The following is a 57,671-nucleotide window of genomic DNA, read 5'->3' as shown; positions in this document are numbered from 1 at the left end:
TTATGGGTAAATATATTATAATTATGGTAAATAGTATTTTAGGAGGTATATTTTGGGTAAATTTAAAAAGTTAGGTATTATTTTAACCACTACTGCATTTTCTGTTGGTATTCTAGCACCCGTTTCACAAGCTTCTGCAAATGTGAAAGAGCCTTCAGAGCGTATTGCAATACAGTTGGCTGCCTCAGAGACGAAAGTGACAAAAGGTATGCTAATTAACAAATTACGTGCACTATTCCCTGAAGAGTTCAAATTTGTAGCTGATAATGAGTTTAATTCTGGAGGCGGTCATTTCTTTAGAGATGATACAACGGTCCGTTATGATTTAAACTTCCATAAAACGGTAAATGGTAAAGATGTATATGGTGGTTTTACATTTAAAGGTGAAGATTTAGAGTTAGAACATTTCTATTATCAGCCAGCTAATATCGCTGAAGCAGTATATCCCGCAAAATATTCAGAGACTGAAGCAAAAAAAATTGCAGATGACTTCCTAAGAAAATTTGCGAAAATAGAGAACTATAAACTCCGTGAAGATGGCTTCGGTTATTACAATGTCATTAATCGTCCATTATCACAACCAATTACCTACTCATTTGTTTATTCACCAACCTATAATGGAGTGCTTATTGGCGATCAAAGTATCACTATAGATGTTCTTGCTAATGGTCAAATAACAGGAATGTATAAAAATACAGAATCAATTGGTAAAGCAACCTTTGATAACTCAAACCAGAAAAAAAATGAGGAAGAAATTGTTGCACAAGTACGTGATAACTTAGCAGTTGAACTTCGTTATTACGTTGACTATTTTAGCGATCAACGTAATGTGAAGCTTGTCTATATGCCAGCAACAGGATTTAATGGTGTACATGCTTTAACAGGTCAATGGCAAACAACGAATGGCTTCTCTACACAAGTTCCTAAGACGAAAAGCGCTGAGAAAATATCCTCACAGCAATTACCACCAAGAAAAAGCGGTATGACAGTAGCAGAAGTTGAGGAATTCGCTAAAAATTTATTAAAAGTTGATGAAGACAAGGCAAAGCTCACTATTGATATGGTTGACGAAAGAGAAAATGACAATGGTGAAACGGTTTATACAGTAAATTACATGTATATGTACAATAATGGCGGGTCTGGTACCTCTTTAGAAATTAATAAGGCAACAGGCGATATCGTGCAGTATCACGATATTATGAGAGATTTTATCAACACTGACAAAACAACTACCCTCTCTAAGGATGCGGCATTAGCAAAGGCTGTTGAATACTTAAAGCAATGGGCTCCATCCTATTTACATGAGTATTCGATGCCAATTGATGATCCTGTACATGATGATTATAGTAAAGATTATTACTTCTCCTTCCCACGCATCGTAAACGGAATTGCGGTTGTTGGAGATGAAATAAACGTAGGTATTGGCTCTGATGGATCATTACGTTCATTGAATGTTAATAAACAAAAGATTAATAACTGGCCTTCTCTTAGTCAAGTAATCTCTGCTGATAAAGCAAAAGAAGCATATAGTAAGGCCCTTACATTACAACTACAATATGTAAAGCAGGATACTGAAGGTAAACAACATTATGATCTAGTCTATGCTCCAACTTACAACGGTAGCTTAGTTAATCAAATTGATGCAATTACTGGTGAATGGTTGTATGAGGTAGATGGCTCAAAAGAAAAGCAATCTATTTCACACCCAACAGCAGCCAATGAATTAAATTATCTTCTACATCAAAATGTATTAGAGATAAAAGATATAGCAAACTTTAATGCTGATGCTGCTGTGACAAAGGGAGAAGCATTAAAGATTCTACTAAAATCTTTAACATATGGCCATTTTGGTAGTGGCGATGGTGAAAAGCAAACCTTCAGCAATATCGATAAAAACCATCCATTATATGGAGTGGTTGAACAAGCTGTAAGAATGGGAATTTTACAGCCAGCAAACCAATTCGCTTTGGATGAAACATTGACTCGTCAAGAGCTAGCAGTATGGGCTGTTAAAGCAATGCAATTGGAGAATGTTGCAAAGTATAAGGATATTTACAAATTAAACTTTGCGGATGCAGCTTCTATTGATCCAGCGTATACAGGCTATATAGCAATAGCAAATGGGATGGGGCTGATTGATACACAGCAAAATAACTTTAATGCTACCAAGAGTGTGTCATATGCCGATTTGGCTGTGTCAACAGTTCGTTTAGCAAAAGCTATTCAAGAAAATAAAGTGGATCGTAACTTCTATTATTAAGTCGCATTCCATGAAAAGGGTATCTCCTTATTTGTAGGAGATGCCCTTTTTAGGTTAGTTTGTAGAAGAATGGGGAAATAATATGTAAAGAAAGGAGTGAATAAATTGAAATTGAAATTTATTTTAGTGATTTCTTTAATGACTGTTATTCTTTACGGCTGTAATAAGGATGAGGTAAAAGATGTGCCTGCAAATGCTCCAGCAGATCAGAATGCTACTCAACAGACGGGTGAGACGCCAACTGACCAAGTGACATTTAATTTTTTAGAGTTTTCTTTAGATGTTGATTACTCTGCAACGGAGTCTTATGAGGTAGAATATGAGGATAAAAAAACAGGAATAGAAGCAAAATTAGAAGATGATCGAAAAAATGAAAAACTGCAGGGCGATGAAGCTTATACTAAATTAGAGCCGTTATTTAAGCAGTTGAATTTTGATTCTACAACATCTAATGATGAAGTGATTGATCAAGTAATCAAAGTATTCAATATTGAAGATAACTATCAATCCATTGAAGTGGATGTCGAATTTGTAGACGGCAATGAAAAGGAATTTAAACGAATTAAATAATAAAAACAAGCCAGCTAGCTGATTTAATCAGTTAGCTGGCTTTACATTCATTTACATTCTCGTACCCAATGTCGATGTTTAGCAAGGGCATGAACAAAAGATTTTGGATCGGTTGCAACCCCATGTTTATTGGCTATATGCTGTAAAAATAAAACATTTTCCGTATAACCTATTGTTTTACAGTGCTGATAGGCTTGTTCAATAAACTGTTCTGCTTTTGCTTGTTCATAGGAATTCTGAAAGGCTCCTGTAACATAAACCCCATCATAAAGAACTGAGGAGGTAGTAGCAAATGTTTCGTGAATTTCATAGCCGCTTACTATGCCTTGTTTATTACTTACTAGTTCAACTACGATATCTTCACTTAAAAATGTAGCAATAAGTTCATTTAATTTTTCACTACTATTTTCTGTAACAATTACAGCTACTTTATTAGATTTGACACTTTCCTTTGCATTGATTACTTGGCTAACAGCAGGAGAAGTTTGTTGAATATGTGGTACTTCCACTTCTACAGGTGGAACTATACCAATACGTTCAGCGATAGCTGAAGCAAGTGAGTAACTGACATGAGCATACATGTCTACAACTTGTTTTCGAATCGCTTTATTTTTTACTTTGCCAAGTTCAAAGCTAAAGGCATCGATAATATGCTTTTTCTCAATATCTGTCATACTAAGCCAGAATAATCTTGCTTGAGAAAAATGGTCTTTGAAGCTCTCACTACGTGCACGTACTTTATGCCCTTCAACTTTTTCTTCATAATGCTTATATCCACCATCTGCTTCAGAAACAGGATGTGGTGTATTATTGGCTAAGGAATTTTTATGGTAGCTAACTTGTCCCACATTAATGGTTTGTCGGCCATAGCCATCTCGTTGGTTATTATGAAATGGACAAATTGGTTTATTAATAGGAAGCTCATGGAAATTAGGTCCTCCCAGTCGTATTAACTGTGTATCGGTGTAGGAGAATAAACGACCTTGTAATAAAGGATCGTTTGAAAAATCAATGCCAGGCACAACATGCCCGACATGGAATGCGGCTTGTTCCGTTTCTGCAAAAAAATTATCCACATTTTTATTCAAGGTCATTTTCCCAAGAATGCGTACTGGAATTTCTTCTTCAGGCCATATTTTCGTGGCATCAAGAATATCGAAGCTAAATTTGAATTCATCTTCAACGGGAATAAGTTGCACACCAAGCTCCCACTCTGGGAAATACCCACGTTCAATGGATTCCCATAAATCTCTGCGGTGAAAATCGGGATCTTTTCCAGCAATGATTTGTGCTTCATCCCATACTAATGATTTTACCCCAAGTACGGGTTTCCAATGAAATTTAACAAAGTGGGCTTTTCCTTCGGCATTAATAAAGCGATAAGTATTAACTCCGAAGCCCTCCATCATTCGATAGCTTCGTGGAATCGATCTATCTGACATATGCCACATAACCATATGAGCAGACTCCTGATTATTTGCAATGAAATCCCAAAAAGTATCATGGGCACTTTGTGCTTGTGGTATTTCGTTATTTGGTTCGGGCTTTACAGCGTGTACAAAATCGGGGAATTTAATAGCATCTTGAATAAAAAATACTGGTATGTTATTTCCAACTAAATCATAATTGCCCTCTTGTGTATAAAACTTAGTAGCAAAGCCGCGTGCATCACGAACAGTATCTGCAGAGCCTTTAGACCCGGCAACGGTAGAGAAGCGGACAAAAACAGGGGTTTTAGTGCCTTTTCCATTTAAAAATTGAGCCTTTGTAATATCACTTGCGCATTCATATGTTTCAAAAATTCCATGAGCGGCTGAGCCACGTGCGTGTACTACTCGTTCAGGAATTCGTTCATGGTCAAAGTGAGTCATTTTTTCACGGAAATGAAAATCCTCTAGTAAAGTGGGTCCTCGCTCACCTGCTTTTAGTGAATGTTCATCTTCCGATATTTTTAATCCTTGATTGGTTGTGAGAGGTTGATCTTTATCACTTACTCGGAATGCTTCTAGCTGTTGTTGTTTTTGATTGACATCTTTTTTCATTTAGAATCCTCCTTTATAAGTTACAACTACCTTCTACCCGAACGAAAAGATGGCAAACATAAAGAAACAAATTGTTTGCTGTTTAAAAATGTATATGTTATTATTATCTCGAATTAGAGATAATTAAATTCGAAGTAAAAAGAGGGAGTCGTATGAAGCAAAACAATCGTAACTTAAAAGCATTTACGGTCTTGTTCCGAGCATATCAAACGATTCAAGATGCAACTAGAAGAGATTTACTTCAATTCGATTTAAATCAAACTGAATTTTCGGTTCTTGAATTTTTGTATCACCATGGTGAACAACCAGTTCAAATGATTGGTAAAAAAATATTAATTGCAAGCAGTAGTATTACTTATGTGATCGATAAGCTCGAGCAAAAGGGCTATGTGTACCGTAAGGCATGTCCAAGAGATCGTCGTGTTACGTACGTATTACTAACGCTTGAGGGACAGGTTTTGATGGAGGAAATATTCCCTAAGCATGAACAGAAAATAAATGAGATATTTGAAGTATTGGAAGCCCAGGAGCTGGACAACATGATTTTATCACTTAAAAAAGTTGGCAAGAACGCCACTAACCAATAAAAAAATTTAAATATATATCTCGATATCGAGATATATAGGAGGAGCATACTATGAATCATTTAAAAGGTGTACACCATGTAACTGCTATCACAAGTAGTGCTGAAGAAAATTATAAATTCTTTACCTATGTTTTAGGAATGCGCTTAATAAAGAAAACAGTGAATCAGGATGACATTCAAACATACCATTTATTCTTTGCAGATGATAAGGGTAGTGCGGGTACAGATATGACGTTCTTTGATTTCCCTAATATCCCAAAAGGTGTACATGGTACAAATGAAATTTCAAAGACTTCTTTCCGTGTACCAACGGATGCTGCTTTAGATTATTGGATAAAGCGCTTTGACCGTTTAAATGTGAAGCATACAGGTATGAAAGAACAGTTTGGTAAGAAAACACTATCTTTCGTAGATTTTGATGATCAGCACTATCAGTTAATTTCTGATGAGCACAATACAGGTGTGGCGGCAGGTACGCCTTGGCAGAATGGCCCCATCCCACTTGAGTATGCCATTACAGGTTTAGGACCAGTTTTTGTCCGTGTCGCTAATTTTAAATACTTTAAGGATGTTTTAGAAAAGGTAATGCTCTTTACAGAGATTGCAGAAGAAGAGGACTTCCATTTATTTGAAGTAGGTGAGGGAGGAAATGGCGCCCAGATTATTGTCGAGCACAACACAGTGTTACCCGTTGCTCGTCAAGGTTTTGGTACTGTTCACCATGCTGCCTTTCGTGTAGAGGATCGTTCGGTATTAGATGAATGGACTGCACGTTTCGAAAGTTTTGGTTTCCACACTTCTGGCTATGTAAATCGTCATTTCTTTGAATCATTGTATGCACGAGTAGCTCCGCAGATTTTATTTGAATTGGCTACAGATGGTCCAGGATTTATGGGCGATGAGCCATATGAAACATTAGGAGAAAAACTGTCATTACCACCATTTTTAGAACCAAAACGTGAACAGATTGAAAGTCTTGTTCGTCCGATTGACACTGTAAGAAGTTCCATTATGTTCGATAAAGAATATGAGTAACACAATTTCATCCAGTTGGGAAAGCAAAGCCCCACTGGATGTATACATAACTGTATTGGGGGATAAAAAAATGGAATTTTCCAAGCTGATTGATAAGCGTCGCTCTGCTAATAATTTTATCAAGGACGTTAAAATGACTGAAGAAGATATACGCCCTATTTTGGAGGATGTTAAGCTTGCCCCTTCAGCATTTAACTTACAGCATGCTAATTATATTGTTGTGCTGGATGAGGATATGAAAGAAAAGGTGAGAGAGGCAGCATATGGTCAATATAAAGTACATTCAGCTTCAGGTGTAATTCTTGTACTAGGTGACAAGGAAGCATATAAAAATACTGCTGAGTTAAGTCAGGGCATGGTGGATTTAGGCATAATTACAGCGGGTGAACTAGAGGATATTGTAGCAGAGAATACAAGATTTTATGAGGATCGCGGTGAAGGATTCATGAAAGATGAAGCCATTCGTAATGCTTCTCTGTCTGCAATGTTATTCATGCTAGCTGCGAAAAATCGTGGTTGGGACACTTGCCCAATGATTGGCTTTGATAATCAGAAAATGCGTGAGCTTTTCAATGTGCCAGAAACACATGAAATAGCCTTAATGATTACTATTGGGAAAGAAAAAGAAAGCAGTCGTCGATTACGTGGGTATCGCAAGCCAGTTGAAGAATTTGCCATTTATTATTGAGATGGTATAAAATACAATAGCTATACAAATACTATGAATAATGTACATTTAGGAGGAAACATCATGAAAGTAGTAGCAATCGTAGGTAGTATCCGTAAAGAATCTTATAATATGCAATTAGCTCAATTTATTCAAAAACGTTATACAGAAAAGTTAGATCTTGAAGTATTAAGCTTAAAGGACCTACCAATGTATAATCAAGATATTGAAAATGAGGCTCCACAAGCAGTTCTTGATTTTAAAGCAAAAGTAAAAGCTGCAGACGCTGTACTTTGGGTTACACCTGAATATAATGGTACAGTTCCTGGGGTTATGGTAAATGCTATTGATTGGCTATCTCGTGTAGATAAAGTAATGATTGGCAAACCATCTATCATTATGGGTGCATCAATGGGGAACTTAGGTACTGTAAAAGCACAATTACATTTACGTGATATTTTATTCTCTCCAGGCATTAACTCACCATTACTTAGCGGTAATGACGTTTATATTGGTGCTGTTCACACTAAATTTGATGAAGAAGGCAATTTAACTGATGAAGGTACAGTGAAATTCCTTGACGTAGTTATTGATAATTTCTTAAGTTGGGCAAAAAAATACGTTTAATTAAAATATAACCCATAAGTATACAATATACTTATGGGTTATATTGTTGAAAAAAAAGAGGATGTCACTAGCAAAAAAAGCTCTTTTGTTAAGGCGAATGGTTGATTTCGGTTCCGCTAGCGTCCGATGCCGCTTCCCTCAATTCCGTTCGCTCTAGGGTCTACTCTGTGACGCTAGCTCCTCTCCCATCAACCATACATCAAGAGATTATTTTTCATATTAGCAGTAGCGGATAAAATAGCCCATTAGAGAAAGGATAGGCACTTGGAGAAGTGATTAGTTACCCATAAAATCTTTGCTAAGATGGTAATTCTTGTGAAACGGCAAGCCTTTTTCATACAAATTCTAATGAATGTTCAATACTATGACCCATAGGTATACAATATACTTATGGGCATTTTTTGTTTGGAAAGATGCTACTTCTGCATGAAATCTTCACACTTTCAAGATATACTTTTAAGAAATTCTAAAATGGTGGTTACGGATGAGAAAATTATCATTAAAGCTGGGCATTATCTTCTTCATCACATTGTTTTGTATTGAAACCTTTATGATGTTTTTTTTGCATGTTTCCCTGACGAATTCTAGAGTGGAAGAGGAACTAGAGCGTTTACAAGCGAGAGGAAATTCACATCGTACTATATTAGAACAGAACTTCAATAATGAAACACTAGCACATGTCGTTCTTATGGAATCAGAAGCAAGTACAGATGTCGTGGTGACTGACCATTTCGGGACAATCCTTGCATCCTCACAGCCACATCAAGAAATCAGTGATCTGATTCGTGAAATAGAGGGGGAAATACCTTATGAAGGAAGGGTTTTACAAGACAATTGGCAAGAAGTTAAAGCAATTGCGACTATAAGCCCTATTCAAAATCAGCAAGGAACGATTGGCTATGTATTTATGTTTCAAAATACCGATTCCATCCATGCATTAATGAAACGGCTGAATAAGCATTTTCTCATCGTGGGTATTGTATCTGGTCTAGTCAGTATTGCAGTCATTGTTGTTCTATCTCGTAAGCTGGCTAAGCCACTTATTCAAATGAAAGAGGCTACATTGAAAATGAGTAAGGGTGATTTTACAGTTGCTCTTTCTACGAATGGAAAAGATGAGCTTGGGGATTTATCAAATGCTATCCAGCTTTTATCCAATGATTTAAATCATCTAAGGCAAGAGCGTAAGGAGTTTTTATCGAGTATTGCACATGAGCTTCGTACACCGCTAACTTTTATTAAAGGCTATACAGACATTCTTGCTAAACGGGATTTAACAGGGCAAGATCGTCAAAAGTATTTAGCTATTATAATAGAAGAAACAAATAGACTTTCTAGATTAATCAAAGATTTATTTGATTTAGCGAAAATGGATGAAAACTCATTTGTAATTGAAAAACATTGCTTACATTTAGAGCCGTTTTTTACAAGCATTGAAGAAAAATTAAGTCCCGCTTTTCAAGATAAAGGTATCTATTTAGTTGTACGTTGTGATAATGGCTTAACACTATGTGCAGATGAAGCAAGACTTGAGCAAATTCTGATTAATCTATTAAATAATGCATTAATCTATTGTGCACCAGGAGATATGACTACAGTCACTGTAAAACAAGACAGTGGAATTTTAAGCATCATCGTTGAAGACACAGGGAAAGGAATTCCAAAGAAGGATTTACCGTATATTTTTGATCGGTTTTATCGAGTGGAAAAATCACGTAGTCGTGCTTTAGGTGGATCTGGACTTGGGCTTGCTATTGTCAAGGAGCTAGTACAAGCACATGGGGGAGAAATAAAGGTTAGAAGTGAAATAAATAAAGGGACTACTTTTGAATTATCATTTAAAGGAGTAGAAATGAATGAAAACGATTTTATGCATTGATGATGAACCAAGAATGTTAGATTTATTAACCCTTTATTTGGAACCACTATTTAATTGTAGAGCAATGTCTTCTATACAAGAGGCATTGGATTTTTTAGAAGAAGAGCATGTGGATTTAGTTCTTTTGGATATAATGATGCCAGAGATGGATGGGTGGCAGGTTTGCCAGGAAATTAGGAAGTTTTGGGATGTTCCTATCATTATGCTTACTGCAAAAGGAGAACACGCTGATATTGTAAAAGGTTTAAATCTTGGTGCTGATGACTACGTTTTAAAGCCTTTTGATGAGGAAGAATTGTTAGCACGCATACATGCTGTATTAAGAAGAACGATATCTGAAGAAAAAGTGATTAACTTTGAAGGGCTTTGTTTAGATAGAGAGTCCTTTGAAGTATATTTTCAGCATAAGGCAATTCCATTAACACCAAAGGAATTTGCCATGCTCGCCCTATTTTTAGATTATCAAAATAGAGCATTTTCTAGAGAACACCTTATACATGCCGTTTGGGGATATGATGTAACGATTGAAGATCGTACCATTGATTCACATGTACGTAATTTACGAGAAAAATTAAGAAAAAGTGGTTTTCCGGCGGATGATTACTTGCAAACCGTTTGGGGCATCGGCTATAAATGGCATAAGTCTGCAAAGAGAAAGCAAATGGAACATAAAAGCTAGAAATTAACCTCTACCAGAATTGAAGGTAGAGGTTATTTCTATTATTTTGGACTAAGCTCTTCTTCTGTTACCCATTTATGATTTGTTACAGCTTCACCACTTGTAGTGGAAGTATAATCAACCATATATACAGTTGTTTGCACAGCCTCGTCAATAAGGACAGTCGCATTTTCCATACCTTCCATATGTGTTGCGTCCGTTTTTACTTCTGTTCCAGGAGCCAGTGGTGCTTCTTGTGGGTCAATTAATTCTTCATGAATTACCCACTTATGCTTTTCTATTCGCTTTCCACCAGTTGTAGGCTCATAGGAAATAACATAGGCAGTTGTAGTATAGGCACCTACTATTGTTGCTTCGGCCCCTTTCATACCTTCCATATGTCCATCTGTAATAATGGCTGTGCTTCCTATAGGAAATTTCGGATTTTCAGCTTTTTTTAACGTTACTGGTACTTCGCCAGAACTTGAATGGTTCATTGTAGAATGATCCATTTCTTCAGCAGCTTCATTAGAAGTGGACGCAGGATTTGTTTGATCCTCTGTACAAGCCGATAAACTAATTAGAGCGACTACTGATAATAGTCCGACTGACCATCTTTTATTGAATTTCATATGATATCCTCCTCACTATGTGCTCCTAATGTAGCAAATAAATGTGCAGAAACGATGGATATAACCTATGAAAAACATTTCTTTAGTCTGGCGGGGAGATATGCTATTGATTAGGCATGATCTTCAATGTTTTTTGTAATCTATGGGCGAAGATACCAGCAAAAATAGCTAAAATAATATCTTTTGGTAGTGGAGGAATCATCCAAAGCCAAGCGAGCTTATATGAAAAATTCTCTGGCGCACTTGCCCATAGCTTATAGGCAAAAAACATCCAATTTGTTCCTATCAAATAATTTATAGCCGTTGCTACCAAAGCAGCTACGATAAAACTTTTCTTTGTTCCGCTTCGTTCTACGATTAACCCCGCAACAAATGCCGCAAATATAAAAGTAATAATAAACCCAAAGGTAGGGCTTAAAATTTGGCCAATTCCACCCCCGAAACGAGCAAAGACAGGAGCTCCTGCCAATCCTACGCACATATAAATTGTGCAGGCAAGCGCACCTTTTCTACTACCAAGAATAAGCCCTGCTAAAATTGCAAAGAAGGTTTGAAGCGTAATGGGTACACCACCAACTACCATAAAAGGTGCAAAGGAAGTGATATTAGCACCCACCATCATTAACGTTGTAAATAATCCAATGTAGGTAATGTCAACAGTTCTTAACTTATGGTGACTATGTTGTGTAACAGTTGCCATGATTTCACCTCGTTTTATAAGTTATTACTGCTAGTGTAAAAAACGAATGTATTTGTGTCAACCTTATTATTTATATAAGTTAACTCAATTGCTGAATTAAATTGAAGTAGACTATCTATCTATAAAAATGTATGATAGAACCGTCACAATTTTATAACTTCAAATACTATTGGTGTGACATTTTGAATGTCACTTAAAAGGGAAGTCGGTGGAAGTCCGACGCTGTCCCGCAACTGTAACGAGGAATCCTATAATATGATTTGCCACTGTTTAAGAATGGGAAGGCAATTATAGGATAGTGAATCGAAGCCAGGAGACCTGCCATTTAGTAATACCTGTAATGCCCACGAGGATGCAAGCAATTACGGACAATAGCTGGATATTTTTCTGACTTTGTTTAATCTTGGGTATTTCTATGCGCATTTTCGCATGGGATACCTTTTTTTATTGCTTCATTCATCAATATTCAGTAGGAGTTTAAAACAGATGAATAAAAAATTTATGTTATTTTCCTTCGTACTTTTCATGGTATTAATTGTTTCAATGACCTTTGCTGTAATGGTTGGCTCAGTTTCAGTTACACCGTTATATGTATGGAAAGTTATTCTTTCTAAAATTCCTTTTATACAAAATTCGATCGAGCAAGATTGGAGTCGCTCTCAGGAAATCATCATCTGGCAAATAAGAGCACCTCGTGTTTTGCTAGCTGCGATAGTAGGAGCGGGGTTAGCTATTGCAGGGGCAGCCATTCAGGCACTAGTACGTAATTCTATTGCAGACCCGTATATTCTAGGGATTTCTTCAGGGGCAGCTGTCGGAGCTACTTCTGTGATTATTTTAGGAGCCTTTTCATTTTTAGGTATTTACGCTCTTTCAGTATCCGCATTCCTTGGTTCATTACTTGCCATTGCACTTGTCTTTTTCTTATCACGTGTTGGGGGACGTGTCTCTATTTTCCGCTTGCTATTGGCAGGCATGGCTGTGTCCTTTATCTTAACGGCTATCTCTAACTTTATTTTAATGATGTCAAAGCAAGAAGGGGCCTTAAAGGCTGTTATGTTTTGGATGCTAGGTAGTTTAGCTGGAGCCAAATGGAATAATATTGTGATTCCAGCTTTCGTATTTTTTATTGTATTTGGGCTACTGTGGCTACACTATCGCAATTTAAATTTATTATTACTAGGAGAAGAGGCGGCAGTGACATTAGGCGTTAATCTTCAGCAATTCCGCATTCAGTTAATACTACTAGTATCTCTATTAACAGGTGTGCTTGTCGCAGTTAGTGGTTCTATAGGATTTGTGGGTTTGATTATTCCCCATATTGTGCGTTTAATTGTGGGCTCAAACTATAAATACGTAATACCTATCAGTGCTTTAATAGGTGGAATATTCTTAGTGTGGGCAGATGCCTTTGCTCGAATTATTATTGCTCCTCAGGAAATGCCAATTGGTATTATTACAGCTTTTTGTGGAGGACCATTTTTCATTTGGCTTCTCCGTCGTAACAACTATTCTTTCGGTGAAGGAGATTAACTTCCATGACATTAGAAGCGAAACAAGTATCATTCTCCATTTACGATCAGCGTATACTGCATGATGTAAGCATTCAAATAAAAGAAAAGCAATTTGTTGGATTAATTGGTCCTAATGGGAGCGGAAAATCAACATTGTTAAAAAATATGTATCGTCTCCTAAAACCTGAAAGTGGATCGGTAGTATTAAATGAGCAAGATATATTAAAGCAATCAAGTAAAGCAATTGCGAAAAATTTGGCTGTTGTAAGCCAAGAGACACCCGTATTATTTGATTTCACTGTGCATGATTTAGTCAGTATGGGAAGAACCCCACATAAAAAGCTGTTAGAGCTTGATCAAGAGAAAGATTTTCAAATTGTTAAAGAGGCTCTTAGACAAACGGGCATATCGCATTTAGAGAAACGAGACTTTAGTTCGCTTTCTGGTGGCGAGAAAAAACGTGTCATGGTTGCAAGGGCACTCGCTCAACAAGCACAGATATTAATATTAGATGAGCCGACGAATCATTTAGATATTCAACATCAACTTCAACTTATGGATTTAATTCAGACTTTGCATTTAACCGTAGTAGCAGCTTTACATGATTTGAATATTGCTGCTATGTATTGCGATCAAATTTACGTTTTACAGCAAGGGCGAATAGTTTGTCATGGTACACCAGAGGAAGTACTTACGCCAACAGTGCTGCAAGATGTATTTGGTGTTTTTGCGGATATTCAAATACATCCAATGACAGGGAAGCCGTATCTTACATATGTTCCTGAACAGTTCACTAAGGGGTTTAGCCAAATATAGAAAAGTTTCATCTTCTATTAGATACATAAAACATCCTTTAAGGAGTGACTGTATGCAAATAGCCTTTACGAAAATGCATGGTATTGGCAACAGCTATATCTATCTTGATCTTTTCCAACATGATTACAAGGAAGATATCTTTTGTGAATTGGCTCAAAAAATGGCCAATGTCCATACTGGTATTGGCTCAGATGGATTGATTATTATCCAACCCTCTAAAATTGCTGACTGTGGTATGCGTGTATTTAATAAAGATGGATCTGAGGGGACAAATTGTGGTAACGGTCTTCGCTGTGTTGCTAAGTATATTTTTGAACGTCATATTGTACGACAAGAGCTAATTACGATTGAAACGAAATCCGGGATTATGCTGGCACAGGTAGTGGTGCAAGACAATCGTGTAATAGAAGTGATTGTCGATATGGGCAAACCTCTCTTATTGCGCAAAGACATTCCGATGTTAGGAAACCCAAATGAGCTTGTCATCAATGAGATATTTCCTTTACCCCAACAATCTCTTTTGGTAACAGCTTTGTTTTTGGGCAATCCGAATACTGTAGTTTTTGTGAATGCGATCGAGCAAGTACCATTAGGAACATTAGGCGGTATTATAGCAAACGATATGAGATTTCCTTATCGCTGCAATGTTGAGTTTGTAGAGGTTGTTCATGAGAAGGCATTAAAATGCTGCGTTTGGGAACGAGGTTCGGGTATAACAGAGGCATGTGGGACAGGTGCTTGTGCAGCGGTAGTGGCTGCTATATTAAATGGTTTTTGTCAGAAGGGAGAAGAGATAGTAGTCCAACTTAGTGGCGGTGACTTAGTCATTCGATGGGCTGACAATGACCATATCTGGATGCGTGGTCCTGCAGAATTTATTGCGGAAGGTATTTATGAATTTTTATCTTAATTACTCCCATCCTTCTTCGTCATGCCATTTTAAATAAATGAATACAGGACGCCTCCGATTTAAGGGTGACGTCCTATATTGTAAAGCCATTAAGATACTGCTTTTAAGCCTGCTACACCTATGATAATTGCTATGATACTGATAATACGTGATAGATTTTTGGATTCGCCAAAGAAAATGATATTTACGAGTACAGCTCCAACAGTACCAATTCCTACCCAAACAACATAGGCAATACTTAACTGCAAATAGTTGAAGGATGCATATAAAAGGGCAAAAGACACACCAAAACCACCAATATATAACATTAGATTTCGTAATGTTTTATGCTGACTATAGAAGCGTAAGCCAACCACACCTATAATTTCAGACAATGCAGCTAAGATAATAAGTACCCAACCCATTATACATTCTCTCCTTTCGTTTGCACCTGCTCTTTAGAGGAATTATCCGCTAATTTTAGACCAATCACACCTAATAATAAAATAATCATGAACAGTCCTTTAATGGCATTAAATTCTCCTTCGAAAATGAAAATATCCATTAATGTGGTACCGATTGCACCTGCTCCGGCGAAAATAGCGTAGACTGTACCAGTAGGTAAGCTCTCACAAGCCTTCGATAAGAAATGAAAATCTATAGCAATGATTGTCACAATAATTATCCAATGCCACCATGAGCTTGCTACGTTAAAGCCAAATACCCAAAGCAATTCAAATAAACTTGTTAAAACGACGTACATCCATTCTTTTTTCATCAATAAAATCCTTTCTATTAGGTAATATAATGACTGACATTCAGTCATTTTCAGGGTAAAAGAGAACGTCACTTTTATGGGTGACGTAGGCCAAGTGCGTGAGATAGGAAGTCTATAAGCTCAATCTTGAGCAATTTCATTGTTTCGTCCTTGCTATCATCAAATAAATAAATTTGTTCAGCAGCAGATTCAATTAGACCAATCATCAGTTTAGCAGAACGTGTTGGGTCAATTGAATCACGTATCATTCCCTGTTGCTGGCCAGATAATAAGAAATGACTCATCCAGTCATAATAGGGTGCATATATATTTTCCCATTCTTTTAAATGCTCAGTTTGCGCAATACCTGCATAAATAAGTGCAACGATATCTCCATAATCTTTCGTGATTAAGAAAACCATTTCCACAACCTCTTCAAGTTGCTGTTCAAAGGGCTTATGACTTGAAATACCTTCATCTAAGGTAGCAATAATTCTTTCTACCATATTTTTTGCAATAGCAGGCATAACAGAAAGGCGTGATGGGAAATAAAGATAAAATGTTCCTTGAGCGATCCCAGCAGCTTTAACGATATCTGAAACTTTTGTTTTTTCTATACCTTTTTCTCGAAAAACCTCAATGGCAGCTTGAATAATTTTTTCTTCTTTTGACATGCAATCCCTCACTTTTGCCTTACTTAATTATTATGTTATAGAATAAGAAAAATAATGTCAATAAAAATGACTGATTATCAGTCATTTTTTATTATCCAATGTTCGTTCGTAATTCCACAATTATGCGAAGGAGTATATTTTCTATATTTCGGGGAATTGTATAATTGAAAGGATTGATGACCATGAAAGAAATTAAGTTTGCACAATTAGACCCGCAGCAACTAGAAAAAATTAATGAGCTTGAAGAAAAGATTGGTGTAACATTAGTTGCCTATGATGCTTCCTCCACACCATCACACGGTTCCGGCGCTTTTGAGTCAAATAATAGCACTACTACAAATCATCCATCATAATGAAGTGAGAAATGCCTTGCAGTAATGTAAGGTATTTTCGTTTTATAGAATGTATTTAAAGGAGTGTTTGAATTGAATGAATTCTATGCTGATTTACATATTCATATTGGACGTACTTCTAGTGGAAGGGCAGTGAAAATTACTGGCAGTAAAACGTTAACATTAGCACGAATTTTAGAGACGGCTAGTGCAAGAAAGGGATTAGACATCATTGGGATCATTGACTGTCACTCACCTGAAGTAATCGAAGAAATGGTGAGGATGATTGAACACGGAGAACTGCAAGAACTTAAAGAAGGTGGTCTGCGATTTCAGGAAACAACTTTAATTCCCGGATCAGAGATCGAAATTTATGATCAACATTGTCAGGGTCCTATTCATGTGCTTGCTTACTTTCCTACACTAGAGCTCATGAAGCTGTTCTCAGAATGGATGTCACAACATATGAAGAATATCCATTTAAGTTCACAGCGTATTTATTGTGATGGTCAGACCTTGCAGCAAAAGGTACATGAATTGGGAGGTATTTTTATTCCTGCACATGTATTTACACCATTTAAAAGCTTGTTTGGCAAAGGGGTTCGTCGAAGTTTAACTGAAGTCTTTGATCCGCAGCTTATTGATGGTATTGAATTAGGTTTAAGCTCTGATACAAATATGGTAAGTCATATTAAAGAATTACAAGCATATACATTCGTTAGCAATTCTGATGCACATTCGCTTGGGAAATTAGCACGAGAGTATCAAAAGTTACGATTAGCAGAAGCGAATTTTACAGAATTAAAAATGGCCCTGCATGAGCAAGAGGGACGAGCGGTAATAGCCAATTATGGCCTAAACCCTTTGCTTGGCAAATATCATCAAACAGTTTGTGCAAAATGTAGTCAACAGCTAAGTAAAGAGGCTACCATTTGTACAAAATGTGGGAGTACTCAAATTATAAAGGGAGTAGCTACCCGTATACAGGAGCTATCTGAAGACTTTCCCAATAAACGAAATAGACCACCTTATATTCATCAGATACCACTTGATTTCATTCCAGGTATTGGTCCTAAAATGATGGAACGTTTAATCGAAGCATTTGGTACAGAAATGAATATTTTGCATCGTGTAACAATCGACCAGCTTGAACAAATTGTGCCACATAAACTAGCCCATTTAATCGATTTAGCGAGAAAGGGCCAATTAGCCATTGAAGTTGGTGGTGGTGGGATTTATGGAAAGATACAGGTTAATTAGATAAAAAATGAAATGTTTCAAAAAGATTGTTGTAATTTAACCTATTTTTATCGTTCCTCTAGTAAAATAGTGAAAATAACGACTATTTTATAAGTAGAGGAGAGAGTAAATGCGATTATCAAAGAAATTTCGTTTTTTAGCTTCAAGTGTATTGGCTTTGCAATTAGCTATACCTGTAGCAGCTAGTGCAGAAGAAGGACAGGGTGACCATATAGCACCAAGTTGGGTTGTACAAACCGATTATGTGGCACTTGGTGATTCATTAGCACATGGGATGAATGAAGTAGGTGTAATTGGATTAGGCTATACCGATTTTATTGCACAGGCATTACAGCAAGACGGCTTCCTTACTTCCTTTAATAAGGGCTTTGCTATGTCAGGCTACACAACTAAAAATGTTTTAGCTGATCTACAAAATGATGTTGCAAAAACAGTGACTGGTTTTGGCTATACAGACGAACAGGCAAAGTTACGGGCTTCTATTAAAGAAGCTGAAATCATCACATTAACAGCTGGGGCAAATGATCTATTGCCAATATTAAAAGAATCTCAAGCAACGGGAATTGACACTGTGGCTATCATAAAAGCTACTAAAGAAGCTGTATCGAACATTGCTACTATTCTATCTGAAATCAAAAAGATTAATCCACAAGCTGAAGTATATGTAATGGGCTATTATAATTCCTTCCCATACTATAGTGAGAACTTACAAAAACAATTTAATTTGTTATTAGCTACATTGAATGCAACAATTAAAACAACTACTGAAAAAGCGGGCGCTATTTTTGTTCCTACATATGATGTTGTTGCAAAGGATGTTGCCAACTATCTACCAAACCCTGAAAATATTCATTTAAGTGAAGCTGGTTATTTAGCAGTAGCAAATGAAGCATTTTTACCAATCATTAAAACAAGCTCTTTATGGGATGTCACGCAGGCTATTGGATTAGAGGTAAAAGATCGTACAACTGTTAAGGTTAGCTGGCAAGAAGCGACAGATAATGTAGGCGTAGCAAATTACCTTGTCTATGTGAATGGAAAATTAACTTCAACATTAAATGCTGACACTACTACAATTACGCTCAAAGATTTAATAGAAAATACAACCTACAATGTATCTATCAAAGCAATTGATGCTGCTGGTAATGAAAGTGTTCAAAATCCTACAGTAACTTTCACTACGAAAGGAACAGTTAGCTTTACAGATACACAGAATCATTGGGCAAAAGATTATATTCAAACAGCTGCAAATATAGGTATAATGAACGGCTATACTGATGGGACATTTAGACCTGAGAGTAGTGTAACACGTGCCCAAGCTGCAGCTATTCTTGTAAGAAGCCTTGGCTTAACTACAGAAGAAAAAGCACCATTTACTGATATCGAAAATTATGATGCAGCAACACAGGCAGAAATTGCGGCAGCATATGTACATGGTCTTATTAAAGGAACAGATGGGAAATTTAAGCCTGGACACCCTGTGACACGCGCTCAATTAGCTTTAATGATTCATCGCGCTTATGAACAGCAATCTAATCAGCCGTATATTGCAAAAGGCAATGTGCCATTTGTAGATGTCGCTTCATATAATGCAGAAACCAAACGTGCAATCACAATGCTGTATGAATTAGGAATCGTGACAGGGGATGGAGGGAAATTTTCACCTGAGGCTGTCACAACAAGAGGTCAAGCAGCTAAAATATTTACCAATCTTAGTCAGCTACTCATTCAATAATCATTAAAAGGTAGGGGGATTGTCTCCTCTACCTTTTGATGTTTTCGTAAAAAACGAAGTATAGTCTATCTAAATAAAGGAGAATGGGATGCTGTCATTTATATTATCTGCTAAAAGATTAGGAAAAGGACTGTGGAGGTCCTTTAAACGTCCACAGTTCCTATCATTATTTACTACACTATTTTTAATCATTCTATCAGGAACTCTATTCTACAAGGGGACAGAAGGATGGTACTGGTTGGATGCCATGTATTTTGCTGTAGTGAGCTTAATTCCAACTGGAGTCGAAACAGGACTATATCCAACAACGACTTATTCTAAAGTATTTACAATGATTTATTTAATTGTTGGTACAGGAGTAATGTTTATCATGTTATTAATGCTGGGACGCTCTATCGTAGATTTTTCTCTGAATGAAGAAGAAAAAGAAGAGGTTAAAAAACGTTTGAAAAAGTAAAATAGCAGTACAATGAATTTTTTGGACGATTCATTGTACTGCTATTTTTTTATGATAGTTTGGCAATAATGCCTTCTTCGTCATCTAAAACTAATTCAATCCCTGTCGAGAATGGATCACCGTGTAGAACATCCTTGATCCAAACACGTAAGGCACCAATCATGGCTGCTGTATTAAGCACCTCGATTTGACCGTTGACTTCGACCTCTGCACCAAAACCTACATCATCCTCGTAAGTTAATTCAACAAGAACATCCTCAGGGCGAATGTTTTGATAGTAGGCTTGAGATAAACAAATAGCATTAATAATATCTTGTTCGTTGATTATTTGTGCCATTGTGCTTCCTCTTTGCGCTTTTTATCTTTAAACATATTTATTATCTTCACAACAAGCATCACAATAACAACAATTGCTGCCACATTAATAAGTAAACCTAAAATATTCCCCAGTATACCCATACCACTAAATAGACTACCGAATAATAATCCAGCAAGTCCGCCAAGCATTAATCCTTTCATCAGACCACCTGAGAAAAAACCACCTTTTTTAGTAGTATCTGCTTTATTAGTAGATGTTGAGTTGTTTTTATTTGTTGTTGCATTGTTTTGATCTTTAGTAGTATCCGATTTTTGGATATTCGAGCTATTATTATTGTTAGAGAAGCCCTTTTTACCCGATTTATAGGATTTAGCTTCTGCCGTTGGTGTATCAGAAATAAATAATGTTGCACCAACAGTCGAAAATATCAGTGTCGCTGCAAAAAGAGCGGCAAGAATTTTTTTCATTACATACATTCCTCCAATATAATTTTTAATTTAATCATAAACTAGTTCTTATATAGTAATATTACATGAACTATATTAAAAAATAAAACAAACGCTTTCAAAAATTAAGCTATATCAAAAAATATGGACAAATAGTGGCAGATGTAATGATTGTAGAAATTATGCAATAGGAAGGAGTGAAAAAATGCTACTAACTTTATCAATCTTCCTTACCATTTTTATCATTTTGTACCTAACAGAAAAAAGGCGCTTTCTCAACGTTGTAGCCCTTGGCGTGATAGGGATATATATTGTCAGAGCGTTTATTATTCATTATCCTTTATTGCTACCAAATGATCAGGGGATTATTTCTGAAATGGGGATATTCATTATATTAGGAAGCTTTCCAAGTATTATGTTTATTTTATCAATAGCCATGTTTTTCAATAGTAAAGTATTATTGGAAAAGGAAGGACGCAAATTCCGTAACTTAATGTTAGCCATATTAGGGCTAAGTTTTGTTATTATGATGTTATGGTATGTATTCGTCATTTTTATTGAAATTGAAAATGTATTTTGGCATATTCTTTTCTTCTATGCGTTTTTGATTTTTGGTTATACAATGTTCTTATACACTAGTGTCCTTGCTTATTCAATATTGTATCTTCTTACACCAATACGTTATAAACCAAATTACATTATTGCATTAGGTTCAGGATTAATTGGTGATAGAGTACCTCCACTTTTAGCAAGCCGTTTAGATGAAGCAGTAAAGCAATATATAAAGTATGAGATGAAGCCTTATATCATTGTCTCTGGTGGTCAAGGAAATGATGAAAAGGTATCAGAAGCATATGCAATGAAACAATACCTAATAGAAGTACATCATATTCCGACTGACAAGATAATTATGGAGGATTGTTCAGCCAATACAGAACAAAATATGATCTTTTCAAAGCAAATAATGGACCACCATTCTCATGGAGAGAACTATCGTTCCATTTTTGTTACGAATAATTTCCATGTGTTTCGCGCAAGTATTTATGCTAGGAAAGCAGCATTAGATGCCGAGGGGATTGGTTCAAAAACTGCTTTTTACTATGTTCCTAATGCATTCACACGAGAATTTATAGGTTTATTAGCCATGTATAAATGGACCCATGTCACAGTATTTTTAATTATTACGCTATTCGTAGGCTTACTATTGAGAGCATATGTGTAACCAAACTTCAACTGTCTTCCATATAATAGTGGTAAGGCAGTTTTTTTACATAGTGTGCAAGGGAGGAAAATAATGTACGAGCAAATTCTAGCCAAGCGAAATAAAGAACGAATAATTTCCCTACAAAATCTTACACAAACTCAAGATCAGTGGTTTGCTCAAAATATAAAATTACTTACATTCGCTGAAGTTAACCTAACAGCCTTGCAGAAAATACTGTATCAAGTAGTACGAGGGTTATTAAAAGAACAGCAACAACGTCATTTACAGATTGTCCATACAGTGCAATCTCAATCGATACAGGAGAATGTATTAACGCTGTTGGCAGAATATGATGATGTCTTGCGCGATGCCATTCCACAGCCTATCTATATACTCATTTGGCAAATTTCTTCGCTAGAAAAGTTAAAAAACAGCTTAGAAGTAGTAGATGATGTGCTTGATATTGTAGAGTGGTATTTTCGCCATCAAGATGAACAAGTTGCTGCTCTAGATGAAGAGGATTTAGATCATGAGCTCATTATTGATTTGTATAAAGAAGCGGTTGAAGAGCAGGATGGGGATGCCCAATATCAACTGGGTGAATACTATAATTCTAGAGAGGGTAAACATTTTCAACCTGAAAAATCATTGAAATGGTTTGAGCTAGCCGCTGCCCAGGGAAATGCAGATGCTCAATATATGCTTGGGAATTTTTGCTTTGGGGGCATAGGTATGGAGGAAAATTATTCCCTTGCCTTTTCATACTATGAAAAAGCAGCTTTGCAGGGACATGCGGATGCTGCCAATAATTTAGCAGATATGTACTTTAATGGCGAGGGCGTAGCAACGAATTATACATTAGCAAAAAAATGGTTTGATTATGCTGCACAAAAGAATGTGGCAGAGGCAATGTTTACGTTAGGAATAATTTATGAGCAGGGGTTAGGCGTTGAGGTAGATGAGAAAGAAGCTTTTAACGCCTATAAAAAATCAGCTGAGGCAGGGTATGTGGAAGCACAATATCGACTTGGTGGAATTTATTTAGAGGGGCGCTTAGGCCAAGCGAAAGATGTCAATCGTGGTCTGTTTTGGTATGAAAGAGCTGCGGAGCAATATCATGTAGACGCCTTTTATGATTTAGGTTATATATGGAGTAATGGTCTGGCAGGAATACGCAATCTCGAAAAAGGTATTCATTGGTTTAAGCAGGCTGCACTTCAAGGAGATGTGGAAGCCAAGCTACAATTGGGGCATATTTTTAATAAAGATACAGGGTTAGATAGAAATCTGAAAGAAGCTATTAAATGGTATGGACTCGCGGCAGATGCAGGATCCGAAGAAGCGGCTAAAATATTACAGGAACTTAAAGGATTGTAAATTTAGTGTTAAAAAAACATAGGCTTTTAGAATGATTTATAATGCTAGGGTATATGGGTATTTTAGTCTAAATCATACTGCTTTTTACGAGTATTTAGATAGATCATGATTGAGGATAAAAAATATTAGTATAGTGAAATTTGAAGATGATCGATAAAAAAGTAGAATAAATATAAAGCAAGTAAGCATAATAAACAAAAAAATAGTTAAAAAAGCTACCCAATAATATTGTGGTAGCTTTTTTATAGTTTATTACGCTTTATTTAACAACAAGGACTTTTTATACATTTTGTGTAAAAAAATGGTATTAATAAGATTGACAGTCATTTATAAAATGATTAATGTAAATGAGTGATTTTGAAAAGAAGCATACGTAAATAATTTACTGTTAGTCATGTAGGGACTATATCTGTTTGCTGAGAGCAAATGACCTTAGGATAAATTGAGCAAATGGGTACCCGACATACTTTTGGAGGAAGTTTGTCATACGGAATTGCGCTATCGAATGTAACCATTAAATCTGACTAATCAGATTTTATCGGTATTTTTTCGTGTATCCATCAATATGTTAAAAGGGATTTGATGTTTCTCAGCCTGATGAAAGTAAACGGAATGAAAGAGGGAAGATGTGTGATTTTTCAAAAACAAAGAAAGACGAAGGTATTGGATTTACAGCAATACACAGTGAAAATGGATTTGTCCTCTCGTCAATCGATGGCGAAGCAAATTGAAATGCTGAACTTAACGAAGAACGACTTACAATATTTAAAAGCTTTCCAGCCAATAGTTATGGATAATGTAGATCACATCGTAAACCGTTTTTACAACATGATTGGAACAGAGCATCATTTGGTAGATATTATCAGTCATCATAGTTCTGTAGAAAAGCTTAAAGTAACATTACGGCAACATATTATTGAAATGTTTAACGGAACCATTGATGAGATGTATTACCAAAGGCGTGTAAAAATTGCAAAGGTGCATGTCCACATTGGGCTTAGAACACAGTGGTATATCTGCGCATTCCAAGATTTATCGATATCATTTATTGATTTAGTCGAAAAAAATATAGAATTTCCACAAGATCAATTTAATACGATCAGAGCTATATCGAAAATTTGTAATTTTGAGCAACAACTCGTTTTAGAAGCTTTTGAAAACACTGTGGAACAACTGAAAGAAAAAATGGTTCATGAAAAAGAAGCGATTGAACGACAGATTGTAGATTCTTCGGAAGCACTTGCAGCTATCTCGCAGGAAACCAATAATTCATTTTGCTGCTTAAGTAAGCAATCTGACGAAATTAAACATTTGGCAAAAAAATCACTCGATGTGTCTACACTGGCTGAAAACCAAGCACTTGAGGGTCGCGAGCGTTTAAAAAATCAATCACAAAATATGCTCAATATTAGTCATTCTCTTCATGATATAGAAGAAAATATTGAACAATTATCAGGTATGTCTAAGGAAATGGAAACAATTATGAGTGTTGTGACCAATATTGCGAATCAAACGAATCTATTGGCTTTAAATGCTGCAATTGAAGCAGCACGTGCTGGGGAAGCGGGAAAGGGCTTTAGCGTAGTGGCCGATGAAGTACGTAAATTATCAATTCAGACAAAAGAATCTGTTACAGCGGTGGCTTTGTTATTGAAAAAGACAGGTGAACGAACAGAGAAATTAGAGTATTCTTTGACCAACATTCAAGATGAAGTTGCAGCAGGTGAAGAAAATATGTTACAAACTGAAGGCCAATTTACGAGTATATTGGGAGCCATGACAGAAGCAAAAGATCAAAATGAGTGTATGGCAACAAAAATACAAGCAATTGTAGGCATATTAAGTGAATTAGGCACTTCATTTACTGAGGTAACAAATTCAGCTGAAAAATTAGCGAGCTTTGCGCAAAATTTAAAAGGATAGACTACTAACATTTACATTCTATTTTTCATATTTTTAGACGTAATAAACACTATAGTACCTATTTAAATGTTTGTTGTGAAGTTATCGCTATAGAGGATCAATTTTATAGAGATTCAGAAAGTAAGAGCTATTTCACTGATGAAATAGCTCTATTTTTGCTAAATTTGTAAAGGGTTTACGTAATTTTCAATGAAAAAAGGATTATACTGTAGAAAGAATGAATAATAGGGGCGGTTATGATGAAAACAGTTGTTGTTTTAGGCGGCGGTATTACAGGACTATGTACAATGCATTATTTGCAACGTCAAGTGAAGGAACATAATTTAAATGTTCGTCTAGTGCTTATAGAAAAAAATACATATTTAGGAGGCAAATTATATTCAGCACATGAACAAGGTTTCATCATGGAAACGGGTGCTGATTCTATTGTAGCCCGTCATCAAGGCGTTATGGAACTCGTGCAGGAGCTTGATTTTGAGGCGGAATTAGTTTACAACGAAACAGGTATTTCTTATATTTATACGAATAATGAGTTACATGCTATTCCGGCAGATTCAACTTTCGGAATACCGATGAGTGTAGCATCCTTAGAGGAAAGTACACTTATTTCCGAGCAGGGAAAAAAAGAAGCGTTGAAGGATTTAACATTGCCAAACAATGGCTTCACAAAGGAAAGTTCAATTGGTGAATTTTTAACTTACTATTTAGGAGAGGAACTGGTGAAAAACCAAATTGCACCAGTCCTTGCAGGTGTTTATTCGGGAGATTTACATCAGCTTTCTATTGGCTCTACTTTACCGTATTTAATTGATTATAAGAATGATTTTGGAAGTATTATTAAAGGCTTTGATGCGAATCGTGAGCAATTTGTTAAAGCAGCGAACAAAAAATTTATATCCTTTAAAAATGGTTTATCTTCTTTAATTGATCGACTTGAACAAACCTTATCCGATGTAGAAATTATCAAGGGTGTTACTACACTAAATGTTCAAAAACAAGATAAGAACTACACAATTTCCTTAGCTAATGGTGAAATTATTGAGTCAGATTATGTCGTTTTAGCATTACCGAACGATACTGTACAAAATCTGCTACAGGATGAATCTTTAAACCGCTATTTTGACCAATTTACGACAGCGTCAGCGATTACTATCTATTTAGGTTTTGATGTGCCAGACGCTAAATTGCCAGCAGATGGAACGGGCTATATTGTTTCCCATAATTCAGACGTAACTTGTAATGCGGCAACTTGGACTAGTCGTAAATGGAAGCATACATCGAAAGAAAATAAATTACTTGTGCGACTCTTTTATAAGAGCATCAATCCAGCCTATGAGCAACTACGCGCCATGACGGATGAAGAATTGGCAGCAGTTGCTTTAGAAGATGTGAGAAAGAGCCTAGGAATAGAGGAGCAGCCAACCGTTGTGAATGTAACAAAATGGATTGATCAAATGCCTAAATATGATCTAGCGCATCGTGAAGCATTACAAGGATTACTACAAGAATTACATGAGAAATATCCTAATTTATCGATTGCAGGGTGCTCGTATTTTGGCGTAGGTATTGGTGCTTGCATTCAAAACGGGAAAAAAATTGGTGAAGAGCTTGCAAAGGAACTTGCCAATTTCTAAGGTTTTAAGTGGAAAAAAACTTTGTTATGTGAAATAGTCTTGACTCATTCGTCAGTAAACGATATGATTCTTTTAATTATTTAAAAAATTCATACTTAATTCTTATCAAGAGAAGCAGAGGGACTGGCCCATTGAAGCTTCAGCAACCAACTTTATTGTCAGGTGCTAAATCCAGAAGACCGTTGAGTCGAAGATGAGAAGGAACAACAATGATGAATCGTTAAAGCCTTCTTTTTTTATGAAAGAAGGCTTTTTATTATATAGAGACATAGGAAGAGAGGCTAATTTTATGGGATTGCTTGAAAGGTTAAAAACGCATGTATTGACGGCAGACGGTGCAATAGGCACAGTGCTATATGGCTATGGATTGGAGTATTGCCATGAGGAAATGAATGTTCAGAGACCCGAGTTAATTGAAAAGATTCATAGAGAATATATTGCGGCTGGTGCTGACATCATTCAAACGAATACGTACGGTGCAAATGCCATTAAATTAGCTCGCTATGGATTGGAATCACGTGTCCAACAATTTAATGAAGCTGCTATCACCATCGCAAAACGAGCAGCGGCTGATGGCGGTCAATTTGTTTTAGGAACAATTGGTGGTATTCGGGGAATTCGTAAAAGTGATGCAACCTTGGATGAAATATTAGCGACTATTGAAGAACAAGCAAGCGTCTTACTTGCAGGGAATCCAGATGGCCTTTTACTTGAAACTTATTATGATTTTGAAGAATTAACAGCAACCTTAAAGATGCTACGAGAAAAAACAAAATTGCCGATTATTGCACAAGTTTCTATGCATGAGCCCGGTGTTCTACAAAATGGGATGTCTTTAAATAATGCTCTCCATGAGCTTGAAGCCCTAGGTGCTGATATTGTTGGTGTCAATTGTCGACTAGGTCCACACCATACAATTCAGGCATTTGAAGGTGTAGAACTTCCTAATAAGGCATTTATGTCGGCCTATCCAAATGCATCACTTCTGGACTTAGAGGATGGGCGTGTCGTTTATGAATCAGAAGCTGATTATTTTGGTCGAGCGGCTGTTGAATTGCGTGATCAAGGTGTACGTTTAATAGGGGGCTGCTGTGGTACAACACCCAAACATATTGCAGCAGCAAAGAAGTATTTAGAAGAGTTATCACCGGTTCAGGAGAAGCTTGCGAAGCCTAAAAAGATTGAGATTGTTCGGGAAGCGGAGCCAACAAAGTATGAGCCTCTTCATGAAAAAGTTAAACGTGAACGTTCTGTCATAGTAGAGTTGGATACGCCTAGACATTTAGAGATTGATGGGTTCCTTGAAGGAGCAAAGCAATTATATGATGCAGGTGCAGATGTAGTTATGATGGCAGACAATTCATTGGCCTCTCCACGTATTAGCAATATTGCAATGGGCGCATTGTTGAAGAGCTCACATGGTGTACGCCCACTAACTCATATTACATGTCGAGACCGTAATTTAATTGGTCTACAATCTCATTTAATGGGGTTAAATGCTTTAGGTATTCATGATGTGTTGGCCGTTACGGGTGATCCAACGAAAGTAGGAGATTTCCCAGGTGCGACAAGTGTTTATGATGTATCTTCCATGGAGCTAATCCAATTAATTAAGCAATTAAATGAAGGGGTCTCTTTCTCAGGTAAGCCACTTCGTAAAAAAGCAAATTTCTCAGTTGCTGCTGCATTTAATCCAAACGTCCGTGTGTTAGATCGTGCTGTGACACGCTTGGAGAAGAAAATTGAGCATGGGGCAGACTACTTCATTTCTCAACCAGTATATACGAAAGAGAAAATTGTAGAGATTTATGAGGCAACAAAGCATTTACAAGCTCCAATTTACATCGGTATTATGCCTGTTACGAGTTATAAAAGCGCTGAATTTTTACATCATGAAGTGCCAGGTATCAAATTATCTGAAGATGCCTTAACAAGAATGAAAGCATGTGGAGAAGATAAAGAAAGGGCAACATTGGAAGGGATTGCTATTGCCAAAGAATTAGTAGAAGTGGCTACGCAATATTTCAATGGGATTTACCTTATTACACCATTTTTACGTTACGATGTGACACTAGAGTTGATGAAATATATAGAGCAATTGGATGAACAGAAAAAAGGAGTAAGTATACATGGCTAAGCACTCGATTGAAGAGCAACTAGAGAAACGTATTTTAATTCTTGATGGCGCAATGGGAACAATGCTACAAAATGAAAATTTATCAGCAGAGGATTTTGGTGGCGAGGAACTTGATGGCTGTAATGAAAATCTTGTGCTTACTAGACCAGATGTTATTGAAAAAATTCACCATAAATACTTAGAGGCAGGCGCAGATATTATTTGTACAAATACATTTGGTGGGACGCCTCTTGTGTTAAATGAATATGATCTTGGCACAAAAGCAGAAGTAATTAATAAGCGTGCAGTGGAAATTGCTCGCCAAGCAGTGGATCGTTATTCCACATCAGATTGGCCACGTTTTGTTGCAGGGGCTATGGGGCCAACAACAAAAACGTTATCAGTAACAGGTGGTATTACATTTGAAGAGCTAGAGGAAAATTTTTATGTACAGGCAAAAGCATTAATTGAGGCAGGAGCCGACGTTTTGTTATTAGAAACAAGTCAGGATATGCTCAATGTCAAAGCAGGCACACTTGGCGTAAAGCGCGCTTTTGCATCAACGGGAAAAGAGCTACCTGTCATGATTTCAGGAACAATAGAACCGATGGGTACAACGCTTGCAGGGCAAACAATTGATGCCTTTTATATTTCGATCGAGCATATTAAACCATTATCAGTTGGCCTAAACTGTGCGACGGGACCTGAGTTTATGACGGATCACATTCGTTCATTAGCAGAGCTTTCAACAGGCTATATTAGCTGTTACCCAAATGCTGGCTTACCAGATGAAGAAGGGTGTTATCACGAATCACCAGAATCGCTATCACAAAAATTAAAAGGCTTTGCAGAAAAGGGTTGGCTTAATATTGTAGGTGGATGTTGTGGGACGACACCCGCTCATATTGCAGCCATTCGTGAGATCTTAAAAGATGAAAAACCTCGTCAATTACCAGAAAAAACACATGGTCATGCGGTATCAGGAATTGAACCGTTATTGTATGACGATTCTATGCGTCCGTTATTTATTGGGGAGAGAACAAATGTAATCGGCTCTCGTAAATTTAAGAATTTAATCATTGACGGGAAATTTGAGGAGGCCGCAGAGATTGCACGTGCTCAAGTCAAAAATGGTGCACATGTTATTGATATTTGTTTAGCCAACCCTGATCGCGATGAATTAGCCGATATGCGTGGATTTATGCAGGAGGTTGTAAAAAAGGTTAAGGTGCCTCTTGTGATTGACTCAACTGATGAAAAAGTAATTGAGGAAGCATTAAAGTTTTCACAAGGGAAAGCCATCATTAACTCTATTAATTTAGAGGATGGTGAAGAACGATTTGATGCAGTATTACCACTCGTGAAAAAATATGGTGCATCATTAGTTGTTGGAACGATAGATGAAAAGGGGATGGCGGTTGACCGTCATCGAAAGCTCGAAATTGCCGAGCGCTCCTATCAACTTTTAACGGAAAAATGGGGGATTGCACCAGAGGATATCATTTTCGACCCATTAATGTTCCCTGTAGGAACTGGGGATGAGCAGTATATTGGTTCAGCGCTAGAAACGATTGAAGGCATTCGTCTCATCAAAGAAAAATTGCCGCAGACATTGACTGTACTTGGCGTAAGTAATATCTCATTTGGCTTACCACCTGTTGGTCGTGAAGTACTGAATGCTGTTTATCTCTATCATTGTACACAGGCGGGCTTAGATTATGCCATTGTTAATACAGAGAAATTGGAGCGTTATGCATCCATCCCTGAAGAGGAAATCAAACTCGCAAATGACCTGCTCTTTAATACAAATGATGAAACATTAGCAGTGTTTACAGATTTTTATCGAGATAAAAAGAAGGAAAAAACGGAAGCTGATATTCCAAAAACGGTTGAAGGTCGTTTAGCTTACTATATATTAGAAGGTACAAAAGAAGGGCTAATTGAGGATTTAGACGCTGCACGAGAAATCTTCGAGGCGCCACTTGATATAATTAATGGTCCTTTAATGGAGGGCATGGCTGAGGTAGGTCGATTATTTAATGATAATCAACTCATTGTAGCAGAGGTTTTACAATCAGCAGGTGTGATGAAGGCCGCAGTTGCTCATTTAGAGCAATTCATGGAGAAGGATGAAGAGAGTGCTGGAAAAGGGAAAATGGTACTTGCTACAGTAAAAGGTGATGTTCACGATATTGGGAAAAACCTTGTTGATATTATATTAAGTAATAATGGCTATAAGGTAGTCGATTTGGGCATTAAAGTAACTCCTGCCCAATTGATTGAAGCGATTCGTAAGGAAAAACCTGATTTTATTGGGCTGTCAGGTTTACTCGTGAAATCAGCGCAACAGATGGTTATTACTGCTCAGGATTTTAAAGAGGCGGGAATTGATGTTCCTATTTTAGTTGGTGGTGCTGCACTTTCACGTCGTTTTACTGAAACAAAAATTGCAGATGAATATGGTGGTCCTGTTATTTATGCAAAGGATGCTATGCAAGGCTTAGAGCAAGCGAATCTATTAATGGGTGAAGGGACACGTGAAAATTTCTTAGCAGAAATTGAAGAATCCCGTCAAAAACGTTTAGCGGCTGATGAAAAACGAGCTGCTCGTCCGGCAAAAGAGGTAACAATAAAGCCTGCACGAACAGTAAAAGGAGCGCCAGTATTTTTACCAGCTGATTTACGACGTCATGTGAAAAAAGACTATTCTGTATCTCATTTATATCCTTATGTTAATATGCGTACATTACTGGGACACCATTTAGGCTTGAAAGGGCAAGTTCAGCAATTGCTTGATGCGGGCGATTCAAGAGCAACAGAGCTCAAGGATTTAGTAGATGATTATTTAAAAAGTGATCTATTAAAGCCATCAGGTTTGTATCAATTTTTCCCTGCTCAAGCAGATGGTGATGATGTCGTTGTGTATGATCCTGCTGATAGTAAGACAGAAATTGAACGTTTTACCTTCCCTCGTCAGCAGGTTGAACCATTTTTATGTCTTGCAGATTTCTTAAAAACGGTAGAGAGTGGTGAAATGGACTATATTGCACTCATGGTTGTAACAGCAGGTCAAGGAGTTATGGCTAAAGCACGCCAGTTAAAAGAGGATGGGAAATTTCTTGAAAGTCATGCCTTGCAATCGACTGCTTTAGAATTAGCAGAGGGCTTTGCTGAACGTATGCATCAGGAAATTCGTGACCAATGGGGCTTCCCTGATGCAACAGATTTCACTATGAGAGATCGTTTTGCTGCAAAATATCAAGGTCAACGCTTTTCATTCGGATATCCTGCATGTCCTAACTTGGAGGATCAAGAGAAACTATTCGGCCTATTAAAACCTGAGGATATTGGTGTCCATCTTACAGAAGGCTTTATGATGGAGCCTGAAGCATCTGTATCTGCAATCGTTTTTGCTCATCCTGATGCTCGCTACTTCAATGTTTAAGGCATAAAATAAGAGGAGATAGATAGTCTATTCAATGACTGTCTATCTCTGTTCCTTTATAGAAGAAAACATTTGGTTAAGGGAAGTGAGCAGAATGATACGATTCATGGAAGAAAGAGATATTCCCGAGGTTTTGGCTATCTATAATGATATTATTTTAACAAGCAAGGCTGTCTATCGATACGACATACAAACTTTAGATGAAAAAGTACAGTGGTTTAGGGAGCAACAAGCATTAGATAATCCTTTACTTGTATTTGAGGATAATGGGCTTGTCGCTGGCTTTGCTACCTATAGTCAATTCCGTCCTTACCCAGGCTATAAATATACAATGGAGCACTCTGTCTATGTGCATAAAGAACATTATCAAAAAGGGATTGCGACAAAGCTCATGAACAAGCTGATAGCGATCGCTGAAGAAAATGGTGTCAAAACGCTTGTTGCTGGTATTGATGGAGAAAACATTGGTAGTATTAAAGCACATGAAAAATTAGGCTTTGAATATGCAGGAACCATTAAAAATGCAGGCTATAAATTTGAACAATGGCTAGACCTTGTGTTCTATCAACTTCATTTGACTGGACCGAAATCATAAAAGGATATGACAAATGTCATATCCTTTTTGTGATGTTTGCGTCTGTTACTGACTTGTATTCTTGTTTTATGATGAGGTCATAAGAAAAAAAGAAACGAGGGAGTAAAAGATGGCAACTATTAAAGAAAAAACAAAAAAGTTACGCCAAGATGTAGCGCCATTTGCCAAATCAGATACGCGTAAAAGTGTTTTTCAGATTATAAATACAATTGTACCGTTAATTGCATTATGGGTGGCTGGTTACTTGTTAGTGGATGTATCACCTTGGCTAACAGTCGGCTTAAGTGCTATTTCAGCAGGTTTTGTCGTACGAACTTTTATTATTTTTCATGATTGTACACACGGCTCATTTTTCAAAAGTAAAAAGGCAAACGACTGGGTTGGATTTTTTACTGGGGTGCTAACATCATTCCCTTATGAAAAATGGAAACGTGAACATACAATTCACCATGCAACAAGCTCAAACTTAGACAAGCGTGGTATCGGTGATATTGATATGATGACAGTTGAAGAATATATGCAAGCCTCAAAAGGGCAACGTCTATGGTACCGCTTCTATCGTAATCCATTTGTGATGTTTGGATTAGGCCCACTTTATATGGTTCTTGTCTTAAATCGTTTTAATCGTAAGGATGCGAAGAAGAAGGAACGTCTCAATACAATTTTGACGAATATTGTCATTGTGGGAATTTGTGCCGCTTTAATTTTCTTCATGGGCTGGCAAGCGTTTTTATTAGTGCAAGGCGTTACTTTATTTATTGCAGGTTCTTTAGGAATTTGGTTATTTTATATCCAGCACACGTATGAAGATTCTTATTTTGAACACGATTCAGAGTGGGATTATGTGAAAGCTGCAGTTGAAGGAAGCTCCTATTATAAATTGCCAAAACTTTTACAATGGGTAACAGGGAATATTGGTTTCCATCATGTTCATCACTTAGCTCCTCGTGTACCTAATTATAATCTTGAAAAGGCACACAATGAGACACCGCCATTACACATGGCAACAACGATTACTTTACGTACGAGTTTAGAATCACTACGTTACAAGTTATATGATGAAGATCAAGGTAAATTTGTGACGTTTAAAGAAGTAAATGAAATTATAAAACGTAAAGAAAGAGGCAGTATTGCCGCTTAGTTGATAACAGCCATCTCTGCAAGAGAGATGGCTGTTTTATGTAAAGAGAAGAATATGGGTCAAAGCATGTACAGGCATAAATTTAATTTTCTTGTTATAATAAGGGAAAAGTAGGAAAGAGCGTGAGATTATGTTGAGGAAATGGCATAGTATTATTCCGAATAGTCCGATGCTCAGTGTATATTTGTGGATAATTTTTTGTTTCCTACCGTTTTTCTTCATTTTTAGGAAATCTTCTTACATCGAAATTTCGATAGGCATTACATTTTTAATGCTCTATTTTATCTTCTATCGATTTGCCATGAATTCGAAAAGCGGTTTAGTTTATATGTGGATTAGCTTTGAAATGGTCATAAACATTATTATGACCATCTTGTATGGCTATGTCTATTTGTCCATTTTTACAGCATTTTTTATTGGGAATATCCGAAGACCCGTCGGCTTTTATATTATGTATGGTCTACATATTGGCTTTACAGTTATTTCAACTGGTGCTGGATTCTTTGTAGAGCTCAACCTATTTTTATCGCAGTTGCCTTTCGTTGTATTAACTATTTTAGCTGTTGTCCTTTTACCGCTAACGCTTTATTCCAAAAATAAACGTGAAAATTTAGAGGGACAGTTAGAAACAGCCAATGAACGTATTGCTGAGTTAATTGTTTTTGAGGAACGACAAAGAATAGCTCGAGATTTGCATGATACATTAGGACAAAAATTGTCCATGATTGGTTTGAAGAGTGATCTAGCTTCTAGGCTGATTGAACGAAATCCCCAGCAGGCCTTGATTGAGATTAAGGATATACGCCAGACCGCTAGTATTGCTTTAAAAGAGGTTCGGGAATTAGTTTCAGATATGCGCACGGCAAAATTTGAAGATGAGATCATGCGTATTTCACAAATGCTAAAGGCAGCTGAAATGGAGTTTGTCTTTGAGGGGGATAAAAACGCACTGCAAGTTCCACCACTTGTAGAGAATGTTTTATCTATGTGCTTAAAAGAGGCGGTTAATAATGTTGTCAAACATAGTGGAGCAACAAAATGTGAAATTGCCTTCCATCAAAATTTTAAAGAAGTTTATTTAGTAGTGCGAGATAACGGACAGGGCATTACAAAAAAACAAGCCTGGAGAACTGGTAATGGATTGAAAGGAATGCGGGAACGTTTAGAGTTTATTAATGGGTCCTTTAAAATTGAAAGTGTTGAGGGCACCACATTAACGGTAACTATCCCAGTAGCTATTACGCATCAGAATGTCAAAGACAATCTGAAGAACATATAGAAAAGAGGATTGTGACATGATACGAATTGTGATTGCTGAAGATCAGGGGATGCTATTAGGCGCGCTTCGCTCTTTACTTAGTATGGAGGAGGATATGGAGGTTGTTGGCTTAGCAAAAAATGGTGAGGAAGCATTGATGCTTGTGGAAGAGCATCAGCCTGATATTTGTATTATGGATATTGAAATGCCAGTGAAAACGGGACTAGATGCAGCAGAAGAAATGCATAGCACTGGCTCAGGTTGTAAAGTCATTATTTTAACTACATTTGCTAGACCTGGTTATTTCGAACGTGCTAGAAAAGCGAGTGTCAGAGGCTATTTATTAAAGGATAGCCCTATAGAGGAGTTAGTGAGCGCAATCCGTACAATCATGGACGGTAAACGCATTTATGCGCCAGAGCTCGTTGATTTTGTCTATGAAGATGATAGTGAAAATCCTTTAACGGAGCGAGAGAGTCAAGTTCTGACACTTGTAGCAGAGGGCAAGACGACAAAGGAAATTGCTGCTGAGCTGTTTTTGTCTGCTGGCACAGTTCGTAACTATATTTCGACGATTTTAGAAAAACTAAACGTCGGCAATCGAATTGAGGCCATTGCACGCTTTAAAGAAAAAGGATGGAATAAATAAAATGAGAACCTTTTCGCATCATAAGCGAAAAGGTTCTCTTTTTTTTACTTATTACGTTTAGTTAAACGGCCAAGAACGAATGCACCTGCTGCTACTGCAAGAACAGTATTCGTTTTTTTCGTAAATACTTGTTTTGTGACAAGATTAAGGTTTTGAGGACGCTCAGCTAAACGGCGCATGAAATAACCGTACCAATCTTCACCGAATGGAACGTACACACAGAAGTTATAGCCCTCTTTTGCAAGTTCTTTTTGCATATCTGTACGGAAACCATATAGCATTTGGAATTCAAATTTATCAAGCGGAATATTATGATCAGCTACAAAGCGTTTTACGTGCGCAATAATATTGTGATCGTGAGTTGCGATTGATGTAAATTTACCATTTAGTAGGTGATATTCAATCAACTCAATAAAGTTTAAATCAATATCTAATTTATCTTGATAGGCTACTTCAACTGGCTCTTTATAAGCACCTTTTACGATACGTAAACGGTAGTCCTTAAATTTTTCAATATCATCTTTTGCACGGTAAAAGTATGATTGGATGACTGTACCAACATTATTAAATGTTTTCGATAATTCTTCCACCATATCGAAGGAAGTTTGTAGACGTCCATAGTCTTCCATATCAAAGTTAACAAAGATATCGTATGAAGCGGCTTTTTCTACAATCTCATACAGATTGTCATAACAAAAATCAACATCAATATCTAAGCCTAATTGAGATGGCTTTAATGAAATATGTGCCGCTACACCATTTTCGTGAATAGCTTCGATCACAGTAAGGATTTTTTCTTTAGCAGCAGTCGCTTCTTCTTTACTTGAAACAAATTCACCTAGGTTATCTACTGTACAAGAAATATTATGTGCATTTAGTTCTTTGATGCTTGCAATTGTTTCTTCGATATTTGTACCAGCTACTACACTTTGTGCTCCTAATTTTAGGCCATATTTCTTTGCAGCACTATTTAATAGTTGGTTCTCAGATAAGTGGATGAAAAAATCGCGTAATAACATGGTCATTCTCCTAACTGCATTTTCTTTTTAGTATAACATAAATTTTTTAAACTATATTACATTCAGCCTAACAATTATTTCATTTCGAGTAATTGCATACGTTCATTAAATAGTGCAGGATAACTTAAAAAGCCAATCATAACGCTGGATAATGTTGCAGTAGTTAAGAGAGCAAAGATAATTAAAAGTTGAAATTGGACTGCATGAATAGGGTCGGCTCCCCCAATAATTTGACCACTCATCATACCTGGTAACTGTACTAGCCCGATTGTTTTTTGACTCTCAATCGTAGGAATCATACTAGCTTTTATGGCATTAATTAATTGGCGATGAATAGCCTGTTTTGGTGTGCCACCCAGGGATAGTATTAGTTCCATTTGATCCTTATGGTTAATAATTTCAGCTGTAAAACGATTTAAGAATAAAATGGATAGCACCATGGAATTACCAATTAGCATCCCGCTAATGGGAATGATATACTGAGCGGTTGCTGGAACAATATGAAAGCCTAGCAAAACACCTTGTGTAATTATTTCTATCATGACAAGAGTCAGTGCTATCTTCCAGGTGATTCCTTTAATACCTGCTCCTTTTTTTCGTGCATTTAACGTGGCTACGATAATCATTAGTGCTACCATCAGTAAAATATAGCTATAACTATTTGCATCAAACACAAACTTTAATATATAGCCGACAGCAAGCAATTGAATGATGGAGCGTAATGTTGCAATAAGCGTATCTTTTTCAAGGTCTAATTTTAATATTTTGGATAATAGTAAAGGGATACAAACAAAAATTAATGTCAGTGATAAGGCTGTATATGTCATTTGTTTACCCCCTGTACAAACTCGGCAACACGTGGATTTGTTGGTGCATCGAGTAATGAACTTTTACCAGTTTCAACGAGCTCCCCATTCATCATAACCCATGTATAGTGACCAATCGTTAGCGCTTGTTGCAAATTATGGGTAATCCAAATCATGGTAACATTGTATTTTTTGTTAATGGTGACAATCAATTTTTCAATATCCTGTACGGATTGACGATCCAAGGCAGACGTTATTTCGTCTAATAATAAAATAGAGGATTTATTGATAAGTGTTCGAGCGATGGATACCTTTTGACGTTGTCCGCCTGATAGATCATTTGTAGATTGATGCAGGAAGCTTTCGTTTAACCCAACGTCCTCTAAATATTGAATAGCCTCCTGCTGCAAAAGTTTTTGTCCTTGCAGTGTACGGGGAAGTGCAAGATTCTCTAACACTGTACCTGCTATCATAGGAGCTGCCTGTAAAGCAATACCAACATGCCTTCTTAAAGCTGTTGGATCATATGTAGAAATAGGTTGATTATCGACAAGTATATGCCCATTTGATGGTGAGAGAAGGCCATTACATAATTTAAGTAATGTTGTTTTACCAGCGCCAGAGGGGCCAACGAGAGTGGTGATTTGCCCTTTCGGAAATGACCCAGTAATTGACTTTAATATCATTTTGTCATTTACTGAAAAATGAACTTGTTGAAAGTGAATGGCAGGTTCATATAACATATTCATCTATTGAAACTCCTTTACTTTAGTCAGTAAAATAACTGTAGCATGAAATGACTGGAAGATGGTGTTGAAATAAAAGAAAGAAGGGGATTTGGGAATGGAAATATTGTATTTCGATACATTAACATATGCACAAGGCGATATGTATGTTGTGGCTTCAGACAAAGGACTTGTTTATATAGGTACACCAAATGCAGCATTCGATGAAGTAAAGGAGTGGGCTATAAAACCATTTAAAGGATATTGTTTTGAAGAGAATTCAGAAAAGTTGCTCCCATATAAAGAGCAGTTAACAGCCTATTTTAAGAAGGAACTTATTGAATTTAATCTTCCAATTCATGTGAAAGGGACAGCATTTCAATTAGCAGTGTGGGATGCATTAAAAGAATTACCCTATGGTACAACAACAACTTATGGAAATATTGCTCAACGCATTGGTAATCCCAAAGCGGTTCGAGCGGTGGGGACTGCTATTGGAGCAAACCCAATCCTGGCAATTATTCCATGTCATCGGGTTATTGGCAAAAATGGTCAATTAACAGGCTTCAGAAGCGGCTTAGCTATGAAACAATTTTTACTTGAGTTAGAGAAGGAATAGAACGAGTGAAGCGGTAAATGTTAGTCTCTTGCGAAATAATGGAAAGAGCGCTTTTTCTATGGATTAGATCACTTCAAACAAAGTAATCTTCTTTCTCTGTAAACGAACAGTTTCACATGTAGGAGTGCACCAAAAGAAATCTGCCCCATTATCCAAAGATAAAGGAGCAGATGAACTAGCTATACATGTTGTTCTTCTTGAACATTGTTCTGCGTTTTACCGAAATGTGTTAAACGATGAGCGAAGGTTTCGCCTCGCACAGCGGAGCTTTTGAAAATATCTTGGTATTCGTAGGCAGGCGTTCCGTGTTCCATTACATCTAATCCAGCAATTTCTTCTTCAGCTGTTACTCGTAATGGGACAAATGCTTTGATGATCAATAAACCTGCAGCTACAGATACACTAACCCAAGCAATAGTTGCAATAACGCCGATTGCTTGAATACCTAATAGACCAAAACCCCCACCATAAAATAAGCCTTGCCCACCAATATCAAAGAGGCCAACTGCCAGTGTTCCCCAAATACCACAAATACCATGAACAGCAATTGCTCCAACAGGATCATCAACTTTTAGCTTCCACTCTAGGAAGCGTACACCTTCCACAAGTAAAGGGGCAGCAATTAAACCAATGATAAGTGAGCCAAAAATGCTGACATTCGCTGCACCAGCAGTAATCCCTACAAGCCCAGCTAATGCACCATTTAATGTAAGAGAGCCATCGATATGTCCGTATCGAAATTTTGTATAGAAAGCAGTGGCAACGACACCAGCTGCAGCTGCAAAAAACGTATTAGCAATAACACTAGGAACTAGCTCTGGATCAGCTGCTAATGTAGAAGCGCCATTGAAGCCGAACCAACCAAACCAAAGTAAAAATACGCCTAATGCACCTAATGGAATGCTGTGTCCTGTAATAACATTTACTCGCCCATTTTCATATTTGCCTAGTCGAGGTCCAACCATAACTGCTGCCACAAATGCTGCAACAGCCCCTGTTAAGTGGACAACTGTCGAGCCAGCAAAATCAACAAAACCTAAATCTGTTAACCAACCTTGACCACTCCAAACCCAGTGGCCTACTACAGGATAAACAACTAAAGACATAAGTATAATAACTCCAACATAAGCAAAAATATTAGTACGTTCTGCAACAGCCCCCGATAAAATAGTTGCTCCAGTTGCAGCAAACATCGTTTGGAAGATAAAGAAAGAAAGATCATCTACTCCTTTTAAAGCAAAGCCACTTGTGCCGAAAATGCCACCTACTGAGTCTCCGAACATAATGGCATAGCCACATAAAAAATAGACGATTCCACCAAGAGAAATGGTAAGAAAATTCTTCATGATGATATTGACTGCATTTTTTGAGCGGGTAAATCCAGCCTCAACCATAGCAAAACCTGCATGCATAAAGAATACTAAAATAGTGCCAAGCATCACCCAAATTAAATTAACAGATAATAGTACTTCATCCATCTATATCGCCCCCTTTATTCTACTGCAATCGATCCGACTTCTTTTGTTCGGATACGAATTGCTTGTTCTACTGGATAAATGAAAATCTTCCCGTCCCCAACTTTACCGGTTGCTGCTTCACGCAATAAAATCTCTACAATGGCATCAACTTTGCCATCGTCTACAATCATTTCTAATTTTAATTTAGGTAAAAATTCAATTTCATACGTATTGCCGCGGAAGAGTCCTGTTCGACCTAGCTGACGACCACAACCAGCGATTTCAGAAACGCTTAACCCTGCAATTCCTTCCTGTGCAAGACCATCCCGAACAGCTCCAAAAACTTCAGGACGAATGATTGCTTCAATTTTTTTCATGAGTACCAGCTCCTTGCGTAAATTTAATTTACATGTTAAAACGGTATTAAAAACAGTGCAATTGTTTTTTTGAATTCTATGTAAGGTTAGTTTACATAGTATATTTCCAGTCTCGAAGTATTTTAGAAAAAAGGTTTTTATATAGGGAATGAAAGCGGTACTAAAATTTGTGTCTAAAATGTGTACAGTTCTAAATTTTCTGACTATTTATGTTAGAAAACCTAACATCTACAAGAGGGAATGTAATACGCAAGAATTTGGGTATATAGTGTATACTAGGACTAATTATCAAAGCGGAAGAAGGGGTTTCTTTTGAGATCAAACTATGCAGATGATAGCTTAGCGCTACACACAGACTTATATCAAATCAATATGGCAGAATCCTACTGGGCGGATGGCATACATAATAAAAAAGCGGTTTTTGAATTGTATTTTAGAAAATTACCTTTTGGTAATGGCTATGCCATATTTGCTGGGTTAGAGCGAATGCTTGATTATCTACGTGATTTTCATTTTAGTGAATCGGATATTGCGTATTTACGTGATGAAGTAGGTTATAAAGATGACTTTATCCAGTATTTAAAGAACATCCGATTTACTGGAGAAATGTATTCCATGGTAGAAGGGGAACTTGTTTTCGCTAATGAACCAATCGTCCGAATTGAAGCTCCATTAGTAGAGGCGCAGCTAATTGAAACAGCCTTACTTAATATTGTTAACTATCAAACATTAATTGCTACAAAGGCTAGCCGTATCAAGCAAATTATTAAAAATGAAGTGGCAATGGAATTTGGTACAAGGCGTGCACAAGAGATGGATGCTGCTATTTGGGGAACACGTGCCGCGTTTATCGGTGGTTTTGCTTCCACAAGTAATGTTCGAGCAGGTAAACTTTTTAAAATTCCTGTCTCTGGTACACATGCCCATGCATTAGTACAAGCTTATAAAAATGATTACGATGCATTCCATGCTTATGCAAAACGTCATCGCGATTGTGTGTTTTTGGTAGATACTTATAATACATTGAAATCAGGGGTGCCAACTGCAATTAAAGTAGCTAAAGAGCTAGGAGACAAAATTAACTTTATTGGCATACGCTTAGATAGCGGCGATATTGCTTTCTTATCAAAAGAAGCTCGTCGTATGTTGGATGCTGCAGGCTTCCATGATGCCAAAATCATTGTCTCAAACGATTTAGATGAATACACCATCTTAAATTTAAAAGCTCAAGGAGCAAAAGTGGATGTTTGGGGAATTGGTACAAAGCTTATTACAGCTTACGACCAGCCTGCGTTAGGTGCAGTATATAAAATGGTGGCTATCGAGAATAGCGAAGGGCAACTTGAAGATACAATAAAAATCTCAGCTAATGCGGAAAAGGTATCAACGCCAGGCTTGAAAAATGTCTATCGTATTATCGATAAAAAGAATGGAAAGGCAGAAGGAGACTACATCACAATGCACGATGAAAATCCTCAAGCTGAGGAACGTATCAAAATGTTCCATCCGATTCATACGTTTGTCTCAAAGTTTGTCACAAATTTTGAAGCAAAAAATTTACATCAGCATGTTATTAAAAATGGAGCGATCAATTATCAAAACCCTACATTAGAGGAAATGCGTGATTACGCGGCGGAGAATTTAGAGCTGTTGTGGGATGAATATAAGCGTGCGATGAATCCTGAAGAATATCCGGTCGATCTCAGTCAAAAATGCTGGGATAATAAGATGCGTAATATTGAAGAAGTGCATGCGATGGTTAAACGAATGTAAAAAGGAGTGACGGGTGCAATGACTTTACAGCAACAAATTATTGAGGAATTACGCGTACTGCCTAACATTGATGTACAGAGGGAAATACGTAAATCAATTGATTTTTTAAAGGAATATGCAAAACGCTATAGTTTTGTAAAAGGTTTTGTTCTTGGTATTTCTGGTGGTCAAGATTCAACATTAACAGGAAAACTAGCGCAGTTGGCTATTGATGAATTAAATGCAGAAGAGGGAGAAATGAAGTATTCGTTTTTCGCTGTACGATTACCATATGGCGTACAAGCTGATGAACAGGATTGCCAAGATGCCATTGATTATATAAAGCCAACGAAGGTTTATACAGTAAATATAAAAGACGCAGTGGATGCTAGTGTGAGAGCTCTAACAAATGCGGGGGTTGAGCTGAATGACTTTGTGAAAGGGAATGAAAAGGCTCGTGAGCGTATGAAGGTCCAATATTCAATTGCTGCAATGAATGGAGCGGTTGTATTAGGAACAGATCATGCTGCGGAAGCTATTACAGGCTTCTATACAAAGTTCGGGGATGGTGGAGCAGACTTAATGCCAATCTTTCGTTTAAATAAACGACAAGGAAAGCAATTGTTAGCAGAACTTCAATGCCCTGAGCATCTTTATAAAAAGGTGCCTACAGCAGACTTAGAAGAAGATCGTCCCTCATTGCCAGACGAAGTGGCGCTAGGTGTGTCGTATGATCAAATAGATGATTATTTAGAGGGGAAAGAAATTCCAGAAGAACCTCGCCAAAGATTAGAAGGGTATTATTTGCGTTCCCAACATAAACGTCATATGCCAATTACAATATTTGATGATTTTTGGAAGTAAGATGAGCGAAAAGGGTTATAAAGAAAGTGGTTTCACTTTTAAAAATAGCTCTTTTCGCTCTTTTTTTATGTATTATGGTTCTATGTTGTTAATTGTCAGCATATAATGTCGATATAATTACCTATAAGGATAATAAAATGTAGGGGAGGGTAACTTTTTATGAGGACTTCTAGAGTGAGTGCAACGACAAGTAGTGTTTTTCGGCAGGAACAACAGTATTTACATGCTGGTGATCTCAGCCATAACTTTGGGCAAAATCCACAAAAGCAATTTCGGAATAGATTACAAAAAAATAAAGAGAAGACGTACAATTCAACAACTATTTCTGTAAATTCACAACAGCAGCAACCGATTACACCTATCCATATAGATAGCGCTAGTGATTTGGAAATTCGCCGTGAATTAAATGAGACGGCATTAAAGCTCAGTCGTTTAAACAAACAAAAGAAGCGTCTCAATAGTTACCGTTCTTCCATATAAGCCAAACTCTCCACATCAGTGTGGAGAGTTTTTATTTTTGAGGGGAAGTAAATGAAAGTACTAAATTCAAAATATTTGAAGTGAAGATGTTCATGGAATGTTCAAGGTAATTTTTCCATTTCTTCACAGCGATTTTTAACTAATTTCACAACTAATCTGTAGTGTAGGAGATGGCAACAAAAAACTAAACTTGGAGGATAAAGTTGTGAAAAAATTATGGTTACCTGCACTAATATTATTATTTGTACTTGCAGCTTGTGGTAGCGAAAAGAAACAGGTAGAAGAAACGGAAATTGAGCAAGAAGTTACGAAAAATGAATCAGAAACCGTGCAAGTTGCTTCATTAGTAGATACACGGTTACAAGAGCCCGAAGAAGAGACAACTTGTGAAATGTGTAATATGAAAGTTTATATGAAAGACCATGAGATGGGTGTATTTTCAGCACAGGCAATAAAAGAAGATGGAACAATTGCTTTTTATGACGATATTGGCTGTTTATTAAATGCAGAGGTTGCTAATGAAGAAAAAAACGAAAAATTTGTACGTGATTTTGTGTCGAAAGATTGGGCAAAGATTGAAGATGTAACAATTATAAAAACAGAGCTGAAATCTCCGATGAACTGGGGCTATATTTATTTCGTGGACAAGGCTGAAGCAGATAAATATATGCAAGAAAATTCGAAAGCTTATGTGGAGGAACTACAAAAAATTAAAGATGATGCATTGGAGAGACGTAAGAAAATGATGCAAAAAAAGGCTGAGGATGAAAAAGATGCATCCGGTTCTATGCATTCGAATGAGATGAATCAAGAAGGGCACGGTCATTAAATTATAGACTAGGGGAAATCCTCTAGTCTTTTCTTGCTGAATGAGGAGGTGGAAAGTAATGAAGCAAATCATGTTGTTCTTTTTATTTTTTCTCATGACAAGTCAAACGGCGTATGCAGAATTTGATATTCAATATGCTATCGATCAAGCAAAAGCTGGAGATAGTATTCATATTCCTGCTGGTCGTTACCAAGGGAATTTCACGGTGAAGAAACCGATCAAACTGTACGGACAAAAAAGGACTGAGCTTTATGCTCAAAATGATGAACCTGTATTAAAAATTGAACATGTATCGAATGTTTCCATAGAAAATATAAGGATAACAGCAAAAAATAAAGGAATTGTTGCTAATGAGGCGGATAATTTAGAGCTAAGAGCTATTGAACTAAAAGATATCCGAGTTGGTATACATCTTCAACAATCAAGGCATATTCGAATTTTAGAAAATAGGATCATTGGAAATGAATCTCACTTTGCTGAAAAAGGAAATGGAATTGCGGTTTTTAAAAGTGAAGATGTCGTGATCGATCAAAATACGATCGAACAAGTCCAAGATGGTATATATGTTGAAGAAGGGACGCGAATAGATGTACAGCGAAACAAGGTAACAAATAGCCGTTATGGAACACATTTTATGTATTCAAGCAATGTGAAGGTGTTGTTCAATACATATTTACAGAATGTTACAGGTCTTATGGTGATGATGACTACTAATTTAGAAATAAGTAGTAATACAATTAGTGCTCATAATGGCTTCAATAGTTATGGACTTATGATGTATGACACACAGGAGGCAATGGTAAGAGAAAATAGCTTTCTACATAATCGTGTAGGGGTAGCGTTGCAGAAGAGTTCAGTGATTCAAATACAAGAAAATCGCTTTCAGATGAATCAAACTGCATTAGAAGGTACAAAAGTCGATGAGCGTTCAATCATTATGAATAATCAGTTTACAGGCAATATATTAACAGCAAGGTCAGACAATCGAGGATTACGTTTAATTCATAATTTTTATGATGATTATACAGGGCTAGATGTTACAGGTGATGGTTTTGGAGATATTCCATATGTGGCTGTGTCGAGTTTTGGACAATGGATGGTGAGACAACCAGTTTATCAATTTTTTGTGGCATCACCAAGCGTTGTTATCCTGACGTCACTAGATCAACAGATTAATAAAACAGAACGAAATCTAATGGTAGATAATGAACCAAAATTACTGAGCAATATGAAAGAGATAGAGTTTTCATTAAATATCTTACAATTAGTGATTGGTTTTATCGTGTTTATGGGAAGTTTATGGCTTTGGAAAAGGGGGATACGAGTGTGACTAGATGGATAATGATAGTAATTATATGTGGCGTTATTTTAGTAGGCTGTGGTGAAAAAACATACCATCCACGTGAAATCAATAGTGAAACAGATGTTTGTAAAGTTTGTAATATGAGTATTGTTCATAATGAATACGCAGGGCAAATTCTTTTAAAAAATGGAGACTATGAGATTTTTGATGATATTGGATGCTTAATGGATTACATTGAGCTAAATGGCGATGGTGAAGTGGGAGCAGCCTATATTAAAAATAAAGCAACGAATGAATGGATTGACGTTTATAAAGCGATTTATGTGTACAACAAAAATTATTGGACGCCGATGAACTATGGTGTTATTGCATTTGCTACAAAAGACGAAGCCAAAGAATGGATGAATGATGAAGAAGAAGGTCAACTATTTGCCTATCGTGATTTGCTGACATTGAATTGGGGGATTCATGAGTGATGTTTGTAAAAATAGAGCTGAAGCAGATTTTAAGAAGTCGATGGATGCAACTAGTAGCCTTTCTGTTTACGTTTGTTTTCGTTGCCATAGTCGTCATTCAACAAATGGCTTTACCAGATATTGAAGGCTTTACACGTCAAACTGCATCATTTTTAAGTGTGTTATTATTTCTGCTGCCGCTATTTATCCTCACCATTGGTAGTATGAGTATAGCTGGTGATATAGAATCAGGTTGGTTATCGTTATTAAAAACATACCCTATGAAGCGGAAGCAATATATTACAGGCAAATATGTAGCTACGGTACTTGCGTTTTTATTAGTAATAGTAGTGGCATTTGGTTTTGTATTAACCGTAGGTGGGTTACTAGGTGGGGTACGGTTACCAATTGTTTTAGTTATTCTTACGCTATTATGTATTATTATCTTTGTGTCTTTAGGAATCTTGCTAGGGGTATTTGCAAAAACAAGATTATTTGCACTTGCATTATCACTTGTAGTATGGTCCTTTCTTTTATTGCTCATTTCTTATGCTTTAATGGCGATAGGTGCAGTTGTTTCAGGGCATCTTTTACAAAAGCTCATCATCATAACGATACATATTAATCCAGTAGAATGGCTGCGCTTCGGCTATTTTATATTTAGTAATCAAGCTAGTGTGCTTGGTCCAGCCTTTTATGATGTAACGAGGTTTTACTTATCACCGCTTGGTCAGGTGGTGTATGGAATAATAACAATACTCTGGATTGTACTACCGTTAATGCTTGCTACGAAGCTGTTAAAGGAGGGGGAGCGGCGATGATTCTGTTAGAGGGAAAAAATGTAGCTAAGGTTTATGAAAATGATAGAGGATTAAAAGAAGCCTCCTTTCAGCTGCAAGCTGGTCGAATTCTTGCATTGGTTGGAGGAAACGGGGCTGGAAAGAGTACTTTGATTCGTTTGTTAACGGGTCAAGAGAAACAGCAATCTGGTGAAATAATATGGCATCAACCACAAACAATCCGTTTTATGCCTGATGATGTAAACTTTCCAACTATGCTAACTGCAGCTGAAATATTAGAGCTGTTGGCATCTTTAAAACAAGTAGATAAATATGAGCAAGAGAATGTACTGAAGCGTGTTTCCTTGTGGGATGTTCGGAAGCAAAGAGCTAAACACTTTTCCAAAGGGATGCTCCAACGGCTAAACCTAGCCCAGAGCTTACTTGGTAGCGGGTCATTGTTAATTTTAGATGAGCCAACGAATGGTCTAGATCCCTTTTGGATAGCACAGTTGAAAAACATGATGTTGGAGGAGAAGAAAAAAGGCAATACGGTTATCTTCTCTACTCATTTGCTATCTTTTGCTGAAGAAATAGCAGATGATGTATTAGTTTTACATGAAGGTGAAATTATCATTTCTGGGGCGATATCTGAAATTTTCTTGCAAGAAAATTCTACATCTTTAGAAGAAATATGGTTAAAAAGATTGAATTTGTAACATTCTAATGGTTAATGACGTTATATAATAAGGATTAGGCTTGTTTGGATGTTATCAAACAAGCCTTTTTTATGAATGTTCGTAGGAAGTAGAAGTTTCAGATAATTGTTTTACAAGACAGATTTCGCTATGCTTAGATTAAGTTTGCTTGCAATTCACACAATTGCTTGATGGAATGGGAGGCTTTTCGATTAATGAATGCTCAGATACAGAATGTTTTAGAAAATATAGAAAAAGTAATGATTGGTAAAAGAGAAGTTGCTGAGCTCAGTATTGTCGCATTATTAGCAAGGGGACACGTTTTATTGGAGGATGTACCTGGAGTAGGAAAGACAATGATGGTGCGAGCACTTGCAAAATCGTTTGATGCACAATTTAAGCGTATTCAATTTACACCAGATCTATTGCCATCAGATGTAGTCGGTATTTCTATTTATAATCCCAAGACAATGGAGTTTGAATTTCGTCCAGGACCAATCATGGGGGATGTTGTATTAGCCGATGAAATTAACCGAACGTCTCCGAAAACTCAATCAGCGTTGTTAGAGGGGATGGAAGAGGCTTCTGTTACAATTGATGGGAAAACTCTGATGATCAATCAGCCATTTTTTGTGATGGCTACACAAAATCCGATTGAACATGAAGGTACCTATCCTTTACCTGAAGCACAACTAGATCGATTTCTCTTAAAGATAAAAATGGGCTATCCATCTAGGGGGCAAGAGGTTGAAATTTTACGAAGAGCTGAGAATGGTAAAGCCATTGAAAAAATCGAAGCAGTATTATCGGTAGCGCAATTAATCGAATTACAGGAACTTGTTCAAGGTGTGTATGTAGAAGATTCTGTTAAAAATTATATGGTGGAGCTTGCTACCCTAACAAGAGAAAATAATTATGTCTATTTAGGTGTGAGTCCACGTGCCACAATAGCGCTAATGAAAGCTTCTCAAGCTTACGCATTTTTAAAAGGACGAAGCTATGTTACCCCTGATGATGTTCAATATTTAGTGCCATTTGTTTTTAACCATCGTTTAGTTTTAAAACCAGATGCACGCTATGATAACGTGACAGCAGACGAAATTATCCAGCGGATCATTGCTAAAACACCAGTTCCGACAAAGAGGTTTGCAGAACAATGAGGCAATGGAAAGCTTTTGTAGAAAAAAGTAAACATTTCCTATTAATCGCTTTCTTGATGATCGTAACATTTTGTTATGCAATGTTCCAAGGTGGGTTTGTGAGCTGGTTTGTATTTTTTACGGTTAGCCCATTTTTAGTATATGCATTCATTTTCTTTGTCGTTAGAGAAGATATTTTACTAATCGAACGCAAGATTGACCCGATTCATATAGAACGAGGTCAATCAGCGAAGGTGCTTATTACGATAGAACGTAAAACACGTTTTCCATTTGCCTATATCGTAATGGAGGAACTTGTGGATAGTGAGGGATTAGTGCAAGCTAAAATACAAAATGCGAATGCCATTAAGTTCGTTGGATTTAAAAAGACCTTTAGCTGGCAATATGAATTGGAAAATATGCCACGTGGTGAACATCGCTACCTAGGTGTTACAATTGTTTTCTATGATTTTTTTGGCTGGGCTAAAAAGGTTGTCGTAGCAGAAAAGGACCAAACTATTTTAGTTTACCCAAGAGTACAAGAGATGAAATATGCTGCGCTTCAAACAAAATATGATGTTGGCCCGATGATGTCACCATACTCTATTGTGAAGGACACATCGATGGCTGTTGGATTAAGAGAGTACGTTCCAGGAGATCGTTTTTCATGGATTCATTGGAAATCATTTGCACGTACACAAAAGTTACAGTCTAAGGAATTTGAGGATCGACAATCATCTGAACTAATGTTAGTGCTAGACGCTACAAAATCCTCGATGTTTGAAGAAAAAGTGGAGTTAGTAGCTTCAATGCTACAAATGATCGTTCAGGAACGAGGAGATTTAACATTTATTTCTGCTGGAGCAATGACGAAAGTATTCCCAGCTATACAGGGTGACAAGCATTTAGATCAAGTCATGTATCATTTAGCTGCGATAAAACCTACAGAGAATGTCAAGTTTCGATTTCATGACCAACAAGCCTTTAAGCAAATTGCAACACTGCTTTATGTGACAAGTGATGTTTCAGATGAATTCCTACATACTCTTGCGAATATAGTGAAAAGCTGTATTTGTTTTGTAGTGGCAAAGCAGCAACCAGTGCAATCTGAGCTTGCGATGCGGTATAAACATATACAAGTTATTTATGTAAATCCAGCAGATTTCTATCATTTATTCACGGAGGTGATAAGACCGTGAAGCAATCATTAGGAGAATTTTTAGAATTAGCCATAGCTTATGTTATTGTATTTTTCATTTTGCGTGAATGGCTTATTCCCATTATGCAATTAACGAATACAGGTGGGATGCATCTTTTCTTAGTGTTTATCGGTATGTCTTTAGCGCTAAGTCTTTTCCGCGTACATCCTTTATTATCAGGATTAGTGAAGTTTGGTTATATTACCTGGTTTGTCGTTTTTATCTATAGCCCTAGTCCTGTATTATCTGGTGATACATTGCCTTTTTTATTGGCTGAATGGAGAGGGAACATGGCCACGATTCTAACAGGTGACTTTGGACAGGTTTCAGATGTTTTCAGAACAGTGTTATTTCTTGTATTGATTTGGATGCTGGTCTATTTAATTCACCATTGGGTTTCGGTGCGAAAAAATATATTCTACTTCTTTGCCATGACCGTATTCTTTATTGCTACTTTGGATACATTTAGTGACTATGACGGTAAAGCGGCAATTGTAAAAGTTGTTGTTTTAGGATTAATCATGACAGGTGTTCTTTTTGTCAAGCGCCTATGGCTTCAAGTAGAAACTACAAGTACGGTAATGGAGAAATGGAAAATTGTTATTCCCATGCTAGTATCTGTATTACTCGTTAGTTCTGTAGCATACTTTTTACCAAAGACTGGGCCAACATGGGCAGATCCGGTGCCGTTTATCCAAGGGGTTACTGGACAAGACGGAAATGGAAATGGTCAAAAATCAGTCGGTTATAGCCAGGATGATAGTCAGTTAGGTGGTCCGTTCCAAGGAGATAATACTTTAATATTCACTGCCTCTTCCCGTGATCGTCATTATTGGCGTATTGAAACAAAAGATACGTATACGTCAAAAGGTTGGATTGTTTCAGAGGGGAACTTTGGGAAAAATGTTTATGAGTCAAATACACCCATTCTGACTTCTTTACAAGTAGGGCCGCCCGAAAGTGAACGTCAGATTCAATTAGATATTGCTGTTCCAATGCCATTTTTAATTCAAACATATGGTATGCTTTCTGTTTCGGCTCAAGATTCCACTTTATTTATTCAAGATGAGCAGACTGAAAGAATGAATATAGAACAACAGGTAGGGGAATCGAAATCATTATCAAACTATTCATTGTCTTATAGTGAGCCTGTTTATAGTATGGAGCAGCTCCAATTGTCATATCCAGCAACACTTGAAACAATGGATTCTTCCTTTGATCGATTTTTGCAGTTACCTAACCAACTTCCTCAGCGTGTAAGGGACTTAGCGTCTGAAATAACGCAAAAGAAAGATACGGTTTATGAACAAATTAAGGCTGTAGAAAGTTATTTTAGAACAAATGGTTTTAAGTACGATAAAACGCAAGCTGCCATTCCTGGTGAAAATCAGGATTATGTCGATCAATTTTTGTTCGATACAAAAGTTGGGTATTGTGATAATTTCTCCACTTCAATGGTGGTACTTTTACGCTCAGTAGGAATCCCAGCTAGATGGGTGAAAGGCTTTGCACCTGGGACTGCAGGACCTATGTCAGATGGATTACGCGAATATCGCATCACGAATGACAATGCGCACTCATGGGTAGAAGCTTTTATACCTGGAACGGGATGGATGGAGTTTGAGCCTACAATCGGCTTTTCTGGGAATGTTAACATCGATTATGATATTCCGTTAGATGCGTCTGATGAGGAGGAAGTGGCGCAGCCAGAACGAAAACCCGAGCAGCCACAACCGCAAGAACAGGTAACCGAGAAGGAACAGACAAAATCAACATTTAGCTTTGATGCAATGTGGTTATGGATGAAAAAGTTTGCCTATGTTTGGGTGATAATTGTTGTATTATTAATAATCACAGGTATTTCTTTATTCTTACAGCGTAAAACGTGGATTCCTAAGATGCATGTTCGAGCATACCGTAAAAAAGTAGCGGATTGGTCAAATTTCGATTCTTCCTACCATGTTTTACTGAAGCAATTATCTCGTATTGGTTTGCGCAGAAAAGATGGAGAAACGTTAAGTGCATTCGCAGAGCGTGTAGATTCAGCATTAGAAACAGATGAAATGCAAAAGCTGACGGTAGTCTACGAGCAACATATTTATGGGAAAGACAAAGAAGATGTTGATTTTGTGAAGCTGAAAGAAAGTTGGGAATATTTAATCAATCGCACTATCAGTTGATTTTAACGTAGACAAAGAGTAAAATGAAAAAAATTAAATGCAAGGATTGCTTTCATATAAGTTCGATAATAGGGTTCGGATGTTTCTACGAAATCACCTTAAATGATTTCTCTATGAAGGCGGATGTTTTCGTTAGGTGAAAAGTATAGTAAATCACTTTACTTTGCTACGCATTCGCCTTTATCAATATTCTAGAGCTTATGAACGCGTAGAAAGTTTTTTTACTTTCTTCGCGTTTTTCTTTGAACACATGAAAAATCCTTTAAAAATAATAGAAGAGGTGGAAATTTTGACAGCTAGCCCTTTATTAAAAGAGCAAGAAAAAATCGTTGTACTAGACTTCGGTAGCCAATTTAACCAATTAATTACACGTCGTATTCGTGAATTTGGTGTTTTCAGTGAATTACATCCACATACGGTAACTGCAGAAGAAATTAAAGATATGAACGCAACAGGTATTATTTTCTCAGGTGGTCCAAACTCTGTTTATGATGAAAATGCCTTTCATGTGGATCCAGCTATCTTCGAATTAGGTTTACCGATTTTAGGTATTTGCTATGGTATGCAATTAATGGCCCATACAAACGGCGGTAAAGTTGAAGGTGCTGAAACACGCGAGTATGGTAAAGCCGAAATTCAAGTAACAACACCAAACAAATTATTTGGTGAATTACCTACAGAACAAATCGTTTGGATGAGCCATGGTGACCATGTAACAGAAGTTCCAGCTGGATTTGAAGTCATCGCAACTAGTGCATCTTGTCCGATTGCTGCAATGGCAAACGTTGAACGTAAACTATATGCTGTACAATTCCATCCAGAAGTACGTCACTCTGTATATGGTAATGATCTATTACGTCAATTCGTATTCGACATCTGTGAAGCGAAAGGCGATTGGTCAATGGCAAACTTCATTGAGCTTGAAATTGCAAAAATTCGTGAAATCGTTGGCGATAAAAAAGTATTATGTGCACTTTCTGGTGGTGTAGACTCATCAGTGGTAGCGGTGTTAATCCATAAAGCAATAGGCGATCAATTAACTTGTATGTTCGTAGACCACAACTTAAACCGTAAAGGCGAAGTTGAACAAGTAATGAAAACATTCACAGAAGACTTTGACATGAATCTTATTAAAATTGATGCACGTAAACGATTCATGGACAAACTTGCTGGGGTTTCTGATCCAGAGAAAAAACGTAAAATTATCGGTAATGAATTCATTTATGTGTTTGATGAAGAGGCATCTAAGCTTGAAGGTATGGATTTCTTAGCACAAGGAACTCTTTACACAGATATTATTGAATCTGGTACTTCAACTGCACAAACAATCAAATCACACCATAATGTTGGTGGTCTTCCTGAAGATATGCAATTCCAACTAATTGAGCCACTGAAAACTTTATTTAAAGATGAAGTACGTGCGCTAGGCTTAGAGCTTGGACTAGACGAAAAAATCGTTTGGCGTCAACCGTTCCCAGGTCCTGGATTAGGTATCCGTGTGCTTGGTGAAGTAACAGAAGAAAAATTAGAAATCGTTCGCGAATCTGATTTCATTCTACGTGAAGAAATCGCAAAAGCTGGCCTTGATCGTGACATTTGGCAATATTTTACGGTATTACCTGATATCCGTTCAGTAGGTGTAATGGGCGATGCTCGTACGTATGACTATGCAATCGGTATCCGTGCCGTTACATCTATCGACGGTATGACTTCTGACTGGGCACGTATTCCTTGGGATGTACTAGAGAAAATCTCCGTCCGCCTTGTAAACGAAGTAAAACACGTGAACCGCGTGCTGTATGATATTACATCTAAGCCACCAGCAACGATTGAGTGGGAATAATAGCAAAAGCCCTAAAAGCCCTGAGAGGTTTTTAGGGCTTTTTTTGATTTATTTCCTTCTGAATTTATGGCTTAATGAAGTATCTCAACTGCAAAAATTGCTGGTAAAGTGTTGTATGTAGTAAACTAAATGAATGCACAAGAAATTATACTATTCAGATTAGGGGGGATTTAAATGGAGAAAAATAAACCAATGATTCATACATTAACGGTTGGGATGCCAAAAGAATTAGTTGATAGTAAAGGACGTTCAATGATTACAGGGATTGAAAAGCAACGAGTGCAAGAAGTTTATTTGTCCTCTCAAGGCTTTGAAGGGGATGATGTGGCAGATAAAAAACATCACGGTGGCCCTGATCGAGCAGTTTGTTTATATCCTGCGGAGCATTACATACAATGGGAACAGGAACTTGGAAAAACGTTACCCGTTGCTGCATTTGGCGAAAATTTAACCGTAACAAATATGTTAGAATCAGATGTTTGTATTGGTGATATTTATAAAATTGGAGATGCTGTCATTCAAATTACACAGGGACGTATTCCATGTAGTACGATTGATAGATATACCGAGGCAAACACATTACTCAAACGTTTAATCGAAACAGGCTATACAGGTTTCCTTGCGCGTGTACTTGAAGAAGGGACAATCTGTGCAGATTCAACAATTGAGCTTGTAGAAAAGCATCCTGCACGTATCTCTGTTTTGTATTGCAATGAAGTGTACTTCAAAAACAATGATGCAATCGCTATGAAACAAATACAAGCAGTAGATGCATTAGCAGAAGATTGGAAAGAAAAATTAGAAAAAAGAATTCAAGTCTTGCAAAGTAAAGTGATGAGTTAAAACATACGTTCAAAAGAAGGATCCTCTAGAATTTCTAGGGGATTTTTTCTTTAAACTAATTGCTGAAATGTTCAGTACAAAGCCTCTTTAGTAATACATTTAATAGAACCTGAACATTAAATAAGAATTTTACACGAACTTTCGTATTTCTTTTTAGAAAAATGTTCGGAAATGGGGTTGAAATCTAAAAAACGAAATGATATATTACGAATGTAAATTAAATACGTCGTCGTATAATGTCGGGGATAAGGCCCGTGAGTTTCTACCAAGTTACCGTAAATAACTTGACTACGATTTAGGTTTATACATAAATGTATAAACACTAATTTGTTTCACACACTAATTGTGATGAAATATATCGTAGACATGCGACTAGTAGAGTAGTCAGCGTGTCTTTTTTGTTTTCGATATTGAAGACGACCACACGGAGGATTTTTTGATAATGAAAAAATATTTCATGTTCGATGAGTTAGGAACTAATTATCGCCGCGAAATAATAGGCGGTATTACAACCTTCCTTGCAATGGCATATATTCTAGCTGTTAACCCAGGTATTCTAGAAAATGCAGGAATGGATAAAGGTGCTGTTTTCGTAGCAACAGCATTAGCAGCAGCAGTCGGTTCTTTGATTATGGGGATTTTCGCTAAGTTCCCGATTTCACTTGCTCCTGGGATGGGGTTAAATGCATTCTTTGCATTTACTGTAGTCGGAGCATACGGTATTCCGTGGCAAACTGGTTTAACAGGCGTGTTCTTCTCAGGGATTATCTTTATTATTTTATCTTTAACTGGTATCCGCGAAACTGTTATTAATGCTATACCAGTACAACTTAAATATGCGGTTTCTGCAGGTATTGGTTTATTTATAACTTTTGTTGGTTTACAAGGAGCAGGGATCATTGTCGATAGCCCAGCTACTTTAGTCACTTTAGGAAGTTTCACAGGCGCTACATTATTAGCGGTATTCGGAATTATTCTTTCAGTTATTCTTATTATTAAATTGCGCAGTATCGGTATTTTCTTAGGAATGGTGATTACTGCAGTTATTGGGATGATCACAGGTATCATTGATCCTCCGACAGCCGTTGTATCAGCTATTCCAAGTGTAGATTCTACATTCATGGTAGCACTAGAACCACTTGGTGACTTCGGTACATTATTTAACGTGAAGTTTTTAGTAGTAGTGTTAACATTCTTGTTTGTTGATTTCTTTGATACAGCTGGTACTTTAATGGCTGTAGCGACACAAGCAGGTTTAGTAAAAGATAATAAATTACCGCGTGCAGGACGTGCCTTAATGGCAGATGCACTAGCAACAACTATCGGTTCTTTATTTGGTACGTCAACAACAACAGCGTACGTAGAGTCAACTTCTGGAGTTGCTGCAGGCGCTCGTTCAGGATTTTCTGCAGTCGTAACAGCAGTACTGTTCTTAGTTGCATTATTCTTCTCACCATTACTAGCAGTGGTAACACCAGCAGTTACTGCTCCAGCTTTAGTAATCGTAGGGGTACTAATGGTATCGTCCTTACGCTTAATTGATTGGGACAAATTCGAAATAGCAGTACCTGCATTCTTTACAGTATTAATGATGCCACTTGGTTATTCAATTGCTACTGGTATTGCAATCGGCTTTGTATTCTACCCAATTACAATGTTATTAGCAGGTCGTAAAAAAGAAATTCACCCAATGATGTATGGTCTATTCTTTGTTTTCCTTGCATACTTCATTTGGGTACGTTAGTTAAACAGACACCTTTAATTGTTAGTAAGTTGCTAACAATTAAAGGTGTTTTTTATTGAGTTGATCCAAAATAAAAGAAGTTATTATTTTTACATTTATATAGAAGAAACTCGGTTTTAAATAATGCGAATAGTTTTACTTTAATGAAACACTTGCAAACTTAAATTTATGATGATATATTTAAACACGTTGTTACGAAATAAACGAACAACTTGAAAAATATTAACATAAACAGTTGACAACGAGTTAACATTATGTTAAATTATAAAAAGTTACTTACTGTAACTAGTAAATGAACCTTGAAAACTGAACAAGCAAAACGTAATCAATAAAGTTTTAAGTAGCTAGTTTTGCTAGTGAACG

General features: G+C 37.0%; 53 protein-coding genes and 4 riboswitches. Of the genes, 40 read left to right on the top strand and 13 right to left on the bottom strand.

What is annotated here, in order from left to right; all coding sequences use genetic code 11:
• The first annotated feature begins 52 nt into the window (after positions 1-52).
• On the top strand, positions 53-2,260 hold the full coding sequence (locus tag AC1RFD_RS20395; RefSeq protein WP_342557109.1) for a YcdB/YcdC domain-containing protein: 2,208 nt from the start codon (positions 53-55) through the stop codon (positions 2,258-2,260).
• A gap of 105 nt (positions 2,261-2,365) precedes the next feature.
• The gene (locus tag AC1RFD_RS20390; protein ID WP_048394947.1) at positions 2,366-2,830 is read left to right on the top strand and encodes a YusW family protein; all 465 of its coding nucleotides are present in this window, start codon (positions 2,366-2,368) and stop codon (positions 2,828-2,830) included.
• A 47-nt stretch (positions 2,831-2,877) separates the two neighbouring features.
• Here the strand turns inward: AC1RFD_RS20390 and AC1RFD_RS20385 are convergent, their stop codons facing one another.
• A complete protein-coding gene (locus tag AC1RFD_RS20385; RefSeq protein ID WP_048394948.1) occupies positions 2,878-4,872 on the bottom strand; it encodes a catalase in 1,995 nt (664 codons plus the stop codon).
• A gap of 152 nt (positions 4,873-5,024) precedes the next feature.
• Here AC1RFD_RS20385 and AC1RFD_RS20380 point away from each other — a divergent pair, with 152 nt between their 5' ends.
• From AC1RFD_RS20380 to AC1RFD_RS20355, 6 genes are all read left to right on the top strand, one after another.
• Positions 5,025-5,459: a MarR family winged helix-turn-helix transcriptional regulator gene (locus tag AC1RFD_RS20380; RefSeq protein WP_004224400.1), complete on the top strand. Its 435-nt coding sequence runs from the start codon at positions 5,025-5,027 to the stop codon at positions 5,457-5,459.
• Between the two features lie 50 nt (positions 5,460-5,509).
• Complete coding sequence (locus AC1RFD_RS20375; protein ID WP_054548877.1) at positions 5,510-6,493, top strand: ring-cleaving dioxygenase; 984 nt, start codon at positions 5,510-5,512, stop codon at positions 6,491-6,493.
• Between the two features lie 70 nt (positions 6,494-6,563).
• Positions 6,564-7,181, top strand: a complete 618-nt coding sequence (locus tag AC1RFD_RS20370) for a nitroreductase family protein (protein WP_004224402.1) — start codon at positions 6,564-6,566, stop codon at positions 7,179-7,181.
• Between the two features lie 63 nt (positions 7,182-7,244).
• Positions 7,245-7,787, top strand: coding sequence for an NADPH-dependent FMN reductase (locus tag AC1RFD_RS20365; RefSeq protein ID WP_048394950.1), 543 nt, complete (start codon positions 7,245-7,247; stop codon positions 7,785-7,787).
• A gap of 484 nt (positions 7,788-8,271) precedes the next feature.
• Positions 8,272-9,666 (top strand): sensor histidine kinase, encoded by a 1,395-nt coding sequence (locus AC1RFD_RS20360; RefSeq protein WP_175400776.1) that lies wholly within the window; start codon positions 8,272-8,274, stop codon positions 9,664-9,666.
• Positions 9,644-10,345 carry a response regulator transcription factor gene (locus tag AC1RFD_RS20355; protein WP_054548876.1) on the top strand — a complete coding sequence of 234 codons (702 nt, stop codon included), beginning with the start codon at positions 9,644-9,646 and terminating at the stop codon, positions 10,343-10,345. The genes AC1RFD_RS20360 and AC1RFD_RS20355 overlap by 23 nt, the downstream gene beginning before the upstream one ends.
• Positions 10,346-10,386: 41 nt before the next feature.
• On the opposite strand, the gene AC1RFD_RS20350 is transcribed toward AC1RFD_RS20355, so the two are convergent.
• Together AC1RFD_RS20350 and AC1RFD_RS20345 are read right to left on the bottom strand one after the other, a co-directional pair.
• Complete coding sequence (locus AC1RFD_RS20350; protein ID WP_054548875.1) at positions 10,387-10,956, bottom strand: YdhK family protein; 570 nt, start codon at positions 10,954-10,956, stop codon at positions 10,387-10,389.
• Positions 10,957-11,059: 103 nt separating this feature from the next.
• Complete coding sequence (locus tag AC1RFD_RS20345) at positions 11,060-11,656, bottom strand: biotin transporter BioY (protein WP_054548874.1); 597 nt, start codon at positions 11,654-11,656, stop codon at positions 11,060-11,062.
• A 153-nt stretch (positions 11,657-11,809) separates the two neighbouring features.
• A riboswitch (cobalamin riboswitch) is annotated at positions 11,810-11,996 on the top strand.
• A 146-nt stretch (positions 11,997-12,142) separates the two neighbouring features.
• Here AC1RFD_RS20345 and AC1RFD_RS20340 point away from each other — a divergent pair.
• From AC1RFD_RS20340 to dapF, 3 genes are read left to right on the top strand one after another with little or no spacing between them, the layout of a single operon-like run.
• The gene (locus tag AC1RFD_RS20340) at positions 12,143-13,189 is read left to right on the top strand and encodes a FecCD family ABC transporter permease (RefSeq protein WP_048394957.1); all 1,047 of its coding nucleotides are present in this window, start codon (positions 12,143-12,145) and stop codon (positions 13,187-13,189) included.
• Between the two features lie 5 nt (positions 13,190-13,194).
• Positions 13,195-13,986 carry a heme ABC transporter ATP-binding protein gene (locus AC1RFD_RS20335; protein ID WP_054548873.1) on the top strand — a complete coding sequence of 264 codons (792 nt, stop codon included), beginning with the start codon at positions 13,195-13,197 and terminating at the stop codon, positions 13,984-13,986.
• A 52-nt stretch (positions 13,987-14,038) separates the two neighbouring features.
• Positions 14,039-14,896 (top strand): diaminopimelate epimerase, encoded by an 858-nt coding sequence (dapF, locus tag AC1RFD_RS20330; protein WP_054548872.1) that lies wholly within the window; start codon positions 14,039-14,041, stop codon positions 14,894-14,896.
• A gap of 89 nt (positions 14,897-14,985) precedes the next feature.
• Here dapF and AC1RFD_RS20325 read toward each other — a convergent pair whose 3' ends face one another.
• From AC1RFD_RS20325 to AC1RFD_RS20315, 3 genes are all read right to left on the bottom strand, one after another.
• Positions 14,986-15,300: a DMT family transporter gene (locus AC1RFD_RS20325; RefSeq protein ID WP_054548871.1), complete on the bottom strand. Its 315-nt coding sequence runs from the start codon at positions 15,298-15,300 to the stop codon at positions 14,986-14,988.
• Positions 15,300-15,653 (bottom strand): DMT family transporter, encoded by a 354-nt coding sequence (locus tag AC1RFD_RS20320; RefSeq protein WP_054548870.1) that lies wholly within the window; start codon positions 15,651-15,653, stop codon positions 15,300-15,302. The genes AC1RFD_RS20325 and AC1RFD_RS20320 overlap by 1 nt, the downstream gene beginning before the upstream one ends.
• Before the next feature lie 74 nt (positions 15,654-15,727).
• Positions 15,728-16,306 (bottom strand): TetR/AcrR family transcriptional regulator, encoded by a 579-nt coding sequence (locus AC1RFD_RS20315; protein WP_054548869.1) that lies wholly within the window; start codon positions 16,304-16,306, stop codon positions 15,728-15,730.
• 182 nt (positions 16,307-16,488) lie between these two features.
• Between AC1RFD_RS20315 and AC1RFD_RS20310 the strand changes: the two genes are divergently transcribed.
• The 4 genes from AC1RFD_RS20310 (at position 16,489) to AC1RFD_RS20295 (ending at position 20,090) form a co-directional block, all read left to right on the top strand.
• Entirely contained in the window at positions 16,489-16,659 is a 171-nt protein-coding gene (locus AC1RFD_RS20310; protein ID WP_175400775.1) for a hypothetical protein, read from the top strand.
• A 72-nt stretch (positions 16,660-16,731) separates the two neighbouring features.
• Positions 16,732-17,898: an endonuclease Q family protein gene (locus tag AC1RFD_RS20305; RefSeq protein WP_054548868.1), complete on the top strand. Its 1,167-nt coding sequence runs from the start codon at positions 16,732-16,734 to the stop codon at positions 17,896-17,898.
• Positions 17,899-18,007: 109 nt separating this feature from the next.
• Entirely contained in the window at positions 18,008-19,633 is a 1,626-nt protein-coding gene (locus AC1RFD_RS20300; RefSeq protein WP_054548867.1) for an S-layer homology domain-containing protein, read from the top strand.
• A gap of 88 nt (positions 19,634-19,721) precedes the next feature.
• Positions 19,722-20,090: an ion channel gene (locus AC1RFD_RS20295; RefSeq protein ID WP_492475228.1), complete on the top strand. Its 369-nt coding sequence runs from the start codon at positions 19,722-19,724 to the stop codon at positions 20,088-20,090.
• Positions 20,091-20,139: 49 nt separating this feature from the next.
• Here AC1RFD_RS20295 and AC1RFD_RS20290 read toward each other — a convergent pair whose 3' ends face one another.
• Both AC1RFD_RS20290 and AC1RFD_RS20285 read right to left on the bottom strand, forming a co-directional pair.
• Positions 20,140-20,427 carry a DUF2653 family protein gene (locus tag AC1RFD_RS20290; RefSeq protein ID WP_054548866.1) on the bottom strand — a complete coding sequence of 96 codons (288 nt, stop codon included), beginning with the start codon at positions 20,425-20,427 and terminating at the stop codon, positions 20,140-20,142.
• A complete protein-coding gene (locus AC1RFD_RS20285; RefSeq protein ID WP_048394976.1) occupies positions 20,415-20,876 on the bottom strand; it encodes a hypothetical protein in 462 nt (153 codons plus the stop codon). The genes AC1RFD_RS20290 and AC1RFD_RS20285 overlap by 13 nt, the downstream gene beginning before the upstream one ends.
• A 184-nt stretch (positions 20,877-21,060) precedes the next feature.
• Between AC1RFD_RS20285 and AC1RFD_RS20280 the strand changes: the two genes are divergently transcribed.
• The 10 genes from AC1RFD_RS20280 (at position 21,061) to AC1RFD_RS20235 (ending at position 36,197) form a co-directional block, all read left to right on the top strand.
• Positions 21,061-22,077 carry a YdcF family protein gene (locus tag AC1RFD_RS20280; protein ID WP_054548865.1) on the top strand — a complete coding sequence of 339 codons (1,017 nt, stop codon included), beginning with the start codon at positions 21,061-21,063 and terminating at the stop codon, positions 22,075-22,077.
• Between the two features lie 72 nt (positions 22,078-22,149).
• On the top strand, positions 22,150-23,436 hold the full coding sequence (locus tag AC1RFD_RS20275) for a tetratricopeptide repeat protein (protein ID WP_054548864.1): 1,287 nt from the start codon (positions 22,150-22,152) through the stop codon (positions 23,434-23,436).
• Between the two features lie 630 nt (positions 23,437-24,066).
• On the top strand, positions 24,067-25,359 hold the full coding sequence (locus AC1RFD_RS20270) for a globin-coupled sensor protein (RefSeq protein WP_048394980.1): 1,293 nt from the start codon (positions 24,067-24,069) through the stop codon (positions 25,357-25,359).
• Between the two features lie 239 nt (positions 25,360-25,598).
• Entirely contained in the window at positions 25,599-26,993 is a 1,395-nt protein-coding gene (locus tag AC1RFD_RS20265; protein ID WP_112116728.1) for a protoporphyrinogen oxidase, read from the top strand.
• Between the two features lie 99 nt (positions 26,994-27,092).
• A riboswitch (SAM riboswitch) is annotated at positions 27,093-27,193 on the top strand.
• Positions 27,194-27,282: 89 nt separating this feature from the next.
• Positions 27,283-29,130, top strand: a complete 1,848-nt coding sequence (locus tag AC1RFD_RS20260) for a bifunctional homocysteine S-methyltransferase/methylenetetrahydrofolate reductase (protein WP_492475227.1) — start codon at positions 27,283-27,285, stop codon at positions 29,128-29,130.
• Positions 29,123-32,554, top strand: coding sequence for a methionine synthase (gene metH / locus AC1RFD_RS20255; RefSeq protein ID WP_112116727.1), 3,432 nt, complete (start codon positions 29,123-29,125; stop codon positions 32,552-32,554). Before AC1RFD_RS20260 ends, metH begins: the two co-directional genes overlap by 8 nt.
• A 94-nt stretch (positions 32,555-32,648) precedes the next feature.
• On the top strand, positions 32,649-33,149 hold the full coding sequence (locus tag AC1RFD_RS20250; RefSeq protein WP_112116726.1) for a GNAT family N-acetyltransferase: 501 nt from the start codon (positions 32,649-32,651) through the stop codon (positions 33,147-33,149).
• A 109-nt stretch (positions 33,150-33,258) separates the two neighbouring features.
• Positions 33,259-34,290 carry a Delta(5) desaturase DesA gene (gene desA, locus AC1RFD_RS20245; RefSeq protein WP_048394986.1) on the top strand — a complete coding sequence of 344 codons (1,032 nt, stop codon included), beginning with the start codon at positions 33,259-33,261 and terminating at the stop codon, positions 34,288-34,290.
• A gap of 130 nt (positions 34,291-34,420) precedes the next feature.
• On the top strand, positions 34,421-35,569 hold the full coding sequence (locus AC1RFD_RS20240; protein ID WP_420281540.1) for a sensor histidine kinase: 1,149 nt from the start codon (positions 34,421-34,423) through the stop codon (positions 35,567-35,569).
• Positions 35,570-35,585: 16 nt separating this feature from the next.
• Complete coding sequence (locus AC1RFD_RS20235; RefSeq protein ID WP_048394990.1) at positions 35,586-36,197, top strand: response regulator transcription factor; 612 nt, start codon at positions 35,586-35,588, stop codon at positions 36,195-36,197.
• A 44-nt stretch (positions 36,198-36,241) separates the two neighbouring features.
• Here AC1RFD_RS20235 and AC1RFD_RS20230 read toward each other — a convergent pair whose 3' ends face one another.
• The 3 genes from AC1RFD_RS20230 to AC1RFD_RS20220 all read right to left on the bottom strand — a co-directional run bounded on the left by AC1RFD_RS20230 (position 36,242) and on the right by AC1RFD_RS20220 (position 38,771).
• A complete protein-coding gene (locus AC1RFD_RS20230; protein WP_048394992.1) occupies positions 36,242-37,216 on the bottom strand; it encodes a proline dehydrogenase family protein in 975 nt (324 codons plus the stop codon).
• A 74-nt stretch (positions 37,217-37,290) separates the two neighbouring features.
• A complete protein-coding gene (locus AC1RFD_RS20225; protein ID WP_066038126.1) occupies positions 37,291-38,043 on the bottom strand; it encodes an ABC transporter permease in 753 nt (250 codons plus the stop codon).
• The gene (locus tag AC1RFD_RS20220) at positions 38,040-38,771 is read right to left on the bottom strand and encodes an ABC transporter ATP-binding protein (protein WP_016995349.1); all 732 of its coding nucleotides are present in this window, start codon (positions 38,769-38,771) and stop codon (positions 38,040-38,042) included. The genes AC1RFD_RS20225 and AC1RFD_RS20220 overlap by 4 nt, the downstream gene beginning before the upstream one ends.
• 94 nt (positions 38,772-38,865) lie before the next feature.
• Between AC1RFD_RS20220 and AC1RFD_RS20215 the strand changes: the two genes are divergently transcribed.
• Positions 38,866-39,366, top strand: a complete 501-nt coding sequence (locus AC1RFD_RS20215; RefSeq protein ID WP_048395000.1) for a methylated-DNA--[protein]-cysteine S-methyltransferase — start codon at positions 38,866-38,868, stop codon at positions 39,364-39,366.
• Between the two features lie 179 nt (positions 39,367-39,545).
• Here AC1RFD_RS20215 and AC1RFD_RS20210 read toward each other — a convergent pair whose 3' ends face one another.
• Together AC1RFD_RS20210 and AC1RFD_RS20205 are read right to left on the bottom strand one after the other, a co-directional pair.
• On the bottom strand, positions 39,546-40,844 hold the full coding sequence (locus tag AC1RFD_RS20210; RefSeq protein ID WP_016995351.1) for an ammonium transporter: 1,299 nt from the start codon (positions 40,842-40,844) through the stop codon (positions 39,546-39,548).
• A gap of 14 nt (positions 40,845-40,858) precedes the next feature.
• A complete protein-coding gene (locus tag AC1RFD_RS20205; protein WP_016995352.1) occupies positions 40,859-41,200 on the bottom strand; it encodes a P-II family nitrogen regulator in 342 nt (113 codons plus the stop codon).
• Positions 41,201-41,512: 312 nt separating this feature from the next.
• On the opposite strand from AC1RFD_RS20205, the gene AC1RFD_RS20200 reads away from it, so the two are divergent.
• From AC1RFD_RS20200 to AC1RFD_RS20135, 14 genes are all read left to right on the top strand, one after another.
• On the top strand, positions 41,513-42,973 hold the full coding sequence (locus AC1RFD_RS20200; RefSeq protein WP_082148178.1) for a nicotinate phosphoribosyltransferase: 1,461 nt from the start codon (positions 41,513-41,515) through the stop codon (positions 42,971-42,973).
• An 18-nt stretch (positions 42,974-42,991) separates the two neighbouring features.
• Positions 42,992-43,816: an NAD(+) synthase gene (gene nadE, locus AC1RFD_RS20195; protein ID WP_048395002.1), complete on the top strand. Its 825-nt coding sequence runs from the start codon at positions 42,992-42,994 to the stop codon at positions 43,814-43,816.
• Positions 43,817-43,975: 159 nt separating this feature from the next.
• The gene (locus AC1RFD_RS20190) at positions 43,976-44,296 is read left to right on the top strand and encodes a hypothetical protein (protein ID WP_048395004.1); all 321 of its coding nucleotides are present in this window, start codon (positions 43,976-43,978) and stop codon (positions 44,294-44,296) included.
• Positions 44,297-44,501: 205 nt separating this feature from the next.
• Entirely contained in the window at positions 44,502-45,125 is a 624-nt protein-coding gene (locus tag AC1RFD_RS20185) for a nitrous oxide reductase accessory protein NosL (RefSeq protein ID WP_257962257.1), read from the top strand.
• Positions 45,126-45,183: 58 nt separating this feature from the next.
• Positions 45,184-46,455, top strand: coding sequence for a right-handed parallel beta-helix repeat-containing protein (locus AC1RFD_RS20180; protein ID WP_492475226.1), 1,272 nt, complete (start codon positions 45,184-45,186; stop codon positions 46,453-46,455).
• A complete protein-coding gene (locus tag AC1RFD_RS20175; RefSeq protein ID WP_281217481.1) occupies positions 46,452-46,904 on the top strand; it encodes a nitrous oxide reductase accessory protein NosL in 453 nt (150 codons plus the stop codon). Before AC1RFD_RS20180 ends, AC1RFD_RS20175 begins: the two co-directional genes overlap by 4 nt.
• Positions 46,904-47,704, top strand: a complete 801-nt coding sequence (locus AC1RFD_RS20170; RefSeq protein ID WP_066038122.1) for an ABC transporter permease — start codon at positions 46,904-46,906, stop codon at positions 47,702-47,704. The genes AC1RFD_RS20175 and AC1RFD_RS20170 overlap by 1 nt, the downstream gene beginning before the upstream one ends.
• A complete protein-coding gene (locus AC1RFD_RS20165) occupies positions 47,701-48,381 on the top strand; it encodes an ABC transporter ATP-binding protein (RefSeq protein ID WP_053075732.1) in 681 nt (226 codons plus the stop codon). Before AC1RFD_RS20170 ends, AC1RFD_RS20165 begins: the two co-directional genes overlap by 4 nt.
• 194 nt (positions 48,382-48,575) lie before the next feature.
• Positions 48,576-49,520: an AAA family ATPase gene (locus AC1RFD_RS20160; protein ID WP_048395021.1), complete on the top strand. Its 945-nt coding sequence runs from the start codon at positions 48,576-48,578 to the stop codon at positions 49,518-49,520.
• Positions 49,517-50,698 (top strand): DUF58 domain-containing protein, encoded by a 1,182-nt coding sequence (locus tag AC1RFD_RS20155; protein ID WP_492475225.1) that lies wholly within the window; start codon positions 49,517-49,519, stop codon positions 50,696-50,698. The genes AC1RFD_RS20160 and AC1RFD_RS20155 overlap by 4 nt, the downstream gene beginning before the upstream one ends.
• A complete protein-coding gene (locus tag AC1RFD_RS20150) occupies positions 50,695-52,878 on the top strand; it encodes a DUF4129 domain-containing transglutaminase family protein (protein ID WP_387256506.1) in 2,184 nt (727 codons plus the stop codon). Before AC1RFD_RS20155 ends, AC1RFD_RS20150 begins: the two co-directional genes overlap by 4 nt.
• Before the next feature lie 32 nt (positions 52,879-52,910).
• A riboswitch (purine riboswitch) is annotated at positions 52,911-53,012 on the top strand.
• Between the two features lie 155 nt (positions 53,013-53,167).
• Positions 53,168-54,721, top strand: coding sequence for a glutamine-hydrolyzing GMP synthase (gene guaA / locus AC1RFD_RS20145; protein WP_036076059.1), 1,554 nt, complete (start codon positions 53,168-53,170; stop codon positions 54,719-54,721).
• 174 nt (positions 54,722-54,895) lie between these two features.
• The gene (locus tag AC1RFD_RS20140) at positions 54,896-55,564 is read left to right on the top strand and encodes an MOSC domain-containing protein (protein WP_048395027.1); all 669 of its coding nucleotides are present in this window, start codon (positions 54,896-54,898) and stop codon (positions 55,562-55,564) included.
• A 209-nt stretch (positions 55,565-55,773) separates the two neighbouring features.
• Positions 55,774-55,875, top strand: a riboswitch (purine riboswitch).
• Positions 55,876-56,006: 131 nt separating this feature from the next.
• A complete protein-coding gene (locus AC1RFD_RS20135; RefSeq protein WP_004230532.1) occupies positions 56,007-57,308 on the top strand; it encodes an NCS2 family permease in 1,302 nt (433 codons plus the stop codon).
• The last annotated feature ends 363 nt before the right edge of the window (positions 57,309-57,671 follow it).

The organism is Lysinibacillus sp. GW823-FHT02G10, from assembly GCF_058797135.1.
Note: the sequence above shows the minus strand (reverse complement) of the source record. Positions and strands in the feature narration are given on the sequence as shown.

Excerpts from the sequence above, each read along its gene's own strand:
- nadE (WP_048395002.1), top strand. The coding sequence starts at position 42,992 with ATGACTTTACAGCAACAAATTATTGAGGAATTACGCGTACTGCCTAAC.
- AC1RFD_RS20210 (WP_016995351.1), bottom strand. The coding sequence starts at position 40,844 with ATGGATGAAGTACTATTATCTGTTAATTTAATTTGGGTGATGCTTGGC.
- AC1RFD_RS20170 (WP_066038122.1), top strand. The coding sequence starts at position 46,904 with ATGTTTGTAAAAATAGAGCTGAAGCAGATTTTAAGAAGTCGATGGATG.
- AC1RFD_RS20275 (WP_054548864.1), top strand. The coding sequence starts at position 22,150 with ATGTACGAGCAAATTCTAGCCAAGCGAAATAAAGAACGAATAATTTCC.
- metH (WP_112116727.1), top strand. The coding sequence starts at position 29,123 with ATGGCTAAGCACTCGATTGAAGAGCAACTAGAGAAACGTATTTTAATT.
- AC1RFD_RS20190 (WP_048395004.1), top strand. The coding sequence starts at position 43,976 with ATGAGGACTTCTAGAGTGAGTGCAACGACAAGTAGTGTTTTTCGGCAG.
- AC1RFD_RS20240 (WP_420281540.1), top strand. The coding sequence starts at position 34,421 with ATGTTGAGGAAATGGCATAGTATTATTCCGAATAGTCCGATGCTCAGT.
- AC1RFD_RS20235 (WP_048394990.1), top strand. The coding sequence starts at position 35,586 with ATGATACGAATTGTGATTGCTGAAGATCAGGGGATGCTATTAGGCGCG.
- AC1RFD_RS20350 (WP_054548875.1), bottom strand. The coding sequence starts at position 10,956 with ATGAAATTCAATAAAAGATGGTCAGTCGGACTATTATCAGTAGTCGCT.
- AC1RFD_RS20220 (WP_016995349.1), bottom strand. The coding sequence starts at position 38,771 with ATGAATATGTTATATGAACCTGCCATTCACTTTCAACAAGTTCATTTT.
- AC1RFD_RS20320 (WP_054548870.1), bottom strand. The coding sequence starts at position 15,653 with ATGAAAAAAGAATGGATGTACGTCGTTTTAACAAGTTTATTTGAATTG.
- AC1RFD_RS20340 (WP_048394957.1), top strand. The coding sequence starts at position 12,143 with ATGAATAAAAAATTTATGTTATTTTCCTTCGTACTTTTCATGGTATTA.
- AC1RFD_RS20310 (WP_175400775.1), top strand. The coding sequence starts at position 16,489 with ATGAAAGAAATTAAGTTTGCACAATTAGACCCGCAGCAACTAGAAAAA.
- AC1RFD_RS20155 (WP_492475225.1), top strand. The coding sequence starts at position 49,517 with ATGAGGCAATGGAAAGCTTTTGTAGAAAAAAGTAAACATTTCCTATTA.
- AC1RFD_RS20290 (WP_054548866.1), bottom strand. The coding sequence starts at position 20,427 with ATGGCACAAATAATCAACGAACAAGATATTATTAATGCTATTTGTTTA.
- AC1RFD_RS20370 (WP_004224402.1), top strand. The coding sequence starts at position 6,564 with ATGGAATTTTCCAAGCTGATTGATAAGCGTCGCTCTGCTAATAATTTT.
- AC1RFD_RS20280 (WP_054548865.1), top strand. The coding sequence starts at position 21,061 with ATGCTACTAACTTTATCAATCTTCCTTACCATTTTTATCATTTTGTAC.
- AC1RFD_RS20135 (WP_004230532.1), top strand. The coding sequence starts at position 56,007 with ATGAAAAAATATTTCATGTTCGATGAGTTAGGAACTAATTATCGCCGC.
- AC1RFD_RS20375 (WP_054548877.1), top strand. The coding sequence starts at position 5,510 with ATGAATCATTTAAAAGGTGTACACCATGTAACTGCTATCACAAGTAGT.
- dapF (WP_054548872.1), top strand. The coding sequence starts at position 14,039 with ATGCAAATAGCCTTTACGAAAATGCATGGTATTGGCAACAGCTATATC.
- AC1RFD_RS20285 (WP_048394976.1), bottom strand. The coding sequence starts at position 20,876 with ATGAAAAAAATTCTTGCCGCTCTTTTTGCAGCGACACTGATATTTTCG.
- AC1RFD_RS20265 (WP_112116728.1), top strand. The coding sequence starts at position 25,599 with ATGAAAACAGTTGTTGTTTTAGGCGGCGGTATTACAGGACTATGTACA.
- AC1RFD_RS20260 (WP_492475227.1), top strand. The coding sequence starts at position 27,283 with ATGGGATTGCTTGAAAGGTTAAAAACGCATGTATTGACGGCAGACGGT.
- AC1RFD_RS20300 (WP_054548867.1), top strand. The coding sequence starts at position 18,008 with ATGCGATTATCAAAGAAATTTCGTTTTTTAGCTTCAAGTGTATTGGCT.
- AC1RFD_RS20215 (WP_048395000.1), top strand. The coding sequence starts at position 38,866 with ATGGAAATATTGTATTTCGATACATTAACATATGCACAAGGCGATATG.
- AC1RFD_RS20365 (WP_048394950.1), top strand. The coding sequence starts at position 7,245 with ATGAAAGTAGTAGCAATCGTAGGTAGTATCCGTAAAGAATCTTATAAT.
- AC1RFD_RS20165 (WP_053075732.1), top strand. The coding sequence starts at position 47,701 with ATGATTCTGTTAGAGGGAAAAAATGTAGCTAAGGTTTATGAAAATGAT.
- desA (WP_048394986.1), top strand. The coding sequence starts at position 33,259 with ATGGCAACTATTAAAGAAAAAACAAAAAAGTTACGCCAAGATGTAGCG.
- AC1RFD_RS20385 (WP_048394948.1), bottom strand. The coding sequence starts at position 4,872 with ATGAAAAAAGATGTCAATCAAAAACAACAACAGCTAGAAGCATTCCGA.
- AC1RFD_RS20140 (WP_048395027.1), top strand. The coding sequence starts at position 54,896 with ATGGAGAAAAATAAACCAATGATTCATACATTAACGGTTGGGATGCCA.
- AC1RFD_RS20180 (WP_492475226.1), top strand. The coding sequence starts at position 45,184 with ATGAAGCAAATCATGTTGTTCTTTTTATTTTTTCTCATGACAAGTCAA.
- AC1RFD_RS20345 (WP_054548874.1), bottom strand. The coding sequence starts at position 11,656 with ATGGCAACTGTTACACAACATAGTCACCATAAGTTAAGAACTGTTGAC.
- AC1RFD_RS20205 (WP_016995352.1), bottom strand. The coding sequence starts at position 41,200 with ATGAAAAAAATTGAAGCAATCATTCGTCCTGAAGTTTTTGGAGCTGTT.
- AC1RFD_RS20230 (WP_048394992.1), bottom strand. The coding sequence starts at position 37,216 with ATGTTATTACGCGATTTTTTCATCCACTTATCTGAGAACCAACTATTA.
- AC1RFD_RS20295 (WP_492475228.1), top strand. The coding sequence starts at position 19,722 with ATGCTGTCATTTATATTATCTGCTAAAAGATTAGGAAAAGGACTGTGG.
- AC1RFD_RS20225 (WP_066038126.1), bottom strand. The coding sequence starts at position 38,043 with ATGACATATACAGCCTTATCACTGACATTAATTTTTGTTTGTATCCCT.
- AC1RFD_RS20380 (WP_004224400.1), top strand. The coding sequence starts at position 5,025 with ATGAAGCAAAACAATCGTAACTTAAAAGCATTTACGGTCTTGTTCCGA.
- AC1RFD_RS20355 (WP_054548876.1), top strand. The coding sequence starts at position 9,644 with ATGAAAACGATTTTATGCATTGATGATGAACCAAGAATGTTAGATTTA.
- AC1RFD_RS20160 (WP_048395021.1), top strand. The coding sequence starts at position 48,576 with ATGAATGCTCAGATACAGAATGTTTTAGAAAATATAGAAAAAGTAATG.
- AC1RFD_RS20360 (WP_175400776.1), top strand. The coding sequence starts at position 8,272 with ATGAGAAAATTATCATTAAAGCTGGGCATTATCTTCTTCATCACATTG.
- AC1RFD_RS20315 (WP_054548869.1), bottom strand. The coding sequence starts at position 16,306 with ATGTCAAAAGAAGAAAAAATTATTCAAGCTGCCATTGAGGTTTTTCGA.
- AC1RFD_RS20325 (WP_054548871.1), bottom strand. The coding sequence starts at position 15,300 with ATGGGTTGGGTACTTATTATCTTAGCTGCATTGTCTGAAATTATAGGT.
- AC1RFD_RS20250 (WP_112116726.1), top strand. The coding sequence starts at position 32,649 with ATGATACGATTCATGGAAGAAAGAGATATTCCCGAGGTTTTGGCTATC.
- AC1RFD_RS20335 (WP_054548873.1), top strand. The coding sequence starts at position 13,195 with ATGACATTAGAAGCGAAACAAGTATCATTCTCCATTTACGATCAGCGT.